Annotated in this window: 47 protein-coding genes and 1 pseudogene (2 of these 48 running past the window's edge); 9 read left to right on the forward strand and 39 right to left on the reverse strand. The window is 72.8% G+C overall.

Annotated elements, in window-relative coordinates:
- On the reverse strand, window positions 1–16,868 hold the 5' portion of the coding sequence (locus OG737_RS34485; protein WP_331723494.1) for a non-ribosomal peptide synthase/polyketide synthase. It extends 7,972 nt beyond the left edge of the window; only the first 16,868 of its 24,840 coding nucleotides appear in the window; its start codon is at window positions 16,866–16,868; the stop codon falls past the left edge of the window.
- Window positions 16,869–17,010: 142 nt separating this feature from the next.
- Between OG737_RS34485 and OG737_RS34490 the strand changes: the two genes are divergently transcribed.
- Window positions 17,011–17,568: a hypothetical protein gene (locus OG737_RS34490; protein ID WP_328930651.1), complete on the forward strand. Its 558-nt coding sequence runs from the start codon at window positions 17,011–17,013 to the stop codon at window positions 17,566–17,568.
- On the opposite strand, the gene OG737_RS34495 is transcribed toward OG737_RS34490, so the two are convergent.
- The 24 genes from OG737_RS34495 to OG737_RS34610 all read right to left on the reverse strand — a co-directional run bounded on the left by OG737_RS34495 (window position 17,559) and on the right by OG737_RS34610 (window position 37,056).
- Window positions 17,559–20,261 (reverse strand): non-ribosomal peptide synthetase, encoded by a 2,703-nt coding sequence (locus OG737_RS34495; RefSeq protein WP_331723495.1) that lies wholly within the window; start codon window positions 20,259–20,261, stop codon window positions 17,559–17,561. The genes OG737_RS34490 and OG737_RS34495 overlap by 10 nt on opposite strands.
- Before the next feature lie 35 nt (window positions 20,262–20,296).
- On the reverse strand, window positions 20,297–21,136 hold the full coding sequence (locus OG737_RS34500) for an SDR family oxidoreductase (protein ID WP_328930653.1): 840 nt from the start codon (window positions 21,134–21,136) through the stop codon (window positions 20,297–20,299).
- The gene (locus OG737_RS34505) at window positions 21,133–21,828 is read right to left on the reverse strand and encodes an alpha/beta fold hydrolase (RefSeq protein ID WP_328930654.1); all 696 of its coding nucleotides are present in this window, start codon (window positions 21,826–21,828) and stop codon (window positions 21,133–21,135) included. Before OG737_RS34505 ends, OG737_RS34500 begins: the two co-directional genes overlap by 4 nt.
- Before the next feature lie 119 nt (window positions 21,829–21,947).
- Window positions 21,948–22,163 (reverse strand): MbtH family protein, encoded by a 216-nt coding sequence (locus OG737_RS34510; RefSeq protein ID WP_331723497.1) that lies wholly within the window; start codon window positions 22,161–22,163, stop codon window positions 21,948–21,950.
- Window positions 22,164–22,204: 41 nt separating this feature from the next.
- A complete protein-coding gene (locus OG737_RS34515; RefSeq protein WP_328930656.1) occupies window positions 22,205–22,825 on the reverse strand; it encodes a DsbA family protein in 621 nt (206 codons plus the stop codon).
- A 57-nt stretch (window positions 22,826–22,882) separates the two neighbouring features.
- Window positions 22,883–23,629: a 3-oxoacyl-[acyl-carrier-protein] reductase gene (fabG, locus tag OG737_RS34520; RefSeq protein WP_331723498.1), complete on the reverse strand. Its 747-nt coding sequence runs from the start codon at window positions 23,627–23,629 to the stop codon at window positions 22,883–22,885.
- 11 nt (window positions 23,630–23,640) lie between these two features.
- Window positions 23,641–24,120 carry a beta-hydroxyacyl-ACP dehydratase gene (locus tag OG737_RS34525; RefSeq protein ID WP_328930658.1) on the reverse strand — a complete coding sequence of 160 codons (480 nt, stop codon included), beginning with the start codon at window positions 24,118–24,120 and terminating at the stop codon, window positions 23,641–23,643.
- Window positions 24,117–24,521, reverse strand: a complete 405-nt coding sequence (locus OG737_RS34530) for a hypothetical protein (RefSeq protein WP_328930659.1) — start codon at window positions 24,519–24,521, stop codon at window positions 24,117–24,119. Before OG737_RS34530 ends, OG737_RS34525 begins: the two co-directional genes overlap by 4 nt.
- Window positions 24,521–24,769: an acyl carrier protein gene (locus OG737_RS34535; protein WP_328930660.1), complete on the reverse strand. Its 249-nt coding sequence runs from the start codon at window positions 24,767–24,769 to the stop codon at window positions 24,521–24,523. Before OG737_RS34535 ends, OG737_RS34530 begins: the two co-directional genes overlap by 1 nt.
- 28 nt (window positions 24,770–24,797) lie before the next feature.
- Window positions 24,798–25,907, reverse strand: coding sequence for a beta-ketoacyl synthase N-terminal-like domain-containing protein (locus tag OG737_RS34540; protein ID WP_328930661.1), 1,110 nt, complete (start codon window positions 25,905–25,907; stop codon window positions 24,798–24,800).
- 64 nt (window positions 25,908–25,971) lie between these two features.
- Window positions 25,972–26,355, reverse strand: coding sequence for a hypothetical protein (locus tag OG737_RS34545; RefSeq protein ID WP_328930662.1), 384 nt, complete (start codon window positions 26,353–26,355; stop codon window positions 25,972–25,974).
- Window positions 26,355–26,762 carry a hypothetical protein gene (locus OG737_RS34550; protein WP_328930663.1) on the reverse strand — a complete coding sequence of 136 codons (408 nt, stop codon included), beginning with the start codon at window positions 26,760–26,762 and terminating at the stop codon, window positions 26,355–26,357. The genes OG737_RS34545 and OG737_RS34550 overlap by 1 nt, the downstream gene beginning before the upstream one ends.
- Window positions 26,763–27,107 carry a hypothetical protein gene (locus OG737_RS34555; protein WP_328930664.1) on the reverse strand — a complete coding sequence of 115 codons (345 nt, stop codon included), beginning with the start codon at window positions 27,105–27,107 and terminating at the stop codon, window positions 26,763–26,765.
- A complete protein-coding gene (locus OG737_RS34560) occupies window positions 27,104–28,072 on the reverse strand; it encodes a hypothetical protein (RefSeq protein WP_328930665.1) in 969 nt (322 codons plus the stop codon). Before OG737_RS34560 ends, OG737_RS34555 begins: the two co-directional genes overlap by 4 nt.
- Entirely contained in the window at window positions 28,069–28,917 is an 849-nt protein-coding gene (locus tag OG737_RS34565) for an alpha/beta hydrolase (protein WP_328930666.1), read from the reverse strand. The genes OG737_RS34560 and OG737_RS34565 overlap by 4 nt, the downstream gene beginning before the upstream one ends.
- 20 nt (window positions 28,918–28,937) lie before the next feature.
- Complete coding sequence (locus OG737_RS34570; protein ID WP_328930667.1) at window positions 28,938–29,828, reverse strand: beta-ketoacyl synthase N-terminal-like domain-containing protein; 891 nt, start codon at window positions 29,826–29,828, stop codon at window positions 28,938–28,940.
- Window positions 29,825–30,976 carry a beta-ketoacyl synthase N-terminal-like domain-containing protein gene (locus OG737_RS34575; RefSeq protein WP_328930668.1) on the reverse strand — a complete coding sequence of 384 codons (1,152 nt, stop codon included), beginning with the start codon at window positions 30,974–30,976 and terminating at the stop codon, window positions 29,825–29,827. The genes OG737_RS34570 and OG737_RS34575 overlap by 4 nt, the downstream gene beginning before the upstream one ends.
- A complete protein-coding gene (locus tag OG737_RS34580; protein ID WP_328930669.1) occupies window positions 30,973–32,238 on the reverse strand; it encodes a beta-ketoacyl-[acyl-carrier-protein] synthase family protein in 1,266 nt (421 codons plus the stop codon). Before OG737_RS34580 ends, OG737_RS34575 begins: the two co-directional genes overlap by 4 nt.
- A 31-nt stretch (window positions 32,239–32,269) precedes the next feature.
- On the reverse strand, window positions 32,270–32,524 hold the full coding sequence (locus OG737_RS34585; RefSeq protein WP_328930670.1) for an acyl carrier protein: 255 nt from the start codon (window positions 32,522–32,524) through the stop codon (window positions 32,270–32,272).
- A gap of 126 nt (window positions 32,525–32,650) precedes the next feature.
- Complete coding sequence (locus tag OG737_RS34590; protein ID WP_405922476.1) at window positions 32,651–33,418, reverse strand: IclR family transcriptional regulator; 768 nt, start codon at window positions 33,416–33,418, stop codon at window positions 32,651–32,653.
- Complete coding sequence (locus OG737_RS34595; RefSeq protein WP_328930672.1) at window positions 33,415–34,167, reverse strand: alpha/beta fold hydrolase; 753 nt, start codon at window positions 34,165–34,167, stop codon at window positions 33,415–33,417. Before OG737_RS34595 ends, OG737_RS34590 begins: the two co-directional genes overlap by 4 nt.
- 36 nt (window positions 34,168–34,203) lie before the next feature.
- Window positions 34,204–35,127: an ACP S-malonyltransferase gene (locus OG737_RS34600; RefSeq protein WP_331723500.1), complete on the reverse strand. Its 924-nt coding sequence runs from the start codon at window positions 35,125–35,127 to the stop codon at window positions 34,204–34,206.
- 305 nt (window positions 35,128–35,432) lie between these two features.
- Window positions 35,433–36,218, reverse strand: coding sequence for a LuxR family transcriptional regulator (locus tag OG737_RS34605; protein ID WP_328930673.1), 786 nt, complete (start codon window positions 36,216–36,218; stop codon window positions 35,433–35,435).
- 85 nt (window positions 36,219–36,303) lie between these two features.
- Window positions 36,304–37,056 (reverse strand): helix-turn-helix transcriptional regulator, encoded by a 753-nt coding sequence (locus OG737_RS34610; RefSeq protein WP_328930674.1) that lies wholly within the window; start codon window positions 37,054–37,056, stop codon window positions 36,304–36,306.
- Window positions 37,057–37,789: 733 nt separating this feature from the next.
- Between OG737_RS34610 and OG737_RS34615 the strand changes: the two genes are divergently transcribed.
- From OG737_RS34615 to OG737_RS34630, 4 genes are all read left to right on the forward strand, one after another.
- Window positions 37,790–38,236, forward strand: a complete 447-nt coding sequence (locus tag OG737_RS34615) for a 4'-phosphopantetheinyl transferase superfamily protein (RefSeq protein ID WP_328930675.1) — start codon at window positions 37,790–37,792, stop codon at window positions 38,234–38,236.
- 164 nt (window positions 38,237–38,400) lie between these two features.
- Window positions 38,401–41,211, forward strand: coding sequence for a non-ribosomal peptide synthetase (locus OG737_RS34620; RefSeq protein ID WP_331723503.1), 2,811 nt, complete (start codon window positions 38,401–38,403; stop codon window positions 41,209–41,211).
- 29 nt (window positions 41,212–41,240) lie between these two features.
- Window positions 41,241–42,185, forward strand: a complete 945-nt coding sequence (locus OG737_RS34625) for an NAD(P)-dependent oxidoreductase (protein WP_331723547.1) — start codon at window positions 41,241–41,243, stop codon at window positions 42,183–42,185.
- 8 nt (window positions 42,186–42,193) lie between these two features.
- Complete coding sequence (locus tag OG737_RS34630) at window positions 42,194–42,589, forward strand: nuclear transport factor 2 family protein (protein WP_328930780.1); 396 nt, start codon at window positions 42,194–42,196, stop codon at window positions 42,587–42,589.
- A 36-nt stretch (window positions 42,590–42,625) separates the two neighbouring features.
- Here the strand turns inward: OG737_RS34630 and OG737_RS34635 are convergent, their stop codons facing one another.
- Both OG737_RS34635 and OG737_RS34640 read right to left on the reverse strand, forming a co-directional pair.
- Window positions 42,626–43,519 (reverse strand): MBL fold metallo-hydrolase, encoded by an 894-nt coding sequence (locus OG737_RS34635; protein ID WP_331723504.1) that lies wholly within the window; start codon window positions 43,517–43,519, stop codon window positions 42,626–42,628.
- 19 nt (window positions 43,520–43,538) lie between these two features.
- Window positions 43,539–45,023, reverse strand: coding sequence for an oligopeptide:H+ symporter (locus OG737_RS34640; protein ID WP_331723505.1), 1,485 nt, complete (start codon window positions 45,021–45,023; stop codon window positions 43,539–43,541).
- Between the two features lie 158 nt (window positions 45,024–45,181).
- On the opposite strand from OG737_RS34640, the gene OG737_RS34645 reads away from it, so the two are divergent.
- The 4 genes from OG737_RS34645 to OG737_RS34660 all read left to right on the forward strand — a co-directional run bounded on the left by OG737_RS34645 (window position 45,182) and on the right by OG737_RS34660 (window position 49,180).
- On the forward strand, window positions 45,182–46,426 hold the full coding sequence (locus tag OG737_RS34645; protein ID WP_331723506.1) for a helix-turn-helix transcriptional regulator: 1,245 nt from the start codon (window positions 45,182–45,184) through the stop codon (window positions 46,424–46,426).
- 86 nt (window positions 46,427–46,512) lie between these two features.
- Entirely contained in the window at window positions 46,513–47,004 is a 492-nt protein-coding gene (locus OG737_RS34650; RefSeq protein WP_405922477.1) for a hypothetical protein, read from the forward strand.
- A 317-nt stretch (window positions 47,005–47,321) separates the two neighbouring features.
- Window positions 47,322–48,545, forward strand: a complete 1,224-nt coding sequence (locus OG737_RS34655) for a helix-turn-helix transcriptional regulator (RefSeq protein WP_331723508.1) — start codon at window positions 47,322–47,324, stop codon at window positions 48,543–48,545.
- A gap of 119 nt (window positions 48,546–48,664) precedes the next feature.
- Window positions 48,665–49,180 (forward strand): hypothetical protein, encoded by a 516-nt coding sequence (locus OG737_RS34660; RefSeq protein ID WP_405922478.1) that lies wholly within the window; start codon window positions 48,665–48,667, stop codon window positions 49,178–49,180.
- 59 nt (window positions 49,181–49,239) lie between these two features.
- On the opposite strand, the gene OG737_RS34665 is transcribed toward OG737_RS34660, so the two are convergent.
- From OG737_RS34665 to asnB, 12 genes and pseudogenes are all read right to left on the reverse strand, one after another.
- The gene (locus OG737_RS34665; protein ID WP_331723510.1) at window positions 49,240–50,088 is read right to left on the reverse strand and encodes an SDR family oxidoreductase; all 849 of its coding nucleotides are present in this window, start codon (window positions 50,086–50,088) and stop codon (window positions 49,240–49,242) included.
- 259 nt (window positions 50,089–50,347) lie between these two features.
- Window positions 50,348–50,656, reverse strand: a complete 309-nt coding sequence (locus OG737_RS34670; RefSeq protein WP_328930686.1) for an antibiotic biosynthesis monooxygenase — start codon at window positions 50,654–50,656, stop codon at window positions 50,348–50,350.
- Window positions 50,653–50,976 carry an antibiotic biosynthesis monooxygenase family protein gene (locus tag OG737_RS34675; protein ID WP_328930687.1) on the reverse strand — a complete coding sequence of 108 codons (324 nt, stop codon included), beginning with the start codon at window positions 50,974–50,976 and terminating at the stop codon, window positions 50,653–50,655. Before OG737_RS34675 ends, OG737_RS34670 begins: the two co-directional genes overlap by 4 nt.
- A gap of 2 nt (window positions 50,977–50,978) precedes the next feature.
- A complete protein-coding gene (locus OG737_RS34680; protein WP_328930688.1) occupies window positions 50,979–51,728 on the reverse strand; it encodes an SDR family NAD(P)-dependent oxidoreductase in 750 nt (249 codons plus the stop codon).
- A 31-nt stretch (window positions 51,729–51,759) separates the two neighbouring features.
- A complete protein-coding gene (locus OG737_RS34685) occupies window positions 51,760–52,482 on the reverse strand; it encodes an SDR family oxidoreductase (protein ID WP_331723548.1) in 723 nt (240 codons plus the stop codon).
- Between the two features lie 36 nt (window positions 52,483–52,518).
- A pseudogene (locus tag OG737_RS34690) lies at window positions 52,519–52,968 on the reverse strand (SRPBCC family protein); the annotation flags it as partial.
- Window positions 52,968–53,231 (reverse strand): acyl carrier protein, encoded by a 264-nt coding sequence (locus OG737_RS34695; RefSeq protein ID WP_331723512.1) that lies wholly within the window; start codon window positions 53,229–53,231, stop codon window positions 52,968–52,970. The pseudogene OG737_RS34690 and the gene OG737_RS34695, both read right to left, overlap by 1 nt.
- Before the next feature lie 26 nt (window positions 53,232–53,257).
- Window positions 53,258–54,520, reverse strand: a complete 1,263-nt coding sequence (locus OG737_RS34700; RefSeq protein WP_331723513.1) for a ketosynthase chain-length factor — start codon at window positions 54,518–54,520, stop codon at window positions 53,258–53,260.
- The gene (locus tag OG737_RS34705) at window positions 54,517–55,797 is read right to left on the reverse strand and encodes a beta-ketoacyl-[acyl-carrier-protein] synthase family protein (RefSeq protein ID WP_328930691.1); all 1,281 of its coding nucleotides are present in this window, start codon (window positions 55,795–55,797) and stop codon (window positions 54,517–54,519) included. The genes OG737_RS34700 and OG737_RS34705 overlap by 4 nt, the downstream gene beginning before the upstream one ends.
- On the reverse strand, window positions 55,794–56,225 hold the full coding sequence (locus OG737_RS34710) for a cupin domain-containing protein (protein WP_328930692.1): 432 nt from the start codon (window positions 56,223–56,225) through the stop codon (window positions 55,794–55,796). The genes OG737_RS34705 and OG737_RS34710 overlap by 4 nt, the downstream gene beginning before the upstream one ends.
- Window positions 56,222–56,593 (reverse strand): TcmI family type II polyketide cyclase, encoded by a 372-nt coding sequence (locus tag OG737_RS34715; RefSeq protein WP_328930693.1) that lies wholly within the window; start codon window positions 56,591–56,593, stop codon window positions 56,222–56,224. The genes OG737_RS34710 and OG737_RS34715 overlap by 4 nt, the downstream gene beginning before the upstream one ends.
- Before the next feature lie 91 nt (window positions 56,594–56,684).
- Window positions 56,685–57,671 carry the 3' portion of an asparagine synthase (glutamine-hydrolyzing) gene (gene asnB / locus OG737_RS34720; RefSeq protein WP_328930694.1) on the reverse strand. The gene runs 891 nt beyond the window's last position, so only the last 987 of its 1,878 coding nucleotides appear in the window; its start codon lies beyond the right edge, outside the window; its stop codon occupies window positions 56,685–56,687.

The raw sequence follows: 57,671 nt of genomic DNA on the forward strand, positions 1-57,671 counted from the left end.
GCGGTCTCCCGGTCGAAGAGGTCGGTGGCGTACTCGATGCGGCCGCCGATGCCGGCGGCGCGGCCGTCGGCGGTGAACTCCTCGGCGAGCTGGAAGGACAGGTCGAACTTGGCGCCGTCGACGGTGACCTGGTGCGGTTCGACGGCCAGTCCATCGAGGTCCAGGGCGGCGGCGGCGTTGTTCTGCAGGGAGAGCATGACCTGGAACAGCGGGTGGCGGGCCAGGGAGCGCTCGGGGTTGAGCAGCTCCACGAGCCGCTCGAACGGCACGTCCTGGTGGGCGTAGGCGGCAAGGTCGGACTCCCGCACCCGGTCCAGCAGCTCTCGGAAGGTGGGGTCGCCGGAGACGTCGGTGCGCAGCACCAGGGTGTTGACGAAGAAGCCCACCAGGTCGTCGAGGGCCTCGTCAGTGCGGCCCGCGATCGGGGAGCCGATCGGAATCTCCGGGCCGGCGCCGAGCCGGCCGAGGAGGGCGGCCAGCGCCGCCTGGACGACCATGAAGACGCTGGCGCGGGACGCACGGGCGAGGTCGGCGAGCGAGGCGTGGGCCTCCGCGGGAAGGTGCAGGGGCACGGTGTCGCCGCGGAAGCTCATCTCCGCGGGCCGCGGGCGGTCGGCGGGCAGGGCCAGCTCCTCGGGGAGCCGGTCCAGGGTCTGCTGCCAGTAGCCGATCTGGCGGGCGAGTTCACTGCCCGGGTCGTCCTCGTCACCGAGGACGTCGCGCTGCCACAGGGTGTAGTCGGCGTACTGGACCGGCAGCGGCTCGAAGGCGGCTTCCCGGCCGGCGCGGCGGGCCGCGTACGCCTCGGCGAGGTCGCGGGCCAGCGGCGCCATGGACCAGCCGTCGGCGGCGATGTGGTGGACGACCAGGAGCAGGATATCCGTCTCCGCGTCCACCGTGAACAGGTGGGCGCGCAGCGGGACTTCTGTGGCGAGGTCGAAGTCGTGGGCGGCCGCGTCGGCGAGCGCCCGCGCCGTGTACGGGGCCCTGTGCAGGACCGGCCGTACGGTGTCGGCGGCGAGGACCTGCTGGCGGGGGCGGCCGTCGGTGTCGGGGAAGACGGTGCGCAGCGCCTCGTGACGGGCCACGACGTCGCCCAGGGCGGCGGTCAGGGCGGCGGTGTCCAGGGCTCCGGTGAGCCGGACGGCCAGCGGCAGGTTGTAGGTGCCGTTGCGCTCCTCGAAGCGGTTGAGGAACCACAGCCGGCGCTGGGCGGGCGAGAGCGGTACGGACTCCGGTCGGACCCGGGCCACCAGGGCGGGACGGGCGGACTCGCCCTCCGCGTCGCCGAGCCGCTCGCAGAGCGCGGCGACGGTCGGGGTCTCGAAGAGGGCGCGCACGGCGAGTTCGGCACCGAACAGGGTGCGGATGCGGCTGACGACACGGGTGGCGAGCAGGGAGTGGCCGCCGAGGTCGAAGAAGCTGTCGTCGACGGAGACCGTGTCGACGCCGAGGACCTCGGCGAAGAGCGCGGTCAGCTGCTCCTCCTGCGGGGTGCGCGGGGCCCGCCCGGCGCCGGCCGCGGCCCCGAAGTCGGGGGCGGGCAGGGCACGCCGGTCGAGCTTGCCGTTGGGGTTGAGCGGCAGCGCGGCGAGCGTGACGAAGGCGGACGGGACCATGTACTCGGGCAGGGCGGCGGCCACATGGGCGCGCAGCTGGGCCGCGTCCGTCGCACCTGCGCCGGCCGCGGGCACGGTGTAGGCGACGATGCGCTGGTCACCTGGGGTGTCCTCGCGGACCACCACGGCTACCTGGCCGATGCCGGAGTGCCGGGCCAGGACTGCTTCGATCTCTCCCAGCTCGATGCGGAAGCCGCGCACCTTGACCTGGAAGTCGGTCCGGCCCAGGTACTCGATCTGGCCGTCGGCGCTCCAGCGGACCAGGTCGCCGGTGCGGTACATCCGGCTGCCGGCCGGACCGTACGGGTCGGCCACGAAGCGCTCGGCGGTCAGGCCGGGGCGGCCCAGGTAGCCGCGCGCCAGGCCGGCGCCGGCGAGGTACAGCTCGCCAGCGACGCCCGGCGGCACCGGGCGCAGGCCCTCGTCGAGCACCAGGGCGCGGGTGTTGTGCCGGGGCCTGCCGATGGGCGGGGTGCGGTCGTCGCGGGTCCGGCCCGGTTCGCCGTACCAGGCGGTCGCGTAGACGGTGGCCTCGGTGGGTCCGTAGATGTTGGCGAGTGCCGCGCCGGGCACGGCCGCGCGGATGGCGTTCGCGGTGTGGGCGGACAGGCCCTCGCCGGCCAGGACGACCAGGTCGGCGCCGAAGCGGGGGGCGTCGGACTGGGCGAGGGTGTGGGCGAGTGCCGAGGGCACGGCGCTGACCAGGCTGTAGTGGCGGCCCGGGGTGGCGTCGAGCAGGGCGAGCACGTCGCGGACGATCTCGATGCGGCCGCCGGTCAGCAGCGGGCCGAACATCTCGAAGACGGAGACGTCGAAGTTGAGCGAGGTCGCGGCGAGCACGTCCGAGAGCCGTTCGGCGCCGATGTCGGCCGCCGCCCAGGCGGCGAAGTCGGCGACGTTGCGGTGGGCGACCACGACGCCCTTGGGCCGGCCGGTGGAGCCGGAGGTGTAGATGACGTAGGCGGGATGGCGCACGTCGAGGGGGCGGGCCCGCTCGGCGTCGGTCACGTCGCCGTCGCCCTGGGCGGCCAGGCGCTCGCGCACCGCGCCGTCGTCCAGGAGCAGGGTGCGGACGCCCTCGGGCAGGACGGCCGCGGCCTCGGCGGTGGTAACGACGAGCGCGGGCCGGGCGTCGGCCAGCATGTACGCGATGCGGTCGGCCGGGTAGCCGGGGTCGACGGGCAGGTAGGCGGCGCCGGACTTCAGCACGGCCAGCAGCGCGACGATCATGTCGGCGGTGCGGGGCAGGGTCAGCGCGACGAACCGCTCGGGTCCGGCCCCCTCGGCGATCAGCAGCCGGGCGAGCCGGTTGGCGCGGGCGTCGAGCTCGCCGTAGGACAGCTCGACGCCCGCGTGCAGGACGGCGGGGGCATCGGGGGTGCGGACGGCCTGGGCCCGGAACAGCTCGGGCACGGTGGCGTCGGCGACCTCACGGCCGGTGTCGTTCCACTCGCCCAGGACGCGGGCGCGTTCGGCGTCGGTGAGGACGTCGACGGCGGAGACCGGCAGGTCCGGGTCGGCGGTGACGGCGTCCAGCAGCCGGCCCAGGCGGGCGCCGATCGCCTCGGCGGTGGCGTGGTCGAACAGGTCCGCGGAGTACTCCACGACACCGCGCAGGCCGGCCGGGCCGCCCTCGGCGGTGAAGGTCTCCTCCAGCGAGAACAGCAGGTCGAACTTGGCGGCGTCCAGGCGCACCGGCAGCGCGGTGGCGTGCAGGGCGTCGAGGTCGAGGGTGGCCTCGGCGTTGTTCTGGAAGGCCAGCATCACCTGGAACAACGGGTGGCGGGCCAGCGAGCGCACCGGGTTGAGCACCTCGACCAGCCGCTCGAAGGGTACGTCCTGGTTCGCGTAGGCGGCGAGGTCGCAGTCCCGGACCCGGCCGAGGAGTTCGGCGAAGGTGGGGTCGCCCGACAGGTCGGTGCGCAGCACGAGGGTGTTGACGAAGAAGCCCACCAAGTCGTCGAGGGCCTCGTCGGTACGGCCCGCGATGACGCTGCCGATGGGGATGTCCTCGCCGGCCCCGAGCCGGCCGAGCAGGGCGGCCAGCGCCGCCTGGACGACCATGAAGACGCTGGCGTTGTGCGCGCGGGCGACGGCGGTGATCCGCTCGTGCACGTCGGCGGGGAGTTCCAGGGCGGCGGACCCGCCGCGGTAGCCGGCCTCGGCGGGGCGGGGCCGGTCGGCGGGCAGTGCCAGTTCCTCCGGCAGGCCGGCCAGGGTGGTGCGCCAGTGGTCGATCTGGCGGGCGAGCGGGCTGTCGGGGTCGTTCTCGTCGCCGACGACCTCGCGCTGCCACAGGGTGTAGTCGGCGTACTGGACCGGCAGTGGCTCGAAGGCGGGGGCATGGCCGGCGCGCCGGGCGTCGTAGGCGGTGCCCAGGTCACGGGCGAAGGGAGCCAGCGACCAGCCGTCGCCGGCGATGTGGTGCAGCACCACGAGCAGGACGTGCTCGGTGGCGGAGATCCGCAACAGCCGGGCCCGCAGCGGGGCCTGGGCGGTCAGGTCGAAGCCCTCGGCGACCGCGGCGGCCAGCGCCGCATCCAGGTCGCCGGCGGCCGTGTCGGTGACGGGCAGTGCGGGCGCGGACATTCCGGCCGGCAGCACCCACTGGCGTGGTCGGCCGTCCAGCTCGGGGAAGACCGTACGCAGGCTCTCGTGCCGGTCGGTGACGTCGCCCAGGGCCGCGCGCAGCGCGTCCGGGTCGAGGTCACCGTCGAGGCGGAGGGCGAGCGGCAGGTTGTACGAGGCGCTCGGGCCCTCGAACCGGTTGAGGAACCACAGCCGCCGCTGGGCGGGCGAGAGCGGGACCTCCTCGGGCCGCGGCCGCGCGGTCAGCGCGGTACGGGCCCGGCCGGCGCCCGCGATCCGGGTCGCGAGGGCGGCGACGGTCGGGGCCTCGAAGAGGGTGCGGACGGCGAGTTCGACGCCGAAGACCGGCCGGATCCGGCTGACCAGCCGGGTCGCGAGCAGCGAGTGGCCGCCGAGGTCGAAGAAGCTGTCGTCGACGGAGACTGCGGGCAGGCCCAGGATCTCGGCGAACAGGCCGGCGAGGATCTCCTCCTGCGGGGTCCGCGGCGCCCGGCCGCCGGCGCCCGCGGCGAGGTCGGGGGCGGGCAGCGCCCGGCGGTCGACCTTGCCGTTGCCGGTCAGCGGCAGCGTGTCCAGGGACACGTACGCGGAGGGCACCATGAAGGCGGGCAGCCCTTCGGCGGCGTGCTCGCGCAGCTCGGCCGGGGAGGCCTGGGCGCCCGGCGCGGCGACGGTGTAGGCGACGATGCGCTGGTCTCCAGGGGTGTCCTCGCGGACCATCACGGCCACCTGGGCGACGCCGGGATGGCGGGCCAGGGCGGCCTCGATCTCGCCGAGCTCGATGCGGAAGCCGCGGACCTTGACCTGGTCGTCGGTGCGGCCCAGGTACTCGACGTGGCCGTCGGCGTTCCAGCGCACCAGGTCGCCGGTGCGGTACATGCGGCTCGCGGCCGGGCCGTACGGGTCGGCGGTGAACCGCTCCGCGGTCAGGTCCGGGCGCCCGAGGTAGCCGCGGGCGAGTCCCGCGCCCGCGAGGTAGAGCTCGCCTGCGACGCCCTGCGGGACGGGGCGCAGCGCCGCGTCGAGGACGTAGACGCGCATGCCGTCGAGGGGGCGGCCGATGGGCACGCTGTGCGGCACCTCGGCAGTGGAGTCCATGCGGTGGGTGGTGGCGAAGGTGGTCGTCTCGGTGGGCCCGTAGCCGTCGACGACGGTCAGGCCGGGGCAGGCGTCCAGGACGCGGCGGACCGCGGCGGCGGGGACGACGTCGCCTCCGGTCCACACCTGGCTCACGCGGGCCAGGCAGCCCGGCCCGTCCTCGGCGATCAGGCGGAAGAGGCCGGCGGTGAGCCACAGGGCGGTGACGCCGTGCCGGGTGACGGTCTCGCGCAGCCGGACCGCGTCGAGGTCGCCGGCCGGCGCCACGACGACCTGGCCGCCGCCGAGGAGCGGCACCCACAGCTCGTACGTGGAGGCGTCGAAGGCGGTCGGCGAGTGCAGCAGCACCCGCTCGTGCCCGGACTCGAAGCGGCGGTCCTCGGCCAGCGCGACGATGTCGCGGTGGGTGACGCCGACTCCCTTGGGCACGCCGGTGGATCCGGAGGTGAACATGACGTACGCCAGCCCGCCCGGGTCGACGGCGACGTCCGGGTCGTGGGCCGGGCCGTCGGCGAGCGCGGGCCCGGCCTCGATCACGGTCGCGCCGTCGGCGAACGCCTCGGCGGCGGCGGCCGAGTCGGCGATCAGGACGCTCGCGCCGGTCTCGGCGAGGATGTGCCGCATGCGGGGTTCGGGGAAGCGCGGGTCGAGCGGGACGTAGGCGCCGCCGGCCTTCAGGACGGCGAGCACGGCCGCCACCAGGTCGGGCGAGCGGTCCATGAGCAGCGCCACCCGGTCCTCGGGGCGCACGCCCGCGGCGAGCAGCCGGTGGGCGAGGCGGTTGGCGCGGGCGTCGAGTTCGCCGTAGGAGAGGGTGGCCCCGTCGGAGACGACGGCCTCGGTGGCGGAGGCCCAGGAGACGAGGTCGGCGAAGAGCCGGGGCACGCTCCGGTCGGACGGCGCGTCTTCGTGCTCGGTGTCGTTGAAGGCGACCAGCAGCCGCTGCCGCTCGTCGGCGGCGAGCAGCGGGATCCGGCCGACGGGAGTGGCACGGTGGTCCGGTGCGCTCTCCAGGACGCGGACGAGCCGGTCCATGAGGGCGTGGGCGGAGGGGGCGTCGAAGAGGTCGGTGCGGAAGTCCAGCCGCAGCTGGAGGCGTTCACCGGGGACGGCGGTGAGGATCAGCGGGTAGTGGGTGGCGTCGTGGCCCTCGATGCCGGTGACGCTCAGCCCGCCGCCGATCTCCAGGACGTCGGCGTCGAGCGGGTAGTTCTCGAAGACGACGAGGGTGTCGAAGAGCTCGCCGAGCCCGGTGGCCTGCTGGAGGTCGGTCAGGCCCAGGTACTGGTGGTCCATGAGGGCGGCCTGCTGTGCCTGGAGCCGGTCCAGGAGGGCGCCGAGCGCTTCGGCCGGGTCGAGGGCGACGCGGACGGGGAGGGTGTTGATGAACAGGCCGACCATGGACTCGATGCCGGGGACCTGCGGGGGACGGCCGGATACGGTGCCGCCGAAGACCACGTCGTCGCGGCCGGTGAGCTGGCCCACCACCATCGCCCAGGCCGCCTGGAAGAGGGTGTTGAGGGTGACGCCTCCGGAGCGGGTGAGCTCGGTGAGCCGCGCGGTGAGCGCGGCCGGCAGGTCGACGGTGACCCGGTCGGGGGCGGCCGGGCTGCCGCCGCGGCCGGCCGGGGCGACCAGGGTGGGCTCGTCGAGGCCGTCGAGGACCTCGCGCCAGGCGGCCTCGGCGGCGCCGCGGTCCTGGCCTGCGAGCCAGACGAGGTAGTCGCGGTGGGGCGTGACGCGGGGCAGGGCGGAGCCGTCGCCGGAGCGGCCGTAGAGCGTGAGGAGTTCCTTGACCAGGACGGGCATGGACCAGCCGTCGAGCAGAATGTGATGGTTCGTCACGACCAGGCGGTACTGCTGCACCCCCGTCTTGAGCAGGGCGAAGCGCATCAGAGGAGCCCGGGCGGGGTCGAAGCGCACGGCCCGGTCCTCGGCCATCCAGGCGTGGACGGCACGGTCGCGGTCGGCCTCGGGGAGCGTGGTGAGGTCGAGGTCGGTCCAAGGCAGGTCGACGCTCTCGGGGACGACCTGCACGGGCGTGTCGAGGCCGCCGTCGTGGCGGAACGCGGCGCGCAGGGCGCCGTGGCGGGACAGCAGGGTCCCGGCGGCGTCGCGCAGCGACCGGGGCCGCAGGGGGCCTTCGATGTCGAGGGCGAGCTGGACGGTGTAGACGTCCTCGCCCTGGGTGTCGTAGACGGCGTGGAAGAACAGGCCCTGCTGGAGAGGTGACAGGGGCAGGAGGTCGGTGAGGCGGCCGTGTTCGGCTTCGAGGCGCTCGATCTGCTCCTGGGTGACGGAGACGAGCGGACGGACGTCGGAGGGGGTCAGCCCGCCGGCCTCGGGGGTCGCGGCGTGGGCGGCCAGGGAGCGCAGGGCCTCGAACCAGCCTTCGGCCAGTGCCCGTACCTCATCCTCGGTGAAGAGGGCGCCCGGCCAGGACCAGTCGGCGACGAGGCGCGGGCCGTCGGTGTGGTCCTGCGTGACCGCGTTGAGGTCGAGGGCGTGCGTGAGTCGCATGCCGGGCTCGCGGCCGTCGCCGAGGTCGGCGTCGGCGCGCAGGGCCCAGTCGGCGCCGTCGCCGTCGCCGGCGGTGGCGTCGAAGCGGCCCAGGTAGTTGAAGCCGAGCTGCGGGGCGGGCAGTTCCGCCAGGACCGCGGCCGCCTCGGGGTCGGTGTATCGCAGCAGGCCGTAGCCGATGCCGTTGTCCGGCAGCGCGTGCAACTGCTCCTTGACCCGCTTCAGCGCCCGGCCCGGATCGGCGTCGGCACCTGCGTCCAAACGCACCGGGAACATGCTGGTGAACCATCCGGCCGTGCGCGAGGTGTCCGCGCCCTCGACCACCGGCTCACGCCCGTGGCCCTCCAGATCGACCAGCACCTCGGTGGAGCCGGCGCCGCGCCAGGTGGAGACCGCCAGGGCGAACGCGGCCAGCAGGACGTCGTTCACACCCGCCCGGTACTTCGCCGCGACCTCGGTCAGCAGCAGAGCCGTGACCTCGGTGGGGAGGGTGAGGGAGAGGTGCCGGACGGTCCCGGCGGTGTCCTGGGCCGGATCGAGGGCCCGGGCACCCAGGCGTGGGTCTTCACCGGTCAACTGCTCGATCCAGAGGGGGAGTTCGGTGGAGCGGTCGAGCGCGGTCAGCTGCTCGGCCCAGCGGCGGAAGGACGTCCCCACGGGCTCCAGCTCCACACCCGCGTACGCCTGCGCCAGGTCGGGCAGGAGCACACGCCACGAAACGCCGTCGACCACCAGGTGGTGAGCCATCACCAGCAGCCGGCCCGCCTCCTCGAACCACACCGCCTGCACCATCACACCCGCCTCGGGAGCGAGCCGCAGCTGCGCGGCACGCGCCTCCCCCGCGACCTCACCCCCGGCCACCCGCAGCACATCCGCCGCCCGCACCGAACCCGGCTCGGCGACATCGAGGTTCCACACCGACTCGCCCCGCACCAGACGCGCACGCAGCACGTCATGCCGGTCGAGAACGCTCTGCAGCGCCGACTCCAGCCGCTCGTACGTGGCACCGGCCGGAGTCTGCACCAGCATCGCCTGGTTGAACCCGTCCACCGGCCCGCCCAGCTCACGCAGCCACCCCACGATCGGAGTCTGCGCGACCAGGCCCAGACCCGCCGACGGATCCTCCGCCACCGAACCCGACACCGCCTGCGCCACCGCCGCCAGCGCCTCCGGCGTCCGGTACTGGAACACCTCACGCGCCGTGAACACCAGACCCGCCCTACGCGCCCGGCTCACCAGCTGGATCGACACGATGCTGTCGCCACCCAACTCGAAGAAGCTGTCCTCCACCGAAACGGTGTCCAGACCCAGCAGCTCGGCGTAGATGCCGCAGAGGATCTCCTCCGGGGCCGTGCGGGGCTTACGGCCCTGGCCGGCGCCGGTGTACTCCGGGGCGGGCAGGGCCTTGCGGTCGAGCTTGCCGTTGACGGTCAGCGGGAGGGCGTCCAGCTCCATGAAGGCGGACGGGACCATGTACTCGGGCAGGGCCGCGCCGACGTGGGCACGGAGCGCCTCGGTGTCGACGGATGTGCCGTCGGCGGGGGTGAGGTAGGCGACGAGGCGCTTGATGCCCGGCTGGTCCTCGCGGACGATCACCGCGTTCTGTGCCACCGAAGCGTGCGAGCCCAGGACGGTCTCGATCTCGCCGAGCTCGATCCGGAAACCACGCACCTTGACCTGGTCGTCCGAGCGGCCCAGGTACTCCAGCTCACCCGTGCGCGTCCGGCGGGCCAGGTCACCCGTGCGGTACATGCGGCTGCCGGACGGGCCGTGCGGGTCGGCGGTGAAACGCTCCGCCGTCAGACCGGGACGGCCCAGGTAGCCGCGGGCCAGGCCGGCGCCCGCGAGATAGAGCTCTCCCGCGACACCCGGGGCGACGGGCCGCAGGGTGGCGTCGAGCACGTACGTGCGCGTGCCCTCGATGGGCGTGCCCATGGACGGCACGCCCGAACCCGCCGCGAGGGGCGTCGAGGTGGTCGCCACGACGGTGGATTCGGTCGGCCCGTACGCGTTGACCATGCGGCGGCCCGGCGCCCACCGGTCCACCAGCTCCGCCGAGGTGGCGTCACCGCCCACGATCAGCGAACGGAACTGCGGGAACCGGCCCGCCGGAACGCTGGCGAGCGCAGCCGGCGGAATCAACGCGTGCGTCACCCGCTCCTCGTCCAGGACCTGGGCCAGCACCTCACCGGCCAGCGGACCCGCCGGCGGCACCACGAGCGTCGCGCCCGCGGCGAAGGTCATCACCAGTTCCAGGACGGAGGCGTCGAAGCTCGGCGACGCGAACTGCAGCACACGGCTGTCCGCGTCCACGTCGAAACGCTCGACCTCGGCCGCCGCGAAGCTCGCCAGACCCGCGTGCGAGACCACCACGCCCTTGGGACGGCCCGTCGACCCGGACGTGTAGATCACGTACGCCGGATTTTCCGGCAGGACCGCGACGGAGGGCCGGGACGTCGCGAACTCCTCTGCCACATCGGGCAGTTCACGCAGGACCAGGACCGGACGCGCGTCGTCGAGCATGTAGGCGATGCGCTCGGCCGGGTACTGCGGGTCCACCGGCAGATAGGCGGCGCCCGCCTTCAGCACCGCGAGCTGTGCGACCACGATGTCCACCGACCGGGGCAGCACCAAGGCCACCACGCCCTCCGGACCCGCGCCCTGACCCGCAAGCCAGCGCGCCAGACGGTTCGCCCGCGCCTCCACCTGCGCGTACGACAGGACGAGGTCACCACTGACCACCGCCGGCGCCTCGGGCGTCCGCTCCACCGCGGCCTCGAACAGGCCGTGGAAGGTCACCGGCTCCAGCTCACACCCAAAGCCGGCCCACTCCCCCACCGCCAGCGCGCGCTCGGCATCGCTCAGCACCTCGACGGCACCGACCCGGACGTCCGGATCTGCCGCGACCGCCTCCAGCACCGCCACCAACCGGGCCGCCAGGGCCTCCACCGTCGCCCGGTCGAACAGATCGACCGCGTACTCGACGCTCCCCTCCAGGCCCGACTCGCGCTCGGCGAGGGTGAACGAGAGGTCGAACTTGGCGGTGTCCAGGCGGACCGGCTGGCGGGTCACCTCGACCCCGGGCAGGGCGAGCTCGTCGGAGGGGATGTTCTGGAGCTGGAAGGAGACTTGGAACAGCGGGTGGCGGGCCATGGACCGCTCGGGGTTCAGGACCTCCACCAGCCGCTCGAAGGGCACGTCCTGGTTCGCGTACGCCGCCAGGTCCGTCTCCCGGACCCGCTCCAGCAGCTCCCGGAACGTCGGGTCCCCGGACAGGTCGGTGCGCAGCACCAGCGTGTTGATGAAGAAGCCCACGAGGTCGTCGAGGGCCTCGTCGGTGCGGCCCGCGACGGGCGAGCCGAGCGGGATGTCGGTGCCCGCGCCGAGGCGGTGCAGCAAGGTGGCCAGCGCGGCCTGGACGACCATGAAGAGGCTGATGCCGCTGGTGCGGGCGAGCCGGTCGAGTCCGGCGTGGAGCTCGGCCGGGACGGTGAAGGCGAGGGTGTCGCCGCGGTAGCTCATGTGGGCCGGGCGCGGGCGGTCCGTGGGGAGGGCCAGCTCCTCGGGGAGGCCGGCGAGAGCGCCGCGCCAGTGGTCGACCTGGCGGGCGAGCTCGCTCGCCGGGTCCTGCTCGTCGCCGAGGACCTCGCGCTGCCAGAGGGTGTAGTCCGCGTACTGGACCGGCAGCGGGGTGAACTCCGGTGCCGTTCCGCCCAGTCGGGCGGCGTAGGCGGTGGACAGGTCGCGGGCGAGCGGGGCGAGGGACCAGCCGTCGCCGGCGATGTGGTGGACGACGACGAGCAGCGCGTGGTCGTCGTCGGCGAGGGTGAGCAGGTGGGCGCGGACCGGGATGTCGCGGGTGACGTCGAAGCCGTCGCCCGCCGCCCGTGCGAGCGCGTCGTCCAGGGCTTCGGCGGCGACGGAGGTGCGGTGCAGCAGGGGCCGGGAGGCCGGGTCGGCCGGGTCCAGGACGTGCTGGCGCGGGTGGCCGTCGGTGTCGGGGAAGACGGTGCGCAGGGCCTCGTGGCGGGTGGTGAGGTCGGCGAGCGCGGCTTCGAGCGCGTCCGCGTCGACCGGGCCGCGCAGGCGCAGGGACAGGCCGAGGTTGTAGGTGCCGCTGGGGCCGTCGAAGTGGCCGAGGAACCAGAGCCGGCGCTGGGCGTGGGAGAGGGGGATCTGCGCTGGTCGGGCCTGTGGCAGGACGGCCGCGCGGCCTGCGGCGGCCCCGTCGAGGGTGGCGGCGAGGGCCGCGACGGTCGGGTTCTCGAAGAGGGCGCGGACGGTGAGTTCGGCGTCGGCTTCGGTGCGGATGCGGCTGATGAGGCGGGTGGCGAGGAGGGAGTGGCCGCCGAGGTCGAAGAAGCTGTCGTCGATGGAGACCCGCTCCAGATCGAGGACTTCGGCGAACAGGGTGGCGAGGAGGGTTTCCCGGCGGGTGCGGGGGGCGCGGCCCTCGCTGAGGCCGGCGAAGTCGGGGGCGGGCAGGGCACGCCGGTCGAGCTTGCCGTTGGTGGTGACGGGCAGGGCGTCCAGGACGAGGACGGCGGCGGGCACCATGTAGTCGGGCAGGGTGGCGCCGACGTGCGCGCGCAGTGCCGCCGGGTCGGCGCCGGTCCGGGTGTCGGCGGGGACGACGTAGCCGACGAGGCGCTTGTCGCCGGGGCGGTCCTCGCGGACGAGGACGGCGGCCTGGGCGACGGCGGGGTGGCCGGTGAGGGCGGCCTCGATCTCGCCGGGTTCGATGCGGAAGCCGCGGATCTTGACCTGGTCGTCGGCGCGGCCGAGGTAGTCGAGTTCGCCGTCGGCGGTCCAGCGGGCGAGGTCGCCGGTGCGGTACATGCGGGCGCCCGGCGCGCCGTGGGGGTCGGCGGTGAAGCGTTCGGCGGTCAGGCCGGGGCGGCCCAGGTAACCGCGGGCGAGGCCGTGGCCGGTGAGGTAGAGCTCGCCGGGGACGCCGGGCGGGACGGGGTTGAGGTCGCGGTCCAGGACGTAGACGCGGGTGTTGGTGATGGGGCGGCCGATGGTGGGGGCGCCGGTGTGCGGGCTGAGGGCGCCGCTCATGGTGGCGCAGACCGTGGACTCGGTGGGTCCGTAGGCGTTGACCATCGTGCGGCCGTGCGACCAGCGGGCGACGAGCTCGGCGGAGCAGGCCTCGCCGGCGGTGACGAGGGTCATGCCCTCGGGGAGCCGGGCCTCGCCCATGGCGGCGAGGACGACGGGCGGCAGGGTGGCGTGCGTGACCCGCTGCTCGGCGAGGAGCGTGGCCAGCGGCTCGCCCGCGGCCAGCCGTTCGGCGGGCGCGAGGACCAGGGCCGAGCCGGTCGTCAGGGTGGTGAGCATCTCCCAGACGGAGGCGTCGAAGCTGGGCGAGGAGAATTGCAGCACACGGTGGCCGGGGCCGCCGCCGAACCAGCGCCGGTGGGCGGCGGCCATGCTGGCGACGCCGGTGTGGCTGACGACGACGCCCTTGGGGCGGCCGGTGGAGCCGGAGGTGTAGATGACGTACGCCGCGTCCTCTTGGGTGAGCGGGACGTCCGCGAGGGGTTCGGCGGGCAGCGGGGTCCGGTCCAGCAGAAGCCGTCGGGTGCCGTCGGCGGGCAGGGTGTCCTGGAGGGCGGTGGTGGTGACGACGAGGGCGGGCCGGGCGTCGTCGAGGATGTACGCGATGCGCTCGGCCGGGTACGCCGGGTCGACGGGGACGTAGGCCGCGCCGGCCTTCATCGTGGCGAGGAGGCTGACGAGCGTGTCGACACCGCGGCCCAGGGCGACGGCGACGAGGCGGCCGCGGCCGGCGCCGTGCTCGGTGAGCAGCCGGGCCAGCCGGGCGGCCCGCCCGTCGAGCTCGCGGTAGGTGAGGGTGGTGTCCTCGTGGACGAGAGCGGCCGCGTCGGGGGTGCGGGCGACCTGGGCGGCGAAGAGCTCGGGCGTGGTCGCGGACGGGAGCGGTACGCCGGTGTCGTTCCACTCCTGAAGGACGCGGGCGCGTTCGTCGGCGCCGAGGAGGTCGACGGCTCCGACGGGGAGGGCGGGGTCGGCGGTGACGGCCTCGATCAGGCGCCGGAAGCGCATCCCCAGGCCGGCGGCGGTCTCGTCGTCGAAGAGGTCGCGGGCGAACTCGACGGTGCCCTCGACGCCCGCGGGCCGGCCGTCGTCGGTGAAGCGCTCGCCGAGCCGGAACGACAGGTCGAACTTGGCGGTGTCGGTCTCCAGGTGGCGCACCGTCGCGGTCAGGCCGGGCAGCTCGAGGACGGGCGCGGCGTTGTCCTCCAGGGCGAGGGTGACCTGGACCAGCGGGTGGCGGGCCAGCGAGCGCACCGGGTTGAGGATCTCCACCAGCCGCTCGAAGGGCACGTCCTGGTTCGCGTAGGCGGTGAGGTCGTACTCGCGGACGCGGTCGAGGAGTTGGCGGAAGGTCGGGCTGCCGGAGACGTCGGTGCGCAGCACGAGGGTGTTGACGAAGAAGCCGACCAGGTCGCCGAGGGCCTCGTCGGTGCGGCCGGCGATGACGGTGCCGACGGGGATGTCGTCGCCGGCGCCGAGGCGGTGCAGCAGGGCGGCGAGGGCGGCCTGCGCCACCATGAAGACGCTGGCCTTGCTGTCCCGGGCGAGGGTGAGCAGCCGTTCGTGGACCTCGGGGGCGAGGGCGAAGGCGACCCGGCCGCCCTGGTGGCCTGCGACGGCGGGGCGGGGCCGGTCGGTGGGCAGGGCGAGCTCCTCGGGCAGTCCGCCGAGGGTGTCCTTCCAGTGCGCGATCTGCCGGGCGAGGACGTCTTGCGGGTTGTTCTCGTCGCCGAGGAGGTCCCGCTGCCACAGGGTGTAGTCGGCGTACTGGACGGGGAGCGGCGGGTACTGGGGGGCGCCGCCGCGCAGCCGGGCCGCGTACGCCTGACTGAGGTCGCGGGTGAAGGGGGCCACGGACCAGCCGTCGCCGGCGATGTGGTGGACCACCAGCAACAGGCAGTGGCGTTCGGGGGCGAGGGTGAACAGGTGGGCGCGGACGGGAATCTCGGCGGACAGGTCGAAGCCGCGGGCGGCGGCGCGCACGAGGCCGTCCTCCAGAGCGGCTTCGTCGGCGACCTCGGTGACGAGCAGCTCGGGACGGGCGTCGGCGGGGGCCAGGACGTTCTGGTGGGGGGCGCCGTCGCGGACGGGGAAGACGGTCCGCAGGCTTTCGTGGCGGGCCACGACGTCGCTCAGGGCGGCGCGCAGGGCCTCGGTGTCGGGGCGGCCGGTCAGCTCGACGGTGAGCCCGTCGTTGTAGGCGGCCTGGCCGCTGCCGTTCTCCATCTGGTTGAGGAACCACAGCCGGTTCTGCGCCGCCGACAGCGGCAGCAGCTCGGGCCGCGGGCGTGCGGTGAGCGCGGGCCGGGCGGCCTGGGCGGCGAGGCCCAGGGCCTGGGCGAGGGTGGCGACCGTGGCGTTCTCGAAGACCGTACGCAGGGTCAGCTCGGCCCGCAGCTCCTTGCGGATCCGGCCGACCAGCCGGGTCACCTGGAGGGAACTGCCGCCGAGGAGGAAGAAGTTGTCGTCGACGGAGACGACCTGCTCACCGAGGACCTCGGTGAACAGCCGGCACAGGGTCTCCTCGGCGTCGGTGCGCGGCGCCCGGGAGGCGGTGGCGGGGGCCTCAGTCTTCGGCGCGGACGCGGAGGCGGACGTGGACGCGGAGGCGGGTACGTCGGCGGGTACGTCGGCGGCGAGCGCGCGCGGCGGCAGGGCCGAGGTGTCGAGTTCGAGGGAGCCGACGGTCGCGTCGGGGGCGGCGGCGCCGAGCCGGTGCAGGAAGTCGAGGAAGGTCAGCTGGTAGGCGCGCAGGTCCTCGTCGCCGTACAGGTCGGGGTTGGCGTCGAAGTCGATCTGGAGGCCGGAGGCGGTGCCGCGGTCGTAGACGATGAAGGAGATGTCGTCGGCGGGGCCGATGGACAGGTTGTGGGGGCGCGCGGTGTGGCCGCCGAAGCTCAGGTCGTAGTCGAACATCATGATGTTGACGTGCGGGCCGACCAGGCGGCGGTCGTCGGCGAGCATGCCGAGGTCGCGGCGCAGGTCCTCGAACTGGTAGCGCTGGTGCTTCATGGCGGCGCGCATCTCGCCGGAGACCTGGTGCAGCAGTTCCTCGACGGTGCTGTCCGGACGGACGGCGATGCGCAGCGGCAGCACGTTGGAGACCATGCCGGGGACGCTGCGGGCGTTCTTGCCGAGCCGGGTGGAGACGGGCAGGCCGAGCACGATCTCGGGGGCTCCGGTGAGCCGCTGCAGCCACAGGGCGACGGCGGCGATCAGCGCGGGCGGCCAGGTGACGGCGGCGTCGGAGGCCAAAGTGCGCAGCCGCTCGGTCTCGGTCCGGCCGAGGTAGGCGGTGCGGCGGGCCAGCGAGCGTGCCAGGGCCGGCTGCTCGCCGGAGAGGCTGACGGGCTCGGGGGCTTCCTTGAGCCGGTCGATCCAGTAGGCGCGGTCGGTGCCGAAGCGCTCCGACTCCCGGTAGGCGGCCTTCTCGTCGAGCAGCCGGGCCAGCGGGGCGAAGGGGGTGTCCGGGACGGGCTCGCCGGCCACCAGTGCGGAGTACACGGCCGCGGTGCGCTGGACGACCATGTTGACGGTGAAGCCGTCGACCAGCAGGTGGTGGTAGCGGTGCAGCCACAGGTGCCGGTCTTCGGCGACCTTGAAGAGGGCGAAGAGGAAGAGCTGGTCGTGCTCGGTGTCCAGGGGCGTGGCGAAGTCCTCGGCCATCCAGGCGCGGGCGGCCGTCCACGGGTTCGGGGCGTCGCTGACGTCGACGACGTGCAGCGACCAGTCGAGGTCCGCGGCGGGCACGAGCCGTGCGGCGGGGCCGCCCTCGGCCTCCAGGAAGCGCAGGCGCAGCGTCTCGGCCTCGGTGACGACGCGCCGCAGTGACGCCTCGAAGAGCTCCGCGTCCACCGGCCCGTTGATTTCCAGGAATTCGCCGGTGTTGAAGATTGTGTTCTGCGGATTCAGCTGCTGCGCGTACCAGACACCCGACTGGGCGGCGGTCAGCGGCAGCAGGGGACCCCGAAGATCGGACACAGCCACTCACCCTCAAATGTAATTGATGGAAATCAAGGCAACGGAGCATGTCTAACAGCGGACTTTCGGCCAGGACAACGGTGGTTGCAGAAAGCTGCCACACGGCCCCGGCGGCAGATCAGCCGCGTGCTAGCGTCGGAACATGACCGACATGAAGGCTCCGCAGGGTCTCGTCATCGACCACTACATGCCGGACTGGCATTTCCGGGAGCGGCATTGGGTGAAGGTGAGCGCGCCGCCGGAAGAGGTGCTTCGGGCGGCCCGCGAGATGACGTGGCGCGAGGCGCCTGTGGCCCGCTTCCTCCTCGCGTTCACCCGGAACAAACTGCGACCCGAGGGCCGGGTGCTCGACGACTTCGCGATGGGCGGGGACACCGTACTGGAGCTGGCCGAAGCCGAGTTGGTGTACGGGGGGATCGGTTCGCAGGCCGGCCCGGTGCGCCCGGACCGGCCCATGGCCGAGGTGTTCCGCGACTACGCCGCACCGGGCTGCACCAAGGTGGTCTTCACACTGCACCTCGCCGGTGGAATTCTCTCCACGGAGACCCGGATATGGGCCACTGACGAGGAGACCCGACGCCGTTTCGGACACTACTGGAAGGTGATCCGAATTCCCAGCGGAATGATACGTATCGCTTTGCTTTCCGCCATCAAGCGCCGGGTCGACGTCCGCCCGGCGGGCGAGTCGCGTCAGCCCTGAGCGTCCCGTACGACTTCGATGAATCGGCCCGCCGTCGAGTTGCGGTAGAAGTCCTGGGTGGTCACCTTCGGCAGGCCCTGTTCCCGCATTTCGCGGAGCACCCGGATGACCAGCAGCGAGTTCCCGCCGAGTTCGAAGAAATTGTCCTTCGGTGTGACGTCCGCGTTCAGGGCGTGGCCCCAGAGTTTCAGGATCTGCGCGGTCAGCGGGTCATGGCCGTCGGCGCTGCCGTCCCCGGCCGAAGCGGCGCGCTGTCCGGCGGGGGCCGCGGCCGGGGCCGGCAGGGCCGCCGTGTCCACCTTGCCGTTGATGGTCAACGGGATCGCGGCCACCTCGGTCAGCGACGAGGGGACCATGTAGGCGGGCAGCACCCCCCGCGCGTGGGCCAGTACGTCCGCCGTGGCGGCGGGTCCGCGCAGGGCCACGTACGCGTCGATGCGGGCGGTCGCCGCGTCGCCGGGGGTGTCGTGGTTGAGGATGGTGGCCGCGCCCGCGACGTCGGGGTGGCTGAGCAGCACGTTGCGGATCTCGTCCAGCTCGATGCGGTGGCCGCGGACCTTGACCTGGCTGTCGAGCCGGCCGAGGTGGTCGAGGCTGCCGTCGGGGCGCAGCCGGCCCCGGTCACCGCTGCGGTAGAGGCGGCCGCCGCCGTACGGGTCGGTGACGAAGCGCTCGGCGGTCAGTTCGGGCTGGCCCAGGTAGCGGTCGGCGACTCCGGCGCCGCCCACGCAGATCTCGCCCGCGGCGCCGACCGGCAGCAGCCGGCCGCGCGGGTCGCGGACGGAGAGGGTCCAGCCGGGCAGCGCGCGGCCGACCTTGCGGCCGGCGGCGAGGACGTCGGCCGGGGTCACGGTGTGGGCGGTGACGTGCACGGTGGTCTCGGTGATGCCGAACATGTTCACCAGGCGGCAGTCGGTGGGCGAGTGCCGGGCGAACCAGGGGGCGAGCATCCGTACGTCGAGCGGTTCGCCGCCGAAGACCACCAGGCGCACGGCGAGGCCGGCGGACGTGCGCCGGTCGGCCTCGACGACCTGGGCGAAGGCGGAGGGAGTCTGGTTGAGCACGGTGACGCCCTCGCGGACGAGCAGGCCGTGGAACAGCTCGGTGTCGCGGGTCGTCCAGTAGTCGACGACGACCAGGCGGCCGCCGGTGAGCAGGCAGCCCCAGATCTCCCAGACGGAGAAGTCGAAGGCGCTGGAGTGGAAGAGGGTCCACACGTCGTCGGGGCCGAGCCGGAAGTCCTCGCGGGTCGCCTCGATCAGGGCGGCGACGTTGCGGTGCGGGACCACGACGCCCTTGGGGCGGCCGGTGGAGCCGGAGGTGTAGATGACGTACGCGGGCGCGGAGCCGTCCTCGGGGCGCGGGGCGGCCGTGGGACCGTCGGCGGCCGTGGGCCCGCCAGCGGCCAGGGCGCGCAGCGCGTCGGGGCCGATCACGCGGACGCCCTCGATGGAAGGGAAGCCGTCGCCGTTGGCGACGACCACGGCGGCGCCCGCGTTCAGGGCGGTGTAGCGCAGCCGCTCCTCGGGGTAGCGCAGGTCCATGGGCACGTAGGCGCAGCCGGCCTTGAGGACGCCGAGGAGGGTCACCACCAGGTCGGCGTCGCGTTCGAGGGCGACGCCGACCATGGCGCCGGGGGCCACGCCCAGGGCCCGCAGCCCGGCGGCGGTGCGCTCGGCGCGGGCGTCGAGTTCGGCGTAGCTGAGGCTGGTGCCGCCGGCGGTCAGGGCGGTCGCCCCGGGGCGGGCGCGCACCACGTCGGCGAAGAGTCCGTCCAGGGTGCGCCCGGCGGCCTCGGCGCTGCCGACGGCGGGTGTGACGCCGAGGCGCAGCACCTGCGCGGTCTCCTCGGGCGTGAGCAGCTCGATCGTCTCCAGCGGCCGGTCCGGGGCCTGGGCCAGTTGGTCCGCGACGTGGGCGACGTGGGCGGCGAACCGTTCGGCGACGTGGGGCGCGAGGTCGCCGCGGTCGTGGCGCAGGGTGCCGGTGGCCGTGCCGTCCGGGTGGCGCACGAAGTGCAGCACCGCCGGCAGTACGGGGGCCAGGTGCGGCAGGCGCCGCTGTCCTGGTCGGCCGTCCTCGACCAGGACGCCGATGCCGGCGAGGGTCAGCGGGGCGCCGTCGTAGGTCTCCCAGCGGGCCTGGAGCGCGGCGGCGTCCAGCGTCTCGTCGAGGGCCTCGCCCGCGCCGTACCGGGCCAGGACCAGCGCGGTCGCGGCGGCGAGCAGGGCGGGGTCGGCGGGCAGGCGCTCCGGCAGCGGGACGGGCACCTCGGCGGTGCGCCCCACCTCGGCCGCGTCGCCCAGACCCCATTCGAGGGCGGGCCGGTCGCCGGCCGGGAGCCCGGCGGCGGCGCCGTCCCGCCCGAAGGTCAGTGAGGTCCCGTCGAGGGTGAGGCCGTGGCGTGCCACCAGCACCAGGTCGCCGTCGCCGTCGCGGTAGCGCAGCAGTACGGCGCGCAGCGGCAGTCCGGCGCCGCGCAGCGGGCGCTCGGCCTCCCGCCGGGCCCGGGCCGCGGCGGCGGGGTGGGCGGCGTCCAGGGAGAGCTGCTCCTCCCACAGGCGCAGGTCGGCCAGTTCGGGCCAGGCCGGTGCGGCTCCGGCGCGCAGGCGCCGCTCCAGCTCCGCGGCATCGACCGGGCCCGGCATCCGGACCACCAGGCTGTGGCAGGACGCGGCCTGACTTCTCGACATGGTCGGACTCCTGACGTACGAGGGGGAGAGGAGGGTCAGCGGGCGCTGAAGCCGCCGTCGACGGTGAGGGTGGTCCCGGTGACCTGCCGGGAGTCGTCCCCGGCGAGCCAGAGGGCGGCGCCGGCGATGTCCTGGGGTTCGATGAGGGCGTTCATCGGCTGGGACTGGACGAATATCTCCTCGTGCTCGTCGACGGCGACGTCGAGCGAGCGGGCGATCTCGGCCAGCATCCGGCCCTCGTGCAGCGGGTCGTCGCGCACCGATCCGGGGCACAGGGCGTTGACCCGGACCCGGAAGGGCGCGTAGTCGAGGGCGGCGGCCTTGGTCAGCCCGATCAGGCCGTGCTTGGCGGCGACGTAACCGGCGAAGTGGCGGTAGCCGACGAGTCCGGCGGTGGAGGCGACGTTGACGACGCTGCCGGAGCGCTGTTCGACCATGGCGGGGACGAGGGCCTTCATCATGCGCCAGGCGCCGGTGAGGTCGATGCCGACCATCAGCTCCCACTCGTCCTCGGCGATCTCGTGTACGGCCTTGCCCGACGGCGCGGCGATGCCGGCGTTGTTGAGCAGGACGTCCACGGTGCCGAAGCGGTCCAGCGCCTGTTCGGCGACGGCGTCCACGGCGCGCGGGTCGCGGACGTCCGCGACGGCGGTGTGCACGGCGGCGCCGTGCGCCCGGCAGAGCTGCGCGGTGTGCTCCAGCTGGCTCCCGGAGCCCAGCGGGTACGGCACTCCGGCCAGGTCCCCCGCGACGTCGACCAGGACGAGGTCGGCTCCTTCCGCGGCGAAGCGGACGGCGCAGGAGCGGCCGAGGCCGCGGGCCGCGCCGGTCACCACTGCCGTCTTGCGCCCGAGGCGGGCGGAGGCGGCGGTCATGACCGCAGGTCCGCGGCGACGGCTTCGAGCAGCGGCAGCGGCGACTCGGTGAGGTACATGTGGCCGCCCCGCGGTTCGACGAGCCGGAAGGCGGCGGTGGTGGCCCGGCGCCACTCCTCGGCCTGCTCCCGGGTCACCAGGTGGTCGTCCGTGGCGCGCAGCGAGGTGACGGGGGTGCGCAGCGGCGCGTCGGAGACGGGCTTGTAGTTCTCGTGCATCTCCACGTCCGCCCGCAGGATCGGCAGCAGCAGCTCCCGCATGTCGGGGTCGGCCAGCGCGTCGTGCTCGTAGCCGGCGAACTCCTGCACCCGGGCGAGGAAGCCGTCGTCGTCCAGGCCCGTCGCGCGGCGGGTCCGGCCGGTCCAGGGGCCGGGCGAGCCGCTGACGAAGAGGTGGGTGAACTCGACGGCCGGGTCCTGCTCCAGGCGGCGGGCGACCTCGTAGGCGAGCACCGCGCCCAGGCTGTGGCCGAAGAGCGCGACGGGCCCGTCACCGGCCAGTTCGGCGACGCGCGGGGCGAGGGCGTCGGCCGCGTCGTGGGCGTCGTGGAACGGCTCGTCGAGGAAGAGCTCCTCGCGGCCGGGCAACTGGACCGGCACGATGCGCGGCGCGTCGGCGGGGAGGTCTTTCCAGGCGCGGTAGAAACCGGCGCCGCCCCCCGCGAAGGGAAGGCACACCAGGGAGTGGGTCATGAGCGGCATCGCTTTCTGGGAAGCTGCGTGAGAGCCACGCTTTCATCGGCTCCGGACATGGGCAACGGGCGTTGCAGATTGCTGCCAACGCCCGTTGCCCGCCGCCCGGCGGGGGATGGTCAGGCGGCGTTCATGGCGTCGGCCAGGGACTTCGGGCGCATGTCCGTCCAGCTCTCGTTGATGTGGTCGAGGCAGGCCTGGCGGCTGTCCTCGCCGTGCGCCACGGTCCAGCCGACCGGGACCTCGGCGAAGGCGGGCCAGAGGGAGTGCTGGTTCTCCTCGTTGACGAGGACCAGGTAGCGGGCGTCGTCGTTCTCGAACGGGTTCGTGGCCATGGCCGGTTCTTCCTTCGGTGGGTGTACGGGTATCGGAGGGGTCAGGCGGCGCGGGCGTTCAGCTGCTCGACGAAGGCGGACAGCCGGTCGACGCCCCAGAACTTGTCGAATCCGCTGATGAAGAAGGGGACGCCGAAGACCCCGTCGCGGTGCAGGGAGTTCAGCGCGGTGATGCCGAGCTCGCGGATCGCGGGGTCCTCGTGGGCCAGGGCGAGCACCTGCGGGTCCAGGCCCAGGGTCCTGGCGATGCGGCGCATGGTGTCCGGGTCGGAGATGTCCTCGCCGAGCTCCCAGCGGGCGCGGTAGGTCTCGGCGATGAACTCGGGTCCGGCGCCGAGCCGGTCGGCCGCGAGGTAGGCCAGGTGGGAGACCTCCCAGCGCGGGGCGGGATCCACCGGCCACACCATGTCCAGGCCGCGGGCCCGGGCGAGGCGGCGGACGTCCTGGAGGATGTAGAGGTGTTTCTCCTTGGACATCGGGACGTACGGCAGCGTGATGTTGCTGCGCTCCAGTTCGTCCAGGGCCGGCTCGTCCGGCTCCCAGAACGGCAGCCAGTCGATCCGGCCGGCCACGTCCGGGTGCCGGTCCACCAGGTCCCGGTAGGCCATCCAGGAGTAGGGGCTGCGGAAGGAGAAGTACCAGCGTGGTCCGCGTCGTGCCATCACGCCTCCAACGGTTTCGTGCGGGTGTTCAAGACGGTCTCGGTCGTGCGTGGTGGGTCAGATGGTGATGCCGCCGTCGATCTGCAGGACGGCGCCGGTGACGTAGGCGGCCCGGTCCGAGACGAGGTAGGCGACCAGGTCGGCGACCTCCTCCGCGGTGCCCATGCGGCCCAGCGGGATGGAGGTGAGTGCCTCCTTGCGGGCCTTGTCGTTCATCTCGGCGACCATGTCGGTCTCGATGAAGCCCGGGGCGACCGCGTTGACGCGGATGCCGGCGCGGCCGCTCTCCTTGGCCAGCGCGCGGGAGAAGCCGATGATCCCCGCCTTGGAGGCGGAGTAGTTGGTCTGGGTGCGGTGGCCGTAGACCCCGGCGACCGAGGAGATGTTGACGATGGCGCCGCCACGGCGCTTCATCATGCCGAAGACCACGGCGCGGCAGACGTGGTAGACGCCGTCCAGGTTGGTGTCGATGACCTGGCGCCACTGCTCGTCGTCCATGAGGACGAGCGGGTTGTCCCGGGTGATGCCGGCCGCGGTGACCGCCGCGTCGACCGGGCCGAGCCCGTCCTCGGTGGCCTCGATCCAGGCCCGTACGGCGTCGCCGTCGGCGACGTCGGCACGGGTGCCGACCACGCGTACGCCCAACTCCTGGCCGGTCTTCTCCAGGCTGCGCGCGGCGTCCTCGTCCGAGCGGTAGCAGAAGGCGACGTCGAAGCCGTCGCGGGCCAGCGCGCGGACCGTGGCGCGGCCGATGCCGCGCGAGCCGCCGCTGACGAGAGCCACCCGGCTCGTGCTGTCCGACATGATCTGTCTCCTCAGACGCTTGCCGGGCGCAGGGCCGCGGCGGGGCGGAAGGCCATGACGATGCGGCCCACGGTCATGACCGTCTCGCCGGCCGAGCGGGTCTCGCCCTCGAACAGCAGGGTGTCGTCGACCTTGCGGTCGAGGCGCACCCGGTGCTCCAGGACCTCTCCGGGCAGCACCGGCCGGTGGAACTCGACGCCGGTCATGCCGCCGAAGAGCATCACCTGCCCGTCGAGGACGTCCGGGTTGGGGTCGTCCCAGGTGGCGAGGGCTCCCGCGGACTGGCACCAGGACTCCACGAGCAGCGTCGCCGGGTAGGCGAAGTCCTCGTCGGGGGTGTCCGCGCCGAACCGCTCGTACCAGGGCTCGTTGCAGGTGACCGCCTTGAGGGCGATCAGCCGCTCGCCGGGGACGACGTCGACGACGCGGTCCACCAGCAGCATCGGGAAGCGGTGCGGCAGCCGGGCTCGGATGTCGCGCTGGCCGATCATGCCGCCGCCTCCCGGCCGGTCGCGGGCAGGGCGTAGCGCAGCCGGACGGCGGCGGCGGGGCCGCGGCCGGTGGTCAGCTTGGCCCGGCACTGCCAGTCGCCGGCCGCGGTCGGCTTCCACTCCATGGCGATGTCCACCCGGTCCCCGGGGAAGACGGGCCCGGTGAAGCGGGTGGACTCCACGGCGGCGAGCGACGCGCCCTTGGCCTCGGCGGGCAGGGTGGCCTGGGCGCCCTGGCAGGCGCACTCCACCAGGCAGACCCCGGGGAAGATCGGGAAGCCCGGGTAGTGGCCGGGCAGCACGGTCTCGGTGTCGGCCACCGTGAAGCGGGCCGCGAGGCTCGGCCCGCCGTCGGCCGGCAGCACGTCGACCGCGCCGCGAAGTGGGCTCGCGGCGGGCATCAGGCGGCCTGCGCGGCGTCGAGCCTGCCGAGCAGGACGTCGTAGGCGCCCTGCAAGGTGGCGATCTGCTTGAGGTCGGACTCCGGCAGCTTGACGGCGTACTTCTTCTCCAGCACGACGACGATCTCCAGCGCCATCAGCGAGTCGACCTCCAGGTCGTCGACGAAGCGCGCGTGGTCGGTCACCTCGGCGATGTCGACGTCCAGCACCTGCGCCACGATGGCGCGCAGTTCTTCCTTCTCCAGCACGGGTTCGGGTCCTTTCGGGAGGGCGGGCTCAGCGCAGGCCGAGCAGGGCGCAGCCGACGGTGCCGGTGCGGTCCACGGAGGTGATGACGCCGATCCGGCCGGCCGTTTCGGCGGGACGGTCCTCGGCGTACGAGAGCAGGGCGGCGGCCTGGAAGGCGGCCGCGGCGGCGCCGGTGTCGCCGATCAGGCCGCTCGGCGTCAGGTCGGCGGGCCCGGGCTCGCCGAACACCTCCCGTACCGCGTCGGCTTCGCCGCGGCCCTCGCGGCCGGGGGCCCCGGACCGGGCGACGGCGGCGACCTGGCCGGGTTCGACGCCGGCCCGGCGCAGCGCCGAGCGCAGGCAGGAGACGAGGGCGGGGCGGGTGTCGCCGTCGAGGACGACGCCGAGTTCCACCGCGAGGAGTTCGGCGAGCACGGGCTGGCCGGGGTCCTCGGGGGTGTGCGGTTCGACGAGCAGCATGGCGCAGCCCTCGCCGAGCGCGGGGGCGTCCTCGGTGCCCGGGTCCGCGCTGTGGTGCTCCAGCCAGGCGCGGGCCTGGGAGAACTCCTCGGCGGCGCCGCACAGGACGGTGCGGGCCCGGCCCGCACCGAGCAGCCGGCGCGAGTAGTTGAGGGCGTGCAGGCCGGCGGTGCGGCCGCCCGCGATGGTGGCGTTGGGGCCCTTGAGCTGGTACCAGATGGCGCTCTGGCCGGCCGCGCAGTTCATGACGGTGTTGGGGAACCGCGCCGGGTCGACGAAGAAGGGCTGCTCGCCGGTGAGGGAGTCGCGGGTGAAGTCCATCATGGACTGGGCGCTGCCCGTGGTGGTGCCGAGCGCGAACGCCGCGCCCTCGCCGGTGCCGACGGCGCGGTTGCGCTCGGCGTCGTCCAGGAGGGATCCGACGGCGGTGACCGCGAGGCCGGTGACCCGGTCCATCGAGCGGGTGCCCTTCTTGCCGAGCACCTCCCGGATGCCGAACGCGGGCACGACACAGCCCACGCCGTCCGGAACGGTGCCGTGCTCGGGGCCGAGTTCGGTGACGGTGGCGCGCCGTTCCCGCAGTCCCTCGGTGAACGCGGCCCTGCCGATGCCGTACGGCGACACGGCCGACCAAGCGGTGATCACCGGACGTCCGGCGCCCGTGGTGAGGGTGGTCATGACCGTCACCTGTTCCTTTCCGTTGTCGGATGTACGTGACGAACGCGGCGCAGCGGCGCCGGGTTCAGAGGAAGAGGACCATCCGGTAGTCGGTCCACCGCTCGGCCGTCTCTCCCGGGCGGGTGAGTCCGATGCCCTCGATCAGCGGGTGGGCCGAGCCGAGGGCCTCGATGTCGGGTTCCTCCACCCAGACCCGGACGCCCACGCCGAGCAGGGTGCGCAGCCCCTCGCGGGGGTCGCTGAGGGTCTCCACCGTGCGGTTGCCGATGCGCAGGGCGGGCACGGGGCCCGCGTCCACGGCGTAGGACACGGCCGAGCCGCGCAGCAGGATGTCGAGGCCGCCGAGCTGCCGGTGCAGTTCGGTGGCCAGGTAGAGCTCGTCGAAGAACTGCTTCTCGAGCGCGCCGCGGTAGCCGCGCTCCACGATGGCCAGCACCCGGTCGTCCATCAGAGCACCCCCAGGTGCAGGGTCTTGTCGGCGGCCGCGACGTTGGCCGCGTATCCGGCCGGCGGCCGGAGCACCACCTGGGGCAGGTGCTCCGCCGCACCCCGGTCGTCGCTGCAGAACCGGCATCCGTACCAGTACAGCCGGTCCGGGTACGCGGCGAGCAGTTCCTCGGCCAGCGCGGCCGTGGAGGGGTAGTCCCGGTTCCAGTCCGCCATGTTGCGCGGCTTGTCGGGTCCGAGGACGCGCTGGGTGAGCAGGGTGGCGTAGCCGCACGTCCACACCTGTACGGTGGCGCCGCGCTCCAGAAGGGCCTGGGTCAGCCGCAGGGCGCTGGTGACCTGGTCCGACGCGTGGGGGGCACCCATCAGGGTGATGAGCACGTCAGTGTGCGGAATCTTCCTGGCCATCTAGTGCCACACCACCCGGACGGCCGGATCGAGGATCCAGCCCGCCACCACGTCCATGCCGACGACCGACAGTTCGGGGCGCAGGTCCGCCGTGTCGAGGCCGTGCTGGGCCAGCGAGAAACTGTCCGCGGCCAGCACCCCGCCCTCCTTCTGGAACCGGTCCAGGTCGCTGTCGCTGCCGGGGACGGCGAGCACGACCCCGTCCTGGACCAGGAAGAGGAGCGCCGACTGTCCGGTGAGCACCTGCGTGACGGCGTCGCGCCGGAAACCGGCGTCCCGCGTCACGCGGCCCTGGCTCTCGATGAGCAGCAGCCGGGGGGTGCCGCTGTCCCAGATCTCGCTCACGCCTGCGGCGCTCCGCTGATCGCGTCGACGACGCGCTGGTCGAAGTTGACCAGGCTCCAGTCGCGGCGGTTCTCGATGACGGCGTAGCCGTGGACGATCCGGCCGGTGGCGGTCTTGACGAGCTTGCCGTCGCGCAGCACGTAGAAGTCCATGCGCGAGGTGTAGGTGAAGTCCTTGAAGACCTCCTCGACGGTGTAGACCGTGTAGAGGTCCTCCTCCATCAGCGCCTCGTCGAGGATGCGGATGTCGGAGCGGGGCACGACCGGGATCCAGCGGCGGTCGTCGAGCAGCGTCTTGATGGAGATGCCGCGGTCGGCGACGAAGCGGTCCTTGCCCTCCTCCATCAGGCGCAGGTAGCCCGACATCTGGATGCGCTCGGTGAAGTGGCAGTACGGGTACGGGATGTTCCACTTCCAGGCGTACGCGTTCTGCCCGGCGGTCAGCGAGGCGAGGATCTCCTCCTCGGCCGGGGCGGCGCTGCCAGGCTCGCGCTCCAGGTCGTCGCCGAGGGTGGCGACGGCGAAGCGGGCGAGCTGCTCCGGGACCTCGCCGGCGGCCTCCAGGTAGGTGTCGACGCGCAGCGAGACGCGGACCTTGGAGGTGACGGCCTTGAGGGTCTCGCCGCCGCGCTCGAACCGGATGGTGACCTTGAAGCCGATGGTCCCGTCCTCGTCCTTCGTCCAGGGCACGACCTCCGCCTCGGCGACGTCGTCCATGTGGAAGGCGTGCAGGATGCGGGAGTCGATGGAGACCAGGTCCAGGCCCAGGCCGTGCTCCTCGTACAGGGCGCGGGCGGCGAGCCCGGACTGCCGGAAGTGGTCCAGGACGGCTTCCTCGACGAGGTAGTTGACGTGCTTGAAGCCGATCCAGGTGCAGATGTTGGACCCCTCGTAGCGGGGGCGCACCAGGGTGGTGGTGTTGGTGGTCAGCAGCGCCTTGACGGCGGTGTCCGTGACGAGGGTCATCGCTGGAGCTCCAGGGCGTTGGGAAGGGCCATCCCGCGCTGCGGGGCGGGGCCCAGGGTCGTGTGGACGAAGCCGCTCACCACGGCGGCGAAGTCGCCGGCCGCGTCGAGCATGGGGAAGTGCCCGCTGCCGGGCATGACGTGCGACACCGCGTCGGGGAGGGCCCCGGCGAGCGCCACGCCCTCCTCCGGGCGGGCGGCGAAGTCGCTCTCGCCGACGACCACCAGGGTGGGGACCGTGATCCGGCCCGTTTCCAGGGTGGGCGTGCGCAGGTACAGGTCGAAGAAGCGGAACCAGCCGTACGGGCCGACCCGGTCGCGGACCCGTTCGCCCATGGCCTGCTGGATGTCGGCCGGAACCCGGCCGCCCGAGTGGGCCCGGATCCCTTCCTCCATGATCAGGTGGAAGTCGTTGAGGTAGTAGCTGATGGTGTTCCAGTCGAACTGGTCGGCCCGGCCCCGGTAGAAGGGCGACACCAGGACCAGGGCCCGGATGCCGAACTGGCGCAGGGCGTCGACACCGCCGCGCATCTTCTGGTCGAGCAGGTCGAGCAGCACGTTGGCCGCCATGGAGTGGGCGACCACCACCTCGGCCCCGCCCGGCACCGCCTCCAGCGCCTTGGCGAGCCAGCCCCGCAGGTTGGGCTGCTCGTTCCACTCGGCGATGGTCTCGGTGCGCCACGGCAGCCGCGCGGTCCACAGCTGGTAGTTCTGCGGCAGCTCCGGGAGCGTGCGCTCCCAGACGGTGTCGTTGGCGGCGAGACCGTGCAGCAGCAGGACGCGCGGACCCGTGCCCTCGGTGCGCCGTTCGACGGCGACCGGACGCAGGTCGATGTGGGTGTTCATGAAGGGTTCCTCCCGGCCGCTCACGCCGCTTCGGGCGCGAACAGCAGCAGATCGGCGCGTGCGTCGTCGGTGGAGGTACCGGTCACGGCCTGTACGGGTCCGCGCTCGCCGGCGTCGAACCAGCCGACGGCGGCGGCGACCTGGAGCAGACCGGACGCCCCGGAGGCCGTGCCGAAGTGCGCGGGCAGCGCCCAGCGGCGCCCGCGCGGGCCCGGCTCGCCCGCGCCCCGGTGGTAGGGGCCGAGCACGGCCCGTACGGTCGCGGCGCGCTCGGCGGCCGCGGCCCGGGACTCGACCACGAGGGCCGCGCCGCCGTCGACCGCGCGGCCGCCGCCGAGCAGGCGGCGCACCACCTCGTTGTCGGGCTCGACGCCGAGCACCAGGACCCGCTCGGCCCGGCCCGCCGTGATGACGGTGGCCGCCCAGTGGACGGCGTCCAGGCCCGAGGTCTCGCCGTTGCAGACCATCAGGTTGGGGCCGCGCAGCCCGTAGCGGATGGCCGCCGAGGAGGCGATGACGTTGCTGGAGGCGTTGGGCAGGTCCATCGGGCTGGTCGCCGTGACGGTCTCCTCCCGGATGGTGTCCAGGGCCCGGGCGACGGTGTCCAGGTTGCCGAAGTTGGAGCTGGCGACCACGCCGACGCTCGCGGCGGGCACCGTGAGCCCGTCCTTCTCCTCGCCGAGCAGGCCTGCGTCGCGCAGCGCGGCGGCGGTCAGCGCGTAGCCGAGCTGGGTGGCCCGGTCCTTGTAGCGCAGGCCCTTCTTCCCGACGTGGGCGGCCGGGTCGACGGGTGCGCCGCCCTCGGCCGGTCCGTCGGCCAGGGCCCGCGCGCTGTCGGTGCCGGGCAGCAGTACGGCGGCTCCGGTGACGACCACGCTGGTGTCGGTGCTCCGGGCGGTCTGTGTCGTCATCGGGATCCCTCCACCATGGCAACGGCGTTGATGCCGCCGAATCCGAAGGCATTGAGCTGCGCCACCTTCAGCGGCCGGCCGGTCGCGGCCTGCCCCGTGACGAAGCGGAACGGCGCGGCCTCCTCGACCGGTTCGTCCAGGCCCACGGTCGGCGGCACCCGCCCTTCGTTCAGGGCCTGTACGCCCATGATCAGGTTGATCAGGCCGGACGCACCGGAGGTGTGCCCGGTCATGGACTTGACGGCCGTCATCAGCGGGCCGGAGGCGTCCTCGCCGAGCACGTCGGCCAGCGCTGCGGCCTCCGCCTCGTCGTTGAGCAGGGTGCCGGTGCCGTGCAGCATCACCAGGTCGATGTCGGACGGCTTGACGCCGGCCATCCGGTGGGCGGCGCGCATGGCCTCGGCTATGCCCTGCGGAGAGGGCGCGGTGACGTGGAAGGCGTCGCAGTTGACGGCGACGCCGCGCAGCCGGCCGTGGACCTGGGGCGCGCCGTCGTCGCTGCGGCGCAGCACGATCGCGGCCGCGCCGTCGCCCATCAGGACGCCCGTACGGTTGCGGTCGAAGGGGCGCACCCGGTCGGGCGGCGTCGGGTGGACGCGCTCCAGCAGCCCGTACATGGACTCGGTCAGCACGTCGACACCGGCGACGATGACGGTGTCGGGCGCGTCCTCGCCCTCCTGGCTCAGCAGGTCGGAGCCGAGGGCGAGCGCGTACAGCGAGGCCGAGCAGGCGTTGGAGAAGGTGTGCGTGACATCGGCGTTGAAGCGCTCGCGCAGGCCGGTGCCGAAGTGCAGCCCGGAGTCGGCGAACGGGGAACCGTCGCGCCACCACAGCTCGAAGGAGCGCAGTTCGCGCAGGCCGGTGCCGACCAGGATGGGGATCCCGCTGAGGTCCTCGCCGAGCCCGGCGTCGGCGGCGGCCTGGGCGATCGCCTCGTGCAGCAGGCGGCTGGCGCGGGCCGGGACGTCCTCGCCGACGGCTGGTCGGTCGTCGACCTCGTAGGCGTGCTGGGCACGGAACCGGGTGCGGTCGAAGCCGCGCAGCTCGGCGCGTCCGCTGACGCCCCGGCACAGGTTCTCGAAGAGTTCACCGACACCGGAGCCGGTGGCGGCGACGACGCCCATCCCGATGATGGGACGGCTCATCATGACGCCTCCTTGATCGCGTCGTACCGGCCGAGCAGGACCGCCGCGTTGTTGCCTCCGAAGGCGAGACCGTTGTTCTGGACGATCCGCAGGTCGGCCTCGACGGCCTGGTTCGGCACGCAGTCGACATCGCACTCGGGGTCGGTGGTGACATGGTTGATGGTGGGGGGGATGAAGCGGTTCTGGATGGCCAGGGCGCAGCCGATCGCGCCGAGGGCGCTGGCGGCGCCCATGCTGTGGCCGAGCATCGACTTCATGGAGACGGTGCGGGGAGGCGTGTCTCCGAAGACCTGGCGGATGGCGCCCGCCTCGGTGATGTCGTTGGCCTTGGTGCCCGTGCCGTGCGCCGAGATGAGGTCCACCTCGTGCGGTTTCACGCCCGCGTTGTCCAGGGCGAGCCGCATCAGTTCGGCGACGCTGTCGCGGTCGGGCGCGACCTGGTGGTGGGCGTCGCAGTTGAGCCCGTAGCCGAGGACCTCGGCGTAGATGGTGGCGCCGCGTTCCAGGGCGGAGTCCAGGCGCTCCAGGACCAGTACGCCCGCGCCCTCTCCGGTGAGGATGCCCTTGCGGTCGATGTCGAAGGGCTGGCACCGGTCGGGGGCGATGGTGCCCAGCCGGTAGAAGCCCGTGAAGGTCTTGCGGCACATCGCGTCCGCGCCGCCGCAGAAGGCGAACTCGGCCTCGCCCGAGCTGACGGCGTCGAAGCCGTAGCCGATGGCGTAGTTGCCCGCCGAGCAGGCGGTCGGGATGGTGAGCGCCTCCACGTCGGTCAGGCCCAGTTCCTGGGCGATGGCGACCGACAGCCGCCCGGCCGGCACGCGCCGGGCGGCCGTGGGGTCGAAGGTGCCCACTCCTTCGGCGAGCTCCCCCGCGACCAGCTGGTCGAGGTCGTAGCTCTCGCCGTCCGTGGTGCCGATGGAGATCAGCCCGCGCCGGGTGCGCAGCTGCGTCAGATCGAGTCCCGAGTCCTCCAGGGCCATCCGGGCGGCCGCCGCCGAGAACTGCGCGGCCCTGCCGAGCTGTTCCACGTCAAGCGTGCTGATCCAGTCCCGCGGGTCGAAATCCGTGATCTCGCACCCGTTCGCGTGGGCGAAGCCCTCTGTGTCAAACACGGTGATGGGCCGGGCACCGCTGCGGCCCTCGCGGAGTCCCTGGAGGAACTCCTTCGCGCCGAGTCCTATGCTGGACACCACTCCCAGTCCGGTGAGAACCACCCGGTGCCGCTCCGGCCGGATCCGGCCGGTGCCACGCTCTGCCGCCGTCATGGCAACCTCCCAACCGCCGCAGCGGGATCGACTACCAGTTGGCCGGCTCCGACACGACCTCGTAGACGCCCTTGAGGTTCACCATGCGGGGCAGCTCGCTCTGGTTGATGACGATGCCGAACTCCTTCTCCAGGGCGGCCAGGATCTCGATGGCGCGGAGCGAGTCGGCGTCGTGGTCCTCCTTGAAAAGGCTGACCTCGGTGACCTCGTCCTCCTCGATCTCGAGAATGTCGCAGACGATTTCCTTGATGGTTTCGAGACGCTCGTCGCGCGTAGCAGTCGTCACGCTTTTTCTCCTTCTCGGATGTGCCTGCGCATTCGCGCGGCACAGTTACTCGCACTGGAATGGTGCGGTGGCGGGTTCTTTTCTCACAACGACGGGTGCAACAACCTGCCATCGCCGCCGCTGAATTCAGGATCCGGCGTATTCCGCCGGGTGGAGCTCCCCCGGAACCCGCAGCAACGCCTCGGCGAGGGAGGCGGCCGCGTCCGCCGCCGAGGAGCCCAGCAGCCGGTCGGGAGTCGTGGGCATGCGGGCCGCCCGGCCGGTCAGCACGAGGGCCGCGGCCGACGGCCCGGCCCCGGAGCGGACGGGCACGGCGTAGGAGATGGCGCCGGGCGCCATGGGGTCGGGTCCGTACGCCCAGCCCCGGCGCCGTACGCCGGAAAGGTGCACGGCGGAGAAGCGGGCGCGCAGCAGCGCCTTGTACAGCTCCTCGGGCTCCTCCCATGCGTACAGCACCTGCGCGGCGGGCCCGGCGGAGGCCGGGCGGGCGGCGCCGACGGGAGCCGCGTCGGCCACCGCCGTGCCGTCCACGGAGGAGGCGACGCAGACCTGCAGGCCGCCGCGCCGGCGGTAGAGCCGGGCGTCCAGTCCGGTGTCGGCGTGCAGTTCGGCCAGCACCGGGCCGGCGGCCGCCGCGAGGCGGTCGTGGCGGGCCTCGACGGCGAGCGTGCCGAGCCGCGGGCCGAGCACGAAGCGGCCCCTCAGATCGCGGGTGAGCAGGCCGAGCCGGTCCATGGCGATCGCGATCCGGTAGGTGGTGGGGCGCGAGAGACCGCTGTGCGCGACCAGCTCGACCAGGGTGGCCGGCCCCTTCTCCACGATCTCCAGCAGGACGGACGCCTTGTCCAGCACGCCCACCCCGCACATCGGCCTGGGCCTTGCCGCGGTGCTCACCGCTGCGCCACCAGCCGTGCGCGGATGTCCCCGATGAGCGCCGCCCGCTGGTCCACCAGGTAGAAGTGGCCGCCGGGCAGCACCTTCAGCTCGAATCCGCGCGGGGCGAGTCCGGACCACGCGGCGACCTCGTGGGGCGCGACGTCCGGGTCGCCGTCGCCGACGTAGCCGACGACCGGGCAGGGCAGGGCGGTGCCGGGCCGCGCGGTGTAGCGGGCGACGGCGGTGAAGTCGCCGCGGATCGCGGGCAGCACCAGCTCGCGCAGGGCCGGGTCGTCGAGGAGGGCGGAGTCGGTGCCGCCCATCCGCCTGATCTCGGCGACGAGCTCGTCGTCGGTGCCGAAGGCGGCGGTGCGCGGGGTGAGCAGGTGCGGGGCCTTGCGGCAGGAGACCATGAGCAGGGCGGGCGCGGCCTCGTACCGCTCCGCGAGGCGCAGGGTGATCTCGTACCCGAGGGTGGCGCCCATGCTGTGGCCGAAGATCGCCAGCGGGGCGTCCAGGTAGGGCGGGAGTTCGTCGGCGATGGCGGCGGCGAGCCGCTCCAGCTCCGTCCAGGGTTCCTCGGCGATGCGCTCCTGACGGCCTGGGTAGCGTACGGCGAGCACCTCGACGTCGTCGCCGAAGGCGTGTCCCCAGTCGTGGTAGAAGCTGGCGGAGCCGCCGGCGTGCGGCAGGCAGAGCAGCCGCATCCGGGGCGCGGCCCCGGTGGCGAATCTGCGCAGCCATCTGCTCTCGGTGCCAAGTGGCATGGTGCGTGGTCTCCTTGTGGGCGTGGCGGGCGGTGGTCAGGCCGCGGCGGCCGGGCTGTCCAGGGACACCACCTCGGTGCCCGGGGCGATCCGGCGGATCAGCCCGGCCAGGGTGCGTCCGGGGCCGAGCTCGACCAGGCGGCGGCAGCCGAGCGGGCCGACGAGGGTGCGCACGCTGGGCTCCCACAGCACCGGCGAGGTGAGCTGGCGGGTGGCGAGGCCGGGCCAGTCGGCCCCGCCGCCGTACGCCTCGGCGTCGGCGTTGGCCACGACCGGCAGGTGCGCGGGGGCGAACGGGGTGTGTTCAAGGGCGGTCCGCAGGCTGTCGGCCGCCGCGGCCATGTAGGGGCTGTGGAAGGCGCCGCCCACCGTGAGGCGGATCATCTTGGCGCCGATCGAGGGGGCTTCGGCCTCGATGCGGTCGATGCCCTCGGCGGATCCGGAGACCACCGTCTGGCCGGGCGCGTTGACGTTGGCGACCCATACGTCGGGGCCCTCGGCGCGGACGCGGCTGGCGAGTGCGGCGACCTCGTCGAGCGGGGCGGCGACCAGGACGCCCATGGTGCCCGGCCGCTCCTCGGCGGCGTGCCGCATGGCCCGGCCGCGGACGGCGACCAGCGCGGCCGCGGCCCCGACGGTCAGCGCGCCGGCGGCGGTCAGGGCCGCGTACTCCCCGAGGCTGTGGCCGGCGCAGGCGGCCACCGGGCCGCCGAGCGCGTCCCGGCGGACCGCCTCGGCGTGGGCGACGACGGCGACGGTGAACACGGCGAGCTGGGCCAGGTCGGTGCGCCGCAGCCGGGCGTCGGACGTGTGCAGCAGCAGGCGCGGGAGGTCTTCCCCGGTGACGTCGGATATCTCCTCGGTGATTTTCCACGAAGGGGTGTCCCGCCAGGGCTCGCCCATTCCCTCCCGCTGCGTTCCCTGCCCTGGAAACACCAGACCGGTCTGCCTCTGATCCATGGATCCGCCTTCCGCACCGAATTCACCGGGTGCCCGGGGATCCGCCGTCGCGCGTTTCCCGCGACGTACGGATCCCCGCGCGCCGGTGGCATGCAGGTCGGGGGTGTCTCCATGCCACCGGGAAGGAGTTCGAGAGCTCGCCGGAGCCCGAATCCCTTTCCTGGCGCCATACAACGGGGGGCACCCGGCGGGCGGCAACAGGGGTTTCAGGAAGCTGCCAGCGGACCTCGCGCGGGCGGCGCCACGGCAGGAGACGGCACGGAAGGTGTCTGCATGTCAGGTGACGGTACGGCCCCGGGAAGGGGTCAGGCCCGGGGGCCGGCGCCGGGCGGCCCCGCCGCTGGCAGGAGTCCGAGCTCGGCGGCCCGCACTCCCGCCTGGAAGCGGGACTGGGCGCCGAGCAGCGCCATGATCTCCGCGACATGGCGCCGGTAGGTGCGCACCGAGACGGTGAGCTCCCGGGCGGCCACCTCGTCGGTGACGCCCGCCCGCAGCGCGCCCAGGATCTGCCGGGCCAGCGCGGCCCGGTCGCGGTCGCCGAAGACGATCCGCTCTCCGGCCGGCACGGCGTTGCGCCAGATGCTCTCGTAGAGGGTGCCGAGGGTGTTCAGGATCTCGGGCGCCCTGATCATCGACGCCCGTACGCCGGCCGCCGACTCGGCCATCACCAGGGCCGCGGTGCCGTCGACCAGCAGCGCCTGGAGCGGCGGGACCCGGGCCACCCGGATCGCCACCGGCCGCTCGAGCGCGAGCTGTTCGCGCACGAAGTCCTCGTCGATCATGGCCGGGCTGGTCAGCAGCCGGACCGACACCCCTTCGCCCGCGGTGTAGATCAGGCGCCGTTCGGCCTGCTCCCGGCGCGGCGACTCCTCGTCCGCTCCCGGGAGCCGGGAGTCCACGATGTCGATGCTCCGCACGGCATCCCGGATGATGTCCCCCGCGGCCCGCAGTACCGGCCCGTAACCGCCGTCGACCGTGGTGATCTGCTGGGCCCGCAGACTGCGGTCCCGGTGGATCGCCACGGTCGACTCGATCAGGGCCCGTACTTCCAGGAGCGCTTGTTCCAGTTCGTCCTCAGCCCCGTTGGGCATGTCTCGCTCACCATTCCCCGTTGGTGTTCATATCGCCCTGCGGCCCGCCGCAGCGGGCCGCAGTCTTCCCCGTGTCGCTGCCCGGCTACTCCGTCAGCAGTCTCAGTTCCACTGCCCGCACTCCGGCCTGGAAGCGGGAGGTGGCGCCCAGTTCGCGCATGATCTCGGCGACATGGCGCCGGTAGGTGCGCAGCGACACGTTGAGCTCGCGGGAGGCGGCTTCGTCGGTCTGGCCGTCGCGCAGCCGCTCCAGGATCCGGCGGGTGAGGTCGCTGCGCAGCTTGGGGCTGAGCGCCAGGTGGTCTTCGAGCCTGCGGCTGCGGGACCAGGCACCGGCGAAGAGCAGTTCGAGGGCGCGTACCGCCGCGGGGTCGTGGACCAGGGTCGCCTGGCCCGTTGCGTTGCCGGCGGCCGCCCGCACCAGCGCCGCCGCTCCGTCGACCACCACGATGTCGCGCAGGTCGGCTCCGGACACCCGGACCTCTAACTGTCCGGCGCAGTCCCGGGTGAGCGCGGCGAGCGACTCGTCCGCGACGTCGGGCGCGCACAGCAGGCGTACCGCCAGGCCCGGTTCGAGTGTGGTCAGCGCCTTGCGGGCGATCCGGTGGAAGGCGTCTGCGCTGGTGACCGCGACGCAGACCGCGTGGCGGGCGCCGCGGACGAGTTCCTCGACCGCTTCCGCGACCACGGCCACGTCCGTGTGCGGGGCCGCGGGGCCCTTGGCCGGGCGCCTCCGGTTGAGGGAGACGGTGGACTCGATCAGGGCCCGGGCCTGGAGCAGGGTCTGTTCCACATGCGCGGCGTGGTCCGTCGGCGGCGTCTCGTCCAGTTCTTTCACCACTTCTTTCGCCCAAACGACCCGATCACGGCACCGATCACCGACTTCCCCCTTGACTCACCATGATCTGCCGCCGCCGAACCCCAAGTTTCAACTATTTAGTCGAGAAATCTCAGGCGTCTTTCGAGCAGCGCGCAGGACCCGACCCTAGTTCGCCGGTTCGGAACCGGTCAACAAGATCCCCGGCGAAACATCAGACAGTCCCGGCATATGTCAACCCCTCATTTATTCCGCCCCCCGGGAGGGAATTATCCAGCGCGCTGGCAACAAGCTGCCCCCGTGACCCGGAAGGAAATCCGCCCCTTCCGCTTCCACTACCGGACGCGATTTCGCCATCACCGTCCGTGGCGACGATGTCCGGTTGCGGCCAACTGTGCGCAGCGCGAGGCGGCCTCAAGTGGCCTTCGAGCCTACTGTGAAGCCCGTGACAACAAGCCACACGGGGATGATCGAATTCACCGACACGCCGCTCTTCGAATCCACCGACGCGGTGGTGTGGTGGTGGCCGGTACCTGCCGGGCAGTACCGGACGACCGACTTGGAACTACTTGACGGCAGCGAGTTGACACGAGTTCACAAGATGAAATCCGAGCGGGCGCGAGCTGAGTTCATCACCTGTCGCGCAGCCGTACGCCGGGCGCTTTCCGGTGTGTTTCGGCCATCCGCCGCTGAGATAGTGCTGGGCCGGACCCCCTGTCCGGGATGCGGCAGCGAGGAACACGGACCGCCCGCCGTGCTGCACCCGGCGACGTCCGCGCGGATTAGCATCGCGCACACCCAGGGCCTGGGCATGCTGGCCCTCTCCCCCTTCCGGGTGGGCATCGACGTCGAGCGGGTCCGCGCACTGGACGTCGCCGAGGTCGAGGCCCCCGTCCTCACGGCGGCCGAGCGCCTGGCCGTACGCGCGCTGCCCGAAGGGCCGTCGCGCACCGCGGCCTTCCTGCGCTGCTGGACCCGCAAGGAAGCCGTGTGCAAGGCCCTCGGGATCGGCATCACCACCGATCTGACCGCGCTGGAGAGTCACGGCTGGACCCCTGGGCCCGCGCACACCACCACGACGGCCCTCGACTCCGTGCGCACCTGGCGGATGGCGGACGTACCGGTTCCGGAGGGCTGGACGGCCTCGCTCGCGCTGCCCGCGGGCGCCGACCGGCCTCCGTCGGTACGCCGGCTCGGCTAGATCCTGTCCGGCACACCGGCGGCGGCGCTGCCGCCCGGCCGCTCACGCAGTCCCCGTCACCGGACCACGTCCCGTGCCACCGGAGCAGTCCCTTCCCCCCACCCTTTCCAGGCGTCGCCGAGGCCCGGCCGCGGCACGCCCTTCGAGGCAGGAGACACACGACCGTGAACGCCCTGCAGAGCCCAACCAGCCCCACCGGCCCGTCCCACGCGACGAGCCCGACGAGCCTGACCGACCTGCTGCTCACCGCCGCCGCCCGCCACCCCGGCTCGGGTCTGCGCCACTGCACCGGCACGGCAGACGCCGGGTTCACCGACCAGAGCTACCCCGAACTGCTGGACCGCGCCCGCCGGATCCTGACCGGGCTGCGCGCCCGGGGCCTGCGCCCGCAGGACAGGATCGTACTGGTCCTGGAACGCTCCGAAGAGTTCCTGACCACATTCTGGGCAGCCGTACTCGGCGGCTTCATCCCGTGCCCGGTGGCGCCGCCGGGCGGCGACCCGCAGGACTGGGCAGGCCGGCTCGGCCATGTCGACGCGCTCCTCGGAAAGCCGCTGACGGTCACCGGCGCCGCCCTCGCCGGGCACCTGCGCGAGGCCGGCGGCCTGCGGGTGGCCGCGCTCGATGAGCTGTACGGGGAGCCCGCCGCCGACCTGCACCACGCGGCCCCCGAGGACACCGCCCTCCTGATGCTGACCTCGGGATCGACCGGCAGTTCCAAGGCGGTGATGCTCACTCACGGCAACCTGATCGCGTCCATGGCCGCCAAGAACGGGCACCACCGGCTCGGCCCGGACGACACCACGCTGAACTGGGTCTCCTTCGACCACGTGGCCGCGCTCCTGGAGTGCCACCTGCTGCCGCTGTACACCGGAAGCCGGCAACTGCACGCCCCCGCCCCCGTGGTGCTCGCCGATCCGCTGGAGTTCCTGCGGCTGGTCTCCCGGCACGGCGTGACCATGACCTTCACGCCCAACTTCCTGCTGGGCCTGATCAACACGGCCGCCGACCGGCTCACCGCCTCCGGGGAACCGCTCGGCCTCGGCCGGCTGCGGCAGATCATCAGCGGCGGTGAGGCGGTGGTCGTCGCCACCGGGGAAACGTTTCTGGACCAGTTCGCGCCGTACGGTCTCGCCCGGGACGTGCTGTGGCCGGCGTTCGGCATGACGGAGACCTGCGCGGGCAGTGTCTACTCCCGCAAGGCCTTCCCCGAAGCCGACCGCGGCGCGGAGTTCGCGAACCTGGGCACCGCCGTCACGGGCCTGGGCATGCGCGTCGCGGACGGGGAGGGCCGGCCGCTGCCCGAGGGTGAGGAGGGCGAGGTCCAGTTCACCGGTCCCATGGTCACCCCCGGCTACTACGGCGACCCGGGGGCCACCGCGGCCGCCTTCACCGCCGACGGCTGGTTCCGCAGCGGCGACCTGGGCCGCATCGACGGGGGGCGCCTGAGCCTGTCCGGCAGGACCAAGGACAGTGTCATCGTCAACGGCGTCAACTACTTCAGCCACGACATCGAGGCCGCCCTCGAACAGCTCGACGATGTCTCCCGCTCCTACGTCGCGGCCTTCCCCACCCGGCCGGCCGGCAGCGACACCGAGCAGCTCGTCATCGCCTTCCGTCCCGATCTGCCCGACGGGGACGAGGCCGGCCTGCACCGGGTGCTCGCCGCCGTCCGCAGCACCGTGGTGATGCGGTGGGGCTTCCGCCCCGCCCTGGTCCTGCCGCTGGCCGGCGAGGACTTCCCCAAGACCAGCCTCGGCAAGATCCAGCGCTCGCTCATGCGCGCCCGCCTGGAAGCGGGTGACTACGAGGCCCCGCGGCGGGCCGTGGCCGACCTGACCCTGCGCATGCTCGGCGGCTACAGCGCGCCCGAGGGCGCCACGGAGCAGGTGATCGCGGAGATCTTCGGCGAGATGTTCGACGCCGACCCGTCCACCGTCAGCGCCACGGCGAGCTTCTTCGACCTCGGCGGCACCTCGCTCGACATCCTGCGGCTGCGCGCCAAGGTGGCGCAGCGGCTCGGTGTCACCGGCCTGGAGGTCATCACCGTACTGACCGCGCCGACGGTACGCGCGCTGGCGGCCCGGCTCGCCGCGCGCACCGCGCCCGCCGACCGCCCGTACGACCCGCTGGTGCCCATGCAGACCAGCGGTGCCAAGACCCCCCTGTTCTGCGTGCACCCCGGAGTCGGCGAGGTCCTCGTCTTCGTCAACCTCGCCCGGTACTTCACGGGCGACCGGCCGTTCTACGCCCTGCGCGCCCGCGGCTTCAACCAGGGGGAGAAGCCCTTCGTCTCCTTCGAGCAGATGGTCGACGCCTACGTGGACGCCATCCGGGCCCGGCAGCCGCACGGGCCGTACGCGGTGGCCGGCTACTCGTACGGCGGCGCCGTGGCCTTCGAGATCGCCAAGATCCTCGAATCCCAGGGCGAGCGCGTCGACTTCGTGGGCAGCTTCAACCTGCCGCCGCACATCAAGTACCGGATGGACGAGCTGGACTTCGTGGACACCGCGGTCAATCTGGCGTTCTTCCTGGAGCTGATCGACAAGAAGCAGTCCGCCGAGCTGCCAGACGCCCTGCGCCACCTGTCCCGCGAGGCCCAGGTGGCCCGTCTGATCGGGCTGGCTCCTGCGGACCGGATCGCCGAACTCGACCTGGACGAAGACAAGTTCGGCGCGTGGGCGGACGTGGCCAACACGCTGACCGATCTGGGGCGAGACTACGAGCCGAGCGGCCGGGTGCGGTCGATGAGCGTCTTCCACGCGATACCGCTGCGCGGCACGAGGCGGGACTGGCTCGACAACGAGCTGCGCCGCTGGGACGAGCACACCGACGGCCCCAACCGGTACCTGGAGGTACCGGGCGAGCACTACACCCTGATGAGCCCGCGCCACGTGGCGGCCTTCCAGGCGATTCTGCGGCGGGAACTCGACCGCTCGCTGGCCGAGGCCGACGCGATCGCGGCCCGACGGTAGGAAGAGAACCAATGACGGGGGACGACACCATGAAGGGCAAGAAGATCCTGATCACCGGCGGCACCGGGCAGGTCGCCCGGCCGGTCGCCGAGGCGCTCGCCGAGCACAACGAGGTCTGGTGCATCGGCCGGTTCGGCGCGCCGGGCGTGGAGCGCGAGCTGAACGACCGGGGCATCACCACCCGGCAGTGGGACATGGCCGACCACTCGGAGGAAGCCCTCAAGGGCGTTCCCGAGGACTTCACCCACGTACTGCACAGCGCCGTGCACCGCGGCGAGGACGGCGACTTCAACGCCACGGCCGAGATGAACGCGGTGGCCACCGGCCGCCTGATGGTCCACTCCCGCACCGCCGAGGCGTTCCTGTTCGTCTCGACGGGCGCCCTGTACGCGCGCCGGACCCTGGATCACCCGTACACCGAGGACGACCCGGTCGACGCCTCCGCGGCATGGCTGCCCGCCTACCCGATGGGCAAGCTCGCCACCGAGGGCGCGGTGCGCGCCTTCGCCCGGGTGCTGGGCCTGCCCACCACCATCGCGCGCCTCAACATCGCGTACGGGCCGGGGAGCTACGGCGGCGTCCCGATGCTCTACTTCGAGCGGATGCTGGCCGGCCATCCGATCGCCGTGCCGCTGGAGGGCCAGAACTGGTGCTCCCTCCTGCACACCGACGATCTGGTGGCGCAGGTCCCGCCGCTGTGGCGGGCCGCGTCGGTCCCGTCGACGCTGGTCAACTGGGGCGGCGACCAGTCGGTCGGCGTCAGCGACTGCATCCGCCACATCGAGGCGCTGACGGGCGTCCGGGCCGTGCTCGTACCGAGCGAGGTCACCCGGGAGACCTACCGGTTCGACCCCGCGCTGCGCCGCCGGCTGACCGGCCCGTGCCGTGTCGACTGGCGGGACGGCATCGAGCGCACCCTGCGGGCCCTGTATCCGCAGCACATGGGTCACCGAGAAGGGACGAGGACGGCGTGAAGACCGGTATCGACGGCAATCTGGCCCTGGTCCGGCGCGCCTACCGCGCCTTCCACGACCGCGATGTGGCGGGCCTGCTCGACACCTTGGACCCGCAGGTGGAGTGGGTGCACCCCGACGGCATGGCCGTCTACGGCCTCGGCGGCACCAAGCACGGCCACGCGGGCGTCCGGGAGTTCCTGTCGCGGGTACCGTCCGTCCTGGGCGGGATGCGCCTGGAGCCGCAGGAGTTCGTGGCGGCCGACGACCGGATCGTGGTGTTCGGCGTCCGGCAGGTGACCTCGGTCCGCGGGACGACACGGACCCTGCCCTTCATCCACTCCTGGACCCTGCGGGACGGGATGGCCGTACGGATGGAGGACGTCTTCGACACGGTGGCCTTCCAGCAGCTGATCGAGAGCTGATCCGCGTCGGCCCCCCTGCCAGGGGGGCCGACGGCTTCAGGCGAGGCACCGCGGACGGCGGCCGTGGTAGACGGCCATCTCCTCGAACAGGGCGCCGATGTCGAGCGGGACCCCTTCGGGCAGCCCCTGCTCCTCCGCGTACCCGCGGTGCAGGTTGGGGAGCAGGCGCTCGGTGTCCAGCAGTCCGGCGTACGGGCCCAGGTCGGTGGCGCGCGCCAGCTCGATCGGGCTCGCACCGGCGGCGACGCCCTCCTTGGCCAGCCCCTGGATCCAGCGCAGGTACGCCTCGTTGGCGTCGAGGATCTCGGGGCCGCCGACCGGGCCGTGGCCGGGGACGAGCGTGGTGGCGCCGAGGGCGCGCAGCCGGTCCAGGGCGCGCAGGGAGCCCGCGACCGAACCCATGACGCAGAAGGGCATGACGCCGTTCATCGCGAGGTCGCCGGTGAACAGCACGCCCTGGTCGGGCAGCCAGACGACGGTGTCGTCGATGGAGTGCGCGGCCGGGCCGATGTGGACGATCTCGGCACGGATCGGGCCGACGTGGAGCGTCATGCGGTCCTGGAAGGTCAGTTCCGGCGGGGTGATCTCGATGTCGCCCCAGCAGACGTCCGGCCACAGGCCGGCCATGTGCAGCCCCGCCGTCCCGACCATGGCGCGGGTCCGCTCGTGGCCGATGGTCAGTGCCTCGGGGAAGACGAAGTTGCCGTAGGTGTGGTCGCCGTGGAAGTGGGTGTTGACCACGGCGTGCGGCGCCCGCGGCGCCAGCCGCAGGGCGGCCCGGCGCAGTGTACGGGCCCGGGCCTCGGTGGCGGCGGTGTCGATCAGTACGCTCCGGGCCCCGTCGGTGAGGATGCCCGCGTTGTTCAGGCACCAGCCGCCGTCGGGCTGCACGTACGCGTGGACGCCTTCGGCCACCTCGGTGACATGCACGGGATACCCCTTTCAGGTGTCAGGCGGGAAGGTACGGGCGCACCCGGCGGGCGGTGGCGGCCACGGCGGCGCCGACGGCGAGCACGGCGCTGCCCATCAGCAGGAAGTAGACGGACAGCGGGAGTACCGCGGTCAGCCGGAAGAGCTGGCCGCCGAGCACCACGCCGACCGCGGCGAACATGCCGTTGAGGGCGAGGAAGCGGCTGGTGAAGCCGGGCGGGGCGACGGCCGCGGCGAGCGCGAGTCCGGCCGGGGCGAGGACGATCTCGCCGAAGGAGTAGAGCAGGTAGACGCCGATCAGCCAGGCCGCGGAGACCGTTCCGTCCTGGGCCAGCAGGGCGGCCGCCGCCATGACGACGAAGCTGAGGCCGGCCGCGCCCAGCGCCGCGGCGAACTTCGTGGTCACCGGCCCGCGCAGCCGCGTCACGAACGGGGCCAGCAGCAGTACGAACAGCGGGTGGACCGACTGGAACCAGCTGGCGGGAACGTCGAAGCCGAGGACGGCGCGGTCGGTGTGGCGCTCCGCGAAGAGGGCGAGCACCGAACCGCTCTGCGCGAAGATCATCCAGAAGGCGGCGGAGGCCCCCATCACCCCGGTGAACGCCGAGAGCCGCTTGCCGTCGACGGGGGTCCGACGGCGCAGCGTGCGCAGGTAGAGGAACGGCAGGGACAGGGTGGACAGGCCCAGCAGCGCCAGCACGGCGGTCAGCGGCAGCGCGCCGGCGGCGACCGCGGTCACGGCGGCCGCGGCGACGGCCAGGCCGACGGCCGCGCGCCGCAGGGCCGTACGGGCCTCCTCGCGCGAGACGGGGCGCACCGGGGAGCGGCCGACGTCGTCGAAGGCCCGCAGCCCGATGCCGAACTGGGCCAGGCCCGCCGCCATGCCGAAGGCGGCCGCGGCGAATCCGAGGTGCCAGGCGACCTTCTCGGCGAGCAGTCCGGTGACGACGGGGGCGAGCAGCGCGGAGACCTGGATGCACATGTAGAAGCGGGAGAAGGCCGCTTCGCGCTTCTCGGCGCCGCTGACGGCGGCGACCATCGCGGCGAGCGAGGGCTTGGCCAGGCCCGTACCGGCGACGATGAGGGCGAGTCCGGCGTACAGCGCGGGTGCGGTGGTGATGGACAGGACGGCGTGCCCGGTGGCGATGAGGGCGCCGCCCAGGAGCACGGCCCGGCGGGCGCCGAGCACCCGGTCGGCCAGCCAGCCGCCGGGCAGTCCGGCCATGAAGTTCAGGGACATGTACGCGGCGAAGACCGCGGTGGCGGTTTGCGAGGCCATGCCCAGGCCGCCGTCGGCGGGGGTCGCGGTGAGGTAGAGGACCAGGATCGCGGCCATCCCGAAGAAGCTGAACCGCTCCCACAGGTCGACGCCGAGCAGCGTGACGAACGCCCGCCGCGCCCTCGGCCCCGGCGGGGCGCCGCCTTGCGCCGCCATGGGCGGCACGTAGATCCGCTCGGCGGTCGGGGCGCCGCTGAGGTCGTGCGACCGGGTCGGGCTTGCCACGGCAGTCTCCTTCGGGCGGCTCGGGCGCTGGCTCCCCATCCTGCGGAGCCGCACTCGGCGGCGGGTCGTGCCGCCCTGGAGACCCGGTCCAGGCTGGGCCCGCCGCGCCCGCGCCCCCTAACCTGTCGGTGTCGAGCTGCAACGAGAGGGGCAAGGCCGTGTCACGTGACGCTAGCCCGGAGCCACCCGCCACCTCGGTGGCGTTCGGCCAGAGAGTCAAGATCCTCCGCACGCGCCGCGGGCTCACCCGCGAGCAGTTCGGCGGCCTCCTCGGCAAGTCGGGCTCGTGGACCAGGGCGATCGAGGAAGGACGGCTCAAGACGCCTGGTCTGGAGACGGTTCTGAGGATGGCCGACCTCCTGCACGTCCGGGACCTCTCCGACCTCACAGGAGATCAATCGGTACGCGTCGCGCTCTTCACCGGACCTGGGCATGCCCGCCTGGCCGCTGTGAAGGCCTCGGTGGACGCGCTGGCCCTTGCTCCGACCCGCGCGGCGCCGCCCACAGCCCACTTGCGGGCACGCCTCGACCAGGCATGGGCGGCCCGTCACTGCGCGCCCGACCACCGGACGGTGATCGGCGACCTGCTTCCGGACCTGATCCGGGACGCGCAGCTCGCGGTACGGCAAGCGGACACGGGGGCCGACCGACGGGCCGCGCAGGCCCTGCTCGGCGAAGTGTTCGCGCTCACCCAGTTCTTCGTCGCCTACCAGCCGGATGCCCCGCTGCTCTGGCGGGTGGCCGATCGCGGCATGGTGGCCGCGCAGGACTCGGAGGACCCGCACGCGATCGGCGTGGCCGCGTGGATGGCCGCGCAGGCCCACCGCGAGCGCGCGCACTTCGATGCGGCCGACGCGGTCACCGGGGAAGCGCTGGCGTTCTTGCGGCCCCTCCTGCCGGACGCCGCCGAGGGCGTCGTCGCCATCGCCGGAGCCCTCACCTACGAGGCCGGCTACACAGCCGCCCGCCGGGCTCGGACCGGCACCGCCTGGCGGTACTGGGACCAGGCCCGCGAGATCGCGAGCCGTCTCGCGCCCGGATACTTCCACCCCATCACCAGCTTCGGCCAGGCCATCATGGGCGCGCACGCGGTGACGATCGCCGTAGAGCTGCGGGCCGGCGGCGAATCGGTCCGACAGGCATCGGCCGCCGACGCGGGGACGATTCCCTCCCGCCCGCGACGTGCCCGGCACCGGATCGAGGAGGCCCGCGCCTACCAGCTGGACGGGCAGCCCGAGGTTGCTCTGGCGACGCTGGAGAAGGCGCACGCGGCCGCCCCGGACACCATCGCCTACAACGGCTACGCGAAGACGATCATCCTGGAGGAGGCCGAGTCGCGGGTGTCCCAGCGCCGGCGGCGAGCTTCCGAACTGGCCGTGAAGGTGGGCATCCTGGCGGCCTGACGAGGACGCACGATTTGTGCGCTTCCCCGGGCGGCCTCGCTCCTACCGTCGTCGTAGCACCAGCCGATGACGGTAGGGAGTCACCCGTGACCAGGCGCACCATGGCGGATTGGCTGGCCGGCAGCCACGCCCGCCCCGAACAGGTCCGCACTGAATGGCGCGAGCGGGGCGTCGCCGTCCTCCCGATCGGGAGCGCGTTCGACGCCGTTCGCCTTCCGGAGCAGCTCGTACACGCGGCGGTCGGGGATCGCGCCCTGGGCCAGGCGTACACCGATTTCGCCCTCGAAGTGCACCTCGACGGACCTGTCATCCACGACGGCCACGGTCGGAACTACTACGCCCTGGTCCCGGCGGGCACGGTATCCGCATGGCGGTCCGCCGCCGCCGGAGTCGAATGCCTCGGCCTCGGCACGCACCTGGGCGTACCGGCCCTCGACGTCCACGAGTACGGCCCCACCCACCCGGTCTACTGGGCGGCCGTCGGACCGCAGCCCGCCTACTGCGACCCCGCGTCCGTGGCGCTCCTCGTCCGCATCGGAGCCGCTCGACTCGCCGAGGCCGCCGAGGCCGTGCAGTGAGCGAAGCCTGCCGCCAGGCCCTGTACGTCGTGATGACCGTCGGGCTCCTGGCCGCGGTCGTCCTCGGAATCCGCTGACTCCGCACCGGAGGCATTGGTGCTGCGACCCCGCATCCGTCGCACTCGCACTCCTCGTACGCATCGCAGCCGCCCGCTGGTGCCGCCCTGGAAACCCGGTCCAGGAGCCTTTCACCCCCGGTACGGGCAAGGCACTTCACCACCCTCTCGCCTGCGGGCGGGAAGGTTGCTTTCGTCATTCCCCCGTCACCGAACGGGAGTAGCGTTCTGGGTGTCGAGGCCAGAAACGGAGTGTCCCGTATGCCCGAGCAGTACGACACCGAGCCCGCCTTCCAGACGTTCGCCCACCGTGCCAGAGCGGCCCGAGATCGGGCGGGCCTCACGCGGCCTGTGGCCGCCGGTCTCGTAGGTCGCTCCGCAGAGTGGGTCAAGGGAATCGAGACGGGCGCCATCGGAATGCCCCGCCTCCCCATGCTGATCCGCATGGCCACGATCTACGAGTGCGACATCGCGGACCTGACCGGCGACGAGCGGATCTCGGCCGCCACCTACACCAAGGCAGCACACGCGTCCTTGCCCGCCATCAAGCGGGCCTTGACCACGTACCGGCTCACCTCGTCCGACGCCGAGCCGGAATCGGCAGAAGTATTGACGGCCCGCGTACGGCAGGCCTGGAAGCTGTGGCACAGCGAGGGCGACCACCGCTCCCGCATCGCATCGTTGCTGCCGGATCTACTGGCCGACACCCAGCACTCTGCGCGCGCTCTGGAGGGCACCGAGCGCCGCCGGGCGCTCGTCGTGCAGGCGCAGGTGTACCACCTCACGCAGCTGTTCTTGGCGTTCCAGCCCGAGCCGGAACTGATCACGCTGTCAGGGGACCGGTCGATGACCGCAGCGCAGGATGCCGATAGCCCCCGCGCGATGGCGGGCGCCGCCTGGTACGTGAACCACGTCTATCGAGACGCCAACGAGGCCGCCGACGCCCGCGTGGAACTGGCCGAGCAGGCGGCGTCGCTGCTACGGCAGGAGGAGCCGGAGGACCTGGCGCGCTGGGGCCTGTTGCAGCTCGCGGTTGCCCTGTCGTTCGCCAAGGTCGGCAAGGCCGGGCTGGCATGGCGATACTGGGACAGGGCCAAGGACGCCGCCGGCAGACTGGGCGACGACTACGCCCACCCGTGGCTCATCTTCGGGCGGGGCGTGGTCGACGCCTACGCGCTCACCATGCACCTGTCCCTGGTGCAGCCTGGCCAGGCCGTCGAGGTGGCGGCAGGCCTCGACCACAGCGCGGTCCCGTCGGCCACCCGGCGCTCCTTCCACCTGATCGAGGCAGCGCGCGCATACGGCATGCACGACGAGGGTGTGGCCGCCGTGGCGTTGCTCCAGAAGGCGCATCGGGCGTCGCCCGAGACCGCCAGGTACAACACGTACACGCGGATGGTGTTGCCGGAACTGGCCAAGGCCGGGCCTCGGATGGTGCGTGAGGACGCCCGGGAGCTGGCACTGGAGCTGGGCATCTCCGCGTGATCGCCTAGCGGGTAGGAATCCTGTCCCCCGACGAGGGGGTAGGGACCTTACCTCCCATCAGTTCCGGTCGCTCCTACCGTCGTCGTAGCACCAGCCGATGACGGTAGGGAGTGTCACCCGTGACCAGGCGCACCATGGCGGATTGGCTTGCCGGCAGCCACGCCCGCCCCGAACAGGTCCGCGCCGAATGGCGCGAGCGGGGCGTCGCCGTGCTCCCGATCGGCAGCACGTTCGATGCCGTTCGCCTTCCGGAGCAGCTCGTGCACGCGGCGGTCGGGGATCGCGCCCTCGGCCAGGCGTACACGGACTTCGCCCTCGAAGTGCACCTCGACGGACCTGTCATCCACGACGGCCACGGTCGGAACTACTACGCCCTGGTCCCGGCGGGCACCGTTTCCGCATGGCGACCCGCGGCCGGAGCCGAGTGCCTCGGCCTCGGCACGCATCTGGGCGTACCGGCCCTCGACGTCCACGAGTACGGCCCCACCCACCCGGTCTACTGGGCGGCCGTCGGACCACAGCCCGCCTACTGCGACCCCGCGTCCGTGGCGCTCCTCGTACGCATCGGATCCGCTCGACTCGCCGAGGCCGCCGAGGCCGCCGAGGCCGCCGAGGCCGCCCAGGCCGTCCAGTGAGCTGCCCGGTACCGGAACGATCCAGCGGGGCCGTCCGGTACCGGGCAGGGCGTGCCGGGTCAGTCGAAGATGCGGATGTGCTCGTCGACCCAGTCGCGCAGGGTGAGCGGTGCGGCGCCGGTGATCTTCTGCACGTCGTCGAAAACCTCGAAGTCCCAGGCAGCCGACTGGCGCTTGAGTTCGAGCAGGCCTTCGAGGCGCGGGCCGCCCCAGCCGAGGCGTTCGTACTCCGCCCGGGCTTCGGCGGTGGTGCGCTCGACGACGTCGACCGGCCGGCCGAGGGCCTCGCCGATGATCTCGCCCTGGCGCTGCGGGGAGTATGCCTCGGCGCCGGTCAGGGTGTACGTCCGGCCTTCGTGGCCGGGCGTGGTCAGGACCCTGGCGGCGACGGAGGCGATGTCGCGGGGGTGGATCATCGCGGAGACCGGGTCGCCTTCGGTGACGTACATCGTCCTGTCCGCGGCGATGGTCCGGGCGTAGCCGTAGAGGTAGACCATGAAGGTGCCGGGGCGCAGGACGGTCCACGGGAGGCCGGACTCCCGGATGACCTGCTCACCGAGGCGGTGCCCGTTGCTGAGCGGGTCGGTGGCCCCGAAGTGCACGCCGCTGGTGGACATCTTGACGAGGTGCTTGACGCCGGCCTCGCGGGCGGCGGCGACGAGGGCGGTCTCCTGGACCGGGCCCTCGGGGCCGTAGCCCGGCGGGACGACGAAGACGCTCTCAACACTGGCGAGGGCGGCGGGCAGGGTCTCGGGCTTGTCGAAGTCGCCGACGACGACCTCGACGCCGGCGGGGAAGCCGGCCTTCTCGGGCGAACGGGTCATAGCCCGGACCGCAATGCCCGCGGCGGCCAGCTGGACGACGAGTTCGGAGCCGACGTTACCGGTGGCGCCGGTAATCAGAATCATGGGATGTCCTTGTCACGAAGGACGCTGCCTGCTGCTGAGCGGGGGCAGCGGAGAGGATGGGTGCGGTCGGATCCTGTGCCCGACTCCGGCCTGACTTCGGCCCTCTCAACCGTCGATCGGTCCTGAACGGACGTGGCGATCGCGGTCCTTCGGTGTGCAGCTCCCTGTGCGGGCTCCCTGCTGTCGTTTCGGTCGAACGTGTTCCCGATGCTAACGGACCGCTGCTCGTGGGGGACGCTCCGCGCGTCCCCCACGAGGTTCAGTAGCTCGCGAGAACCTTGTAGATCTCGAACGGGCGGGCCCGTTCGGTGTCGCGGAACTCGCGCAGGGGGGCCGTCTGGTCCTTGTGGTCCGCGCCGCCCTCCCACTTCTCGAAGGACTCCCAGCTGTCCCAGTGACTGACCACGACGTAGCTGTCGGAGCGGCCCAGCTCGCTCATGAGCTGGTTGCCGAGCAGGCCCGGGGTGCCGGACATGCGGCGGCTGGCCTCGTGGTAGGCCGCCAGGACGTCCTCGCCCCGGTCGGAGAGGTGGTAGAGCACCACTTCCACTGCGGGAGCGGCACTCACGCGGCCGCCCTCGACAGGCTCGCCACGATGTCCATCGTCGTCATGGAGCCGCCGCTGCGGTACGGGTGCAGCTTGGTGCGGTGCTCCAGGTGGGTGTCGCTGGTCTCGAACTCGCGGAAGAGCGGCTCGTCGACCCAGTCGCTGACGATGTAGTAGATGCCGTCCTCGTTCTCGGTCGTGCTCTTGGACAGCCACTGGCCGCGGTTGGCCGGGTGGCTGGTGACCGAGCCGCCGACCTCCTTCCACACGCGCTCGAAGTCGGCCTCCACGCCCGGCTTGATCTGCATGCGGAGCATGACCCGGAAGGTTGCGTCGGACATGGTCAGATGCCTCCGTCGACGTTGAGGGTCTCGCCCGTGACGTACGCCGACAGGTCGCTGAGCAGGAACAGCACCGGCGCGGCCAGCTCGTCGACCCGGCCAAGGCGCGCCAGGGCGGTCTTCTGCGAGTACGTCGCGCGCAGGCCCGCGGCACGCTCGGCCGGCATGTCGTCGAACGCCTCGGTCTCGATGACGCCCGGGGCGACCACGTTGACCCGTATGCCCTTGCCGCCCAGCTCCTTGGAGAGCGAGCGGGTCAGGCCGATCATCGCGGCCTTGGCCGCGGTGTAGTGGGCGCGCAGCGGGATGCCGGCGGCCGCGCCGCGCGAGCCGATGTTGACGACCGAGGCGCCCTCGCCCAGCAGCGGCAGCGACTGCTGGATGATCCGGTAGGTGGCGGTCAGGTTCGTGTCCAGGACACGCGACCACTCGGCCGGGGCGAGCTCGGCGAACGGGATGTGGCTGATGACACCGGCGTTGTTGACGATGCCGTCGAGCTTGCCGTACTTCTCCTTGGCCGTCTCGACGAGCGCGTCGACCTGCTCCAGGTCGCCGACGTCGGCGCGGACGACGTAGTGGTCGCCGCCGGTCTCCTTCAGCTCCCGGCGCAGGCTCTCGACGTACTCGCTCTCCTGCACGTAGCAGGTGATGACGTCGGCACCGGCGCGGGCGGCGGCGAGCACGATGCCGCGCCCGATGCCCCGGGACCCGCCGGTGACGAGGAGCTTCTTGCCCTGCAGTCCGAGTTCCACGTGGTGTGTCCCTTCCGAGGTGCGACGGTGGCTACACGCAGCCGTCGACGTGAATGTTCTGTCCGGTGATGTAGGAGGCCTGGTCGCTGATCAGGAACAGCACGACGTTGGCGATCTCCTGCGGGGTGCCGAGGCGGCCCAGCGCGTTGAACTTCGAGAACATCGCGCGCTGCTGGGCGGCGACCTCCGGGGGCAGCTCGTCGAGCGCCTCGGTGGCGATCCGGCCGGGCGAGACCGTGTTCACGCGGATGCCCTGCGGACCCAGTTCCCGGGCCAGGGAGCGGGTCAGGCCCACGAGCGCCTGCTTGACGGCCGTGTAGTGGACGCCGCCGGCCATGCCGATACGGGCCACCGTGGAGCCGAAGTTGACGATCGAGGCGCCCGCGCCGAGCAGCGGCAGCACGGTCTGGGTGACCTGGTGGGTGCTGTTCAGGTTCGACTGCAGCGCGGTGGCCCACGCGGCGTCGGTCAGCTCCGCGTACGGGGTCGGCGCGAAGTCGCCCGCGTTGTTGACGACCGCGTCGAGTCCGCCGAGCAGCTCCTTCGCCCGCTCGGCCAGCCGGCGCGCGTCGGCGGCGACGCTGACGTCGGCGCGCAGCACGTGGTGCGTGCCGGGAAGCGGGGCGAGCTCCTTCTCCAGCGAGGTGACGTAGTCGTTCTCCTGGCGGTAGCAGGTCACGACGTCGGCGCCGGCGCGGGCGGCGGCGAGCACGATGCCGCGCCCGATGCCCCGGGACCCGCCGGTGACCAGGATCCGCTTGCCCGCGAGGTCCGCGAGCGGCGTGAGCCGGGCACGGGCCGCGGCCTCGAGCTTGCGTTTGATGAGGTTCATCTGGACGGGGGTGTTGCGGTTGAGGCGTTCGGTCATGCCCTCGTCGTCGAGGGGCGCCCCGTCCTTCATGTGGAAGTCCTGGGTCCACTGCATCCGGACGCCCTCGTCCGTCTGCGTGTACTCCCAGTGGATGTTCATGTACTCGAAGGGGCCCGTCTCCACGCGGTGGGCGCGGACGGTGCGGGTGGCCTCGTCGGTGGTGCGCTGGGAGACCCAGCTCCACACCTTGCCGTTCTCGTCCGGGTGCAGGGCGAGCCGGAAGGTGACGGTCGGGCCGTCCTGCTCCAGGATCTCGGCGACGGAGTACTCGCTGAACAGCTCGGTCCAGGACGGCACGTCGTTGGTGCGCTCCCAGACCAGGTCCATCGGAGCGTCGATGACGATGGAGTTGCAGGTGTGGCCTGCCATCAGACTCGGGCCTCCGCGAGCAGTGCGTTGACGTAGTCCACGACCTCGCGCGGCGTGTTCTCGTACTCCAGGCCGCCGTCCTCGACGGAGATGCCGTACTCGCGCTCGATCCGGTTGGTCAGCTCCAGCACGGCGAGGGAGTCGAAGCCGTGTTCGGCGAAGGAGGTGTTGGGGTCCAGTTCGGACTCCAGGTCCACCTCGCAGTCGATGCCGTCGCCCGCCTGCAGGATCCGCTTCAAGTCAGCTACGGTGAAATCGCTCATGGCTTCCTGCCCTTTCGCGTATGAGGTCAGTTGGTGTGGTCGGTGCGGTCCCCGGCGTCCACGACCAGCGCGGAGGCGAAGCCGCCGTGGCCGCGGGCCAGGACCACCGCCGTCCTGGGCGCGGTGTGCCGCGGACGGTCGACGACCAGGTCGATGCCCAGCCCGGAGGCGGCGCGGCCGGGGCCGGCGGTGTGCGGGATCACTCCGGCGCTCAGGCTGAGCAGGGCGGTCGCCACGTCCAGGGCCGCGCCGCCCGCGTACAGGCGGCCGGTGAGCGTCTTGGGCGCGGTCACCGGGACGCGGCCGGCGCCGAACACCTCGTTGATCGCGGCGGCTTCGGCGCGGTCGAGGTCCGGGGTGCCGACGGCGTCCGCGAAGACGACGTCCACGTCGTCCGCGCCGACCCCGGCGTCCACCAGGGCCCGGCGGATCACCGAGGCGAGCACGGGCGGGCGCTCGGACCCGGCCGGCGGGTCGAACCCGGCGGCGTAGCCGAGGATCCGGCCGTAGTGCTTCGCGCCCCGCTCGCGGGCGCCCTCCTCGGTCTCGACGACCAGGATGGCGCCGCCCTCGCCGGGTGCGTAGCCGGCGGCGGCCTCGTCGAAGGGCAGGTAGGCGCGGGCCGGGTCGTCCTCGGTGGACAGCGCGCCGGTGGGCAGCTGGGCGGTCAGGCCGTACGGGCACAGCGAGGCGTCCGTACCGCCGGACAGCACCAGCCGGGAGCCGGTGTCGAGCAGCCGCCGGGACTGGCCCAGGGCGTCCAGGCCGCCGGCCTGTTCGGCGCAGATGACCCCGCAGGGCCCGCGCATGCCGTGCCGGATGGAGACCTGGCCGGTGGTGGCCGCGTAGAACCAGGCGATCGACTGGTAGGCGCCGACCCAGGCCGGTCCCTGCTGGTACAGCTGCTCCATCTCGCGCTGGCCGAACTCGGTGCCGCCCGACGAGCTCGCCGTGACCACGGCCATCTCGTACTCGGGCAGCTGCTCCGGGTCGACGGCCGCGTCGGCGAGCGCCGCCTCGGCCGCGGCCAGGGCGAAGTGGGTGAACCGGTCGGTGCGGGCGATCAGGCCCTTGGGGACCTGCTCGCGCGTCTCCCATCCGGGCACCTCCCCGGCCACCTTGACCGGGTACGAGGACGGGTCGAAGCGGGTGATGCGGCCGAGGCCGCTCTTGCCAGCCAGCACCGACTCCCAGTGCTGGCGGACCCCGATGCCGGTGGGGGCGACCACACCCAGGCCGGTGACGACCGCGGGGCGCCGCCGACCCTCGGGTATGCCGAGCGCGCTCATGCCGCCTCCCTTCCGTGGCCGCTTCCGGGGCGGCCGAGAATCAGGGCGCTCTGGAAGCCGCCGAATCCGCTGCCGACGCTGAGCACGTGGTCCATGCGGTGCTCGCGGGCGGTCACGGGGACGTAGTCGAGGTCGCACTGGGGGTCGGGGACCGAGAGATTCGCGGTCGGCGGCACCACTTGATGACGCAGAGCCAGAGCACAGGCGGCCACCTCCAGCGAACCGATCGCACCCAGCGAGTGCCCGATCATCGACTTGATGGAGCTGACCGGGATCTCGTACGCGCGCTGTCCCAGGCTCCGCTTGAACGCGGCGGTCTCGTGCCGGTCGTTCTGCTTGGTGCCCGAGCCGTGCGCGTTGATGTAGTCGATGTCCTCCGGGTTGAGCTGCGCCCGGTCCAGGGCCACCGAGATGGCCTCGGCCATCTCGCGGCCCTCGGGCTTGAGCCCGGTCATGTGGAAGGCGTTGGAGCGGCTGGCGAAGCCCGCCACCTCGGCGTAGACGGTGGCGCCGCGCAGCCGGGCCGACTCCTCGCTCTCGATGACCAGGACGGCGGAGCCCTCGCCGAGCACGAAGCCGTCGCGGCGGCCGTCGAAGGGCCGGGAGGCGGCGCCGGGTTCGGCGGTGTTGGGCGTCGTCGCCTTGATGGCGTCGAAGCAGGCGAGGGTGATGGGCGACAGCGGGGCGTCGGTGGCGCCGGCGATGACGATGTCGGCGGTGCCCTCCTCGATGAGCTGCACGCCGTGGGCGACCGCGTCGAGGCCCGAGGTGCAGCCGGTGGAGATCAGCGCGACGGGGCCCTCGGCCCCGGCCTGCCAGGCCACTTCGGCGGCCAGCGTGCTGGGGACCATGTAGCCGTACAGGTGCGGGACGCCGTAGCTGTGGTCGACGAGCCAGTTCTTGCCGCCGTCCGACAGGACGACGTACTCGTCCTCCAGGCCGGTGGTGCAGCCGACGGCGCTGCCGATGCTGACGCCGATCCGGCCCGGGTCGCCGGCTCCGAGGTCGATGCCGCTGTCCTCGATCGCCTCGCGGGCGGCGACGACCGCGAACTGGGCGGCCCGGTCCATCCGGCGGATCTCCTGGGCGCTCAGGCCCGCGGCCACCGGGTCGAAGTCGCACTCGGCGGCGACCCGGGAGCGGAACTTCGACGCGTCGAACAGGCTGATCTCCCGGGTGGCCGTGCGGCCGTTGGAGAGGAGGTCCCAGTAGGCGTCCCGGCCGATGCCGCCGGGGGCGACGGCGCCGACCCCGGTGATGACGGCTCGACGGCTCATCGGGCCCCTCCGACGTCCGGGTTGGCGCCGCCCTCTACGAGCGGGGCCTCGGTGTCGACGTGGCCGAGCTCCGGACGCGGCGCCAGCGGGGACAGGTGGAAGACCACCTGCGCCGTCTCCTGGCCGTTGTTGACCAGGCGGTGGCGGACACCGATCGGGACGAGCAGCGAGTCGCCGGGGCCGATGCGCACCGGCTCCCCGTCGAGGGTGATCTCCAGCTCGCCGGAGACGACGTGCAGGAACTCCTCGGAGTACGGGTGCAGGTGCTCGGTGACGTACTCGCCGCCTCCCAGGCGCAGCGTGCCGCCGAAGCCGGAGGTGCAGCCGACCGTGCGCGGGCTGAGGGTGATCCGGATGTCGCCGCCGCGCTTGCGGTTGGAGACGACCTCTTCCAGGTTGACCTTGGTGGGGGTGGCGGAGGTGGTCATCGGGCGCCGCCCAGGTTCGGGGCGGACGGCGGGGTGATGGCGACGCCGCTCTCCGGGGTCCAGGAGTAGAACGGGACGGCCATCGCGTCGCGCGGCTCGCGCCAGTTCGGGTCGTACGGGGAGATGAACTCCTGCAGCCGGGTGTTGATGTCGTTGTACAGCGGGTGGCTGCGCGCCTTGTAGAGGTTCGGGCCGATGTCCTGCTCCGCCTCGACGAGGTGGAAGTACAGGTCGTGGAAGGCGAACAGGGTCCGCCTGGAGACGCCCACCATGTGCGGCAGGTCGGTGTTGTCCGAATCCGCGAAGACCTTGGCGACGCCTTCGGCGTCGGCGAGTCCCATCCTCGCCACGATCAGTGTGCGGTGCACGTTGCCCTCCTGGCTTCCTCGGTCGTTGACTCACCCTCGCGGGTGCGTCTCGAAGCTGTCTTGAAACGATCTGGACCGGCGGCCCGCACGGTCAGAGCCGCAGGTCGATCCGGTACTCGGTCAGCCAGGTCTCGAGCTGCAGCACCATTTCCATGCTGGCCCGCTCCACCCAGGCGAAGGCGCCCTGCGGGGAGCCGTCGGCGGTCAGGGCGTCGGCGGACGCCGAGGTGTCGAGCAGGCCCGCGACGGCGGCGCTGCGGTCGGTGGCCAGTTCGACGAACCGGCGGCGCACGAAGTCCCCGTAGGCCGCTTCCTGGGTGGTCGGGTAGGCGCTCTTCTTGCGGTGCAGCACCGCGTCGGGGAGCAGGTCGGCCACCGCGGAGCGCAGCAGGCTCTTCTCCACGCCGTCCACCCGCTTGAGGGCGGCCGGCACGTTGTAGACGTACTCGACGAGCGCCCGGTCGCAGAACGGCGGCCGCAGCTGCACGCCGTGCGCCATGCTCATGCGGTCGGCGCGGTCGAGGTGGGTGGGCGCCCAGCGGGTCAGGGCGAGGTAGGTGACCTCGCGCGCCCGGCGCTCCTCGGGGGAGTCGCCCTCGACGTGCGGGACCTCGGTGAGGGCGTCGCGGTAGTGCTGGTCGGCGTAGCCGAGGAAGTCGAGCTCCTTGCGCAGCTGCCGGTCGATCATGGAGGTGCCCAGGCCGCCCGCCGCGGCGTCGTGGCTGCGTTCGAAGTTGACCCACGGGAAGGTCTGCGAGTTGCTGTGCTGGGGGTCGTAGGCCCAGAAGTAGCCGTTGAAGACCTCGTCGGCGGTCTCGCCGGAGAGCACGGCGGCGAAGCCCGCCTCGCGCAGCCGGGCGAAGAACTGGATGAGCGAGACGTCCATGTCGCCGAGCGGGGACGGGGCGTCCTGGCCGCGCAGGGCCGCGGCGTGCACCTCGGGGTCGGTGAGGGCGGCCGTGTCGAGGAGGATCTCGCGGTGCTGCGAGCCGATGTGCTGCGAGGCGAGCGCCGCGTAGGGGGCGTCGGGCGTGGAGCGCATCGTGGGGTGCGGCTCGAAGTTCTCGGTGTAGCCGGT

Origin of the sequence: Streptomyces sp. NBC_00122, assembly GCF_045160845.1 — a bacterium.
Lineage (GTDB): Bacteria > Actinomycetota > Actinomycetes > Streptomycetales > Streptomycetaceae > Streptomyces.

Excerpts from the sequence above, each read along its gene's own strand:
- OG737_RS34490 (WP_328930651.1), top strand. The coding sequence starts at position 17,011 with ATGACCGACATGAAGGCTCCGCAGGGTCTCGTCATCGACCACTACATG.
- OG737_RS34495 (WP_331723495.1), bottom strand. The coding sequence starts at position 20,261 with ATGTCGAGAAGTCAGGCCGCGTCCTGCCACAGCCTGGTGGTCCGGATG.
- OG737_RS34500 (WP_328930653.1), bottom strand. The coding sequence starts at position 21,136 with ATGACCGCCGCCTCCGCCCGCCTCGGGCGCAAGACGGCAGTGGTGACC.
- OG737_RS34505 (WP_328930654.1), bottom strand. The coding sequence starts at position 21,828 with ATGACCCACTCCCTGGTGTGCCTTCCCTTCGCGGGGGGCGGCGCCGGT.
- OG737_RS34510 (WP_331723497.1), bottom strand. The coding sequence starts at position 22,163 with ATGGCCACGAACCCGTTCGAGAACGACGACGCCCGCTACCTGGTCCTC.
- OG737_RS34515 (WP_328930656.1), bottom strand. The coding sequence starts at position 22,825 with ATGGCACGACGCGGACCACGCTGGTACTTCTCCTTCCGCAGCCCCTAC.
- fabG (WP_331723498.1), bottom strand. The coding sequence starts at position 23,629 with ATGTCGGACAGCACGAGCCGGGTGGCTCTCGTCAGCGGCGGCTCGCGC.
- OG737_RS34525 (WP_328930658.1), bottom strand. The coding sequence starts at position 24,120 with ATGATCGGCCAGCGCGACATCCGAGCCCGGCTGCCGCACCGCTTCCCG.
- OG737_RS34530 (WP_328930659.1), bottom strand. The coding sequence starts at position 24,521 with ATGCCCGCCGCGAGCCCACTTCGCGGCGCGGTCGACGTGCTGCCGGCC.
- OG737_RS34540 (WP_328930661.1), bottom strand. The coding sequence starts at position 25,907 with ATGACCACCCTCACCACGGGCGCCGGACGTCCGGTGATCACCGCTTGG.
- OG737_RS34545 (WP_328930662.1), bottom strand. The coding sequence starts at position 26,355 with ATGGACGACCGGGTGCTGGCCATCGTGGAGCGCGGCTACCGCGGCGCG.
- OG737_RS34550 (WP_328930663.1), bottom strand. The coding sequence starts at position 26,762 with ATGGCCAGGAAGATTCCGCACACTGACGTGCTCATCACCCTGATGGGT.
- OG737_RS34560 (WP_328930665.1), bottom strand. The coding sequence starts at position 28,072 with ATGACCCTCGTCACGGACACCGCCGTCAAGGCGCTGCTGACCACCAAC.
- OG737_RS34565 (WP_328930666.1), bottom strand. The coding sequence starts at position 28,917 with ATGAACACCCACATCGACCTGCGTCCGGTCGCCGTCGAACGGCGCACC.
- OG737_RS34570 (WP_328930667.1), bottom strand. The coding sequence starts at position 29,828 with ATGACGACACAGACCGCCCGGAGCACCGACACCAGCGTGGTCGTCACC.
- OG737_RS34575 (WP_328930668.1), bottom strand. The coding sequence starts at position 30,976 with ATGATGAGCCGTCCCATCATCGGGATGGGCGTCGTCGCCGCCACCGGC.
- OG737_RS34580 (WP_328930669.1), bottom strand. The coding sequence starts at position 32,238 with ATGACGGCGGCAGAGCGTGGCACCGGCCGGATCCGGCCGGAGCGGCAC.
- OG737_RS34595 (WP_328930672.1), bottom strand. The coding sequence starts at position 34,167 with ATGCCACTTGGCACCGAGAGCAGATGGCTGCGCAGATTCGCCACCGGG.
- OG737_RS34600 (WP_331723500.1), bottom strand. The coding sequence starts at position 35,127 with ATGGATCAGAGGCAGACCGGTCTGGTGTTTCCAGGGCAGGGAACGCAG.
- OG737_RS34605 (WP_328930673.1), bottom strand. The coding sequence starts at position 36,218 with ATGCCCAACGGGGCTGAGGACGAACTGGAACAAGCGCTCCTGGAAGTA.
- OG737_RS34625 (WP_331723547.1), top strand. The coding sequence starts at position 41,241 with ATGAAGGGCAAGAAGATCCTGATCACCGGCGGCACCGGGCAGGTCGCC.
- OG737_RS34655 (WP_331723508.1), top strand. The coding sequence starts at position 47,322 with ATGCCCGAGCAGTACGACACCGAGCCCGCCTTCCAGACGTTCGCCCAC.
- OG737_RS34665 (WP_331723510.1), bottom strand. The coding sequence starts at position 50,088 with ATGATTCTGATTACCGGCGCCACCGGTAACGTCGGCTCCGAACTCGTC.
- OG737_RS34675 (WP_328930687.1), bottom strand. The coding sequence starts at position 50,976 with ATGTCCGACGCAACCTTCCGGGTCATGCTCCGCATGCAGATCAAGCCG.
- OG737_RS34695 (WP_331723512.1), bottom strand. The coding sequence starts at position 53,231 with ATGAGCGATTTCACCGTAGCTGACTTGAAGCGGATCCTGCAGGCGGGC.
- OG737_RS34700 (WP_331723513.1), bottom strand. The coding sequence starts at position 54,520 with ATGAGCGCGCTCGGCATACCCGAGGGTCGGCGGCGCCCCGCGGTCGTC.
- OG737_RS34705 (WP_328930691.1), bottom strand. The coding sequence starts at position 55,797 with ATGAGCCGTCGAGCCGTCATCACCGGGGTCGGCGCCGTCGCCCCCGGC.
- OG737_RS34710 (WP_328930692.1), bottom strand. The coding sequence starts at position 56,225 with ATGACCACCTCCGCCACCCCCACCAAGGTCAACCTGGAAGAGGTCGTC.